At 60.6% G+C, this 55313-nt stretch carries 54 protein-coding genes, 1 other RNA gene and 1 pseudogene (2 of these 56 cut by a window edge); 22 read left to right on the plus strand and 34 right to left on the minus strand.

The genetic code is table 11. The annotated features are described in order from the left end of the window. On the plus strand, positions 1 to 405 hold the 3' portion of the coding sequence (locus BLL36_RS13560) for a TetR/AcrR family transcriptional regulator (RefSeq protein WP_076951942.1). 222 nt of this gene lie to the left of the window's left edge; the window shows 405 of its 627 coding nt (coding positions 223–627); the start codon falls outside the window, past its left edge; its stop codon occupies positions 403 to 405. Between the two features lie 129 nt (positions 406 to 534). Here BLL36_RS13560 and BLL36_RS13565 read toward each other — a convergent pair whose 3' ends face one another. The 10 genes from BLL36_RS13565 to argE form a co-directional block, all read right to left on the minus strand. Then, complete coding sequence (locus tag BLL36_RS13565; protein ID WP_003213899.1) at positions 535 to 750, minus strand: TOBE domain-containing protein; 216 nt, start codon at positions 748 to 750, stop codon at positions 535 to 537. Positions 751 to 768: 18 nt separating this feature from the next. Then, a complete protein-coding gene (ssuB, locus tag BLL36_RS13570) occupies positions 769 to 1575 on the minus strand; it encodes an aliphatic sulfonates ABC transporter ATP-binding protein (protein ID WP_076951943.1) in 807 nt (268 codons plus the stop codon). Then, a complete protein-coding gene (ssuC, locus tag BLL36_RS13575) occupies positions 1572 to 2360 on the minus strand; it encodes an aliphatic sulfonate ABC transporter permease SsuC (protein ID WP_076951944.1) in 789 nt (262 codons plus the stop codon). The genes ssuB and ssuC overlap by 4 nt, the downstream gene beginning before the upstream one ends. A 9-nt stretch (positions 2361 to 2369) precedes the next feature. Beyond that, complete coding sequence (ssuD, locus tag BLL36_RS13580; RefSeq protein WP_076951945.1) at positions 2370 to 3518, minus strand: FMNH2-dependent alkanesulfonate monooxygenase; 1149 nt, start codon at positions 3516 to 3518, stop codon at positions 2370 to 2372. Between the two features lie 25 nt (positions 3519 to 3543). Further along, a complete protein-coding gene (locus tag BLL36_RS13585; RefSeq protein ID WP_076951946.1) occupies positions 3544 to 4515 on the minus strand; it encodes a sulfonate ABC transporter substrate-binding protein in 972 nt (323 codons plus the stop codon). 97 nt (positions 4516 to 4612) lie between these two features. After that, positions 4613 to 5206, minus strand: coding sequence for an NADPH-dependent FMN reductase (gene ssuE, locus BLL36_RS13590; protein ID WP_076951947.1), 594 nt, complete (start codon positions 5204 to 5206; stop codon positions 4613 to 4615). Positions 5207 to 5522: 316 nt separating this feature from the next. Continuing rightward, positions 5523 to 6161, minus strand: a complete 639-nt coding sequence (locus BLL36_RS13595) for a peroxiredoxin (protein ID WP_076951948.1) — start codon at positions 6159 to 6161, stop codon at positions 5523 to 5525. Between the two features lie 289 nt (positions 6162 to 6450). Continuing rightward, a complete protein-coding gene (locus tag BLL36_RS13600; RefSeq protein WP_076951949.1) occupies positions 6451 to 7824 on the minus strand; it encodes an OprD family porin in 1374 nt (457 codons plus the stop codon). Between the two features lie 665 nt (positions 7825 to 8489). Next, positions 8490 to 9788, minus strand: a complete 1299-nt coding sequence (gene argA, locus BLL36_RS13605) for an amino-acid N-acetyltransferase (protein ID WP_076951950.1) — start codon at positions 9786 to 9788, stop codon at positions 8490 to 8492. Positions 9789 to 9921: 133 nt separating this feature from the next. Then, positions 9922 to 11070 (minus strand): acetylornithine deacetylase, encoded by a 1149-nt coding sequence (argE, locus tag BLL36_RS13610; RefSeq protein ID WP_076951951.1) that lies wholly within the window; start codon positions 11068 to 11070, stop codon positions 9922 to 9924. A 158-nt stretch (positions 11071 to 11228) separates the two neighbouring features. Here argE and BLL36_RS13615 point away from each other — a divergent pair, with 158 nt between their 5' ends. From BLL36_RS13615 to BLL36_RS13645, 7 genes are all read left to right on the plus strand, one after another. Beyond that, positions 11229 to 12596 carry a CYTH domain-containing protein gene (locus BLL36_RS13615; RefSeq protein WP_076951952.1) on the plus strand — a complete coding sequence of 456 codons (1368 nt, stop codon included), beginning with the start codon at positions 11229 to 11231 and terminating at the stop codon, positions 12594 to 12596. Positions 12597 to 12838: 242 nt separating this feature from the next. Beyond that, positions 12839 to 14518 (plus strand): GspE/PulE family protein, encoded by a 1680-nt coding sequence (locus tag BLL36_RS13620; RefSeq protein WP_076951953.1) that lies wholly within the window; start codon positions 12839 to 12841, stop codon positions 14516 to 14518. 77 nt (positions 14519 to 14595) lie between these two features. After that, entirely contained in the window at positions 14596 to 15516 is a 921-nt protein-coding gene (locus BLL36_RS13625) for an SPFH domain-containing protein (protein ID WP_046381704.1), read from the plus strand. A 10-nt stretch (positions 15517 to 15526) separates the two neighbouring features. Beyond that, positions 15527 to 15973 carry an NfeD family protein gene (locus tag BLL36_RS13630; RefSeq protein ID WP_076951954.1) on the plus strand — a complete coding sequence of 149 codons (447 nt, stop codon included), beginning with the start codon at positions 15527 to 15529 and terminating at the stop codon, positions 15971 to 15973. Positions 15974 to 16042: 69 nt separating this feature from the next. Then, positions 16043 to 16357 carry a DUF2388 domain-containing protein gene (locus BLL36_RS13635; protein WP_003176799.1) on the plus strand — a complete coding sequence of 105 codons (315 nt, stop codon included), beginning with the start codon at positions 16043 to 16045 and terminating at the stop codon, positions 16355 to 16357. A gap of 186 nt (positions 16358 to 16543) precedes the next feature. Continuing rightward, positions 16544 to 17209, plus strand: coding sequence for an outer membrane protein (locus tag BLL36_RS13640; RefSeq protein ID WP_076951955.1), 666 nt, complete (start codon positions 16544 to 16546; stop codon positions 17207 to 17209). A 158-nt stretch (positions 17210 to 17367) separates the two neighbouring features. Beyond that, entirely contained in the window at positions 17368 to 18510 is a 1143-nt protein-coding gene (locus BLL36_RS13645) for a DegT/DnrJ/EryC1/StrS family aminotransferase (RefSeq protein WP_076951956.1), read from the plus strand. Between the two features lie 130 nt (positions 18511 to 18640). On the opposite strand, the gene gcvH is transcribed toward BLL36_RS13645, so the two are convergent. The 9 genes from gcvH to BLL36_RS13690 form a co-directional block, all read right to left on the minus strand. Further along, positions 18641 to 19024: a glycine cleavage system protein GcvH gene (gene gcvH / locus BLL36_RS13650; RefSeq protein WP_076951957.1), complete on the minus strand. Its 384-nt coding sequence runs from the start codon at positions 19022 to 19024 to the stop codon at positions 18641 to 18643. Between the two features lie 51 nt (positions 19025 to 19075). Continuing rightward, positions 19076 to 20158, minus strand: a complete 1083-nt coding sequence (gcvT, locus tag BLL36_RS13655) for a glycine cleavage system aminomethyltransferase GcvT (protein ID WP_076951958.1) — start codon at positions 20156 to 20158, stop codon at positions 19076 to 19078. Between the two features lie 154 nt (positions 20159 to 20312). After that, positions 20313 to 21929 carry an ABC transporter permease gene (locus BLL36_RS13660; protein WP_076951959.1) on the minus strand — a complete coding sequence of 539 codons (1617 nt, stop codon included), beginning with the start codon at positions 21927 to 21929 and terminating at the stop codon, positions 20313 to 20315. 163 nt (positions 21930 to 22092) lie between these two features. Next, positions 22093 to 23097 (minus strand): extracellular solute-binding protein, encoded by a 1005-nt coding sequence (locus BLL36_RS13665; RefSeq protein ID WP_076951960.1) that lies wholly within the window; start codon positions 23095 to 23097, stop codon positions 22093 to 22095. A gap of 221 nt (positions 23098 to 23318) precedes the next feature. Then, the gene (locus BLL36_RS13670; protein WP_165448095.1) at positions 23319 to 24536 is read right to left on the minus strand and encodes a 2-octaprenyl-3-methyl-6-methoxy-1,4-benzoquinol hydroxylase; all 1218 of its coding nucleotides are present in this window, start codon (positions 24534 to 24536) and stop codon (positions 23319 to 23321) included. A gap of 10 nt (positions 24537 to 24546) precedes the next feature. Next, positions 24547 to 25032: a DUF4442 domain-containing protein gene (locus BLL36_RS13675; RefSeq protein ID WP_076951962.1), complete on the minus strand. Its 486-nt coding sequence runs from the start codon at positions 25030 to 25032 to the stop codon at positions 24547 to 24549. Then, a complete protein-coding gene (gene ubiH, locus BLL36_RS13680; protein WP_076951963.1) occupies positions 25025 to 26212 on the minus strand; it encodes a 2-octaprenyl-6-methoxyphenyl hydroxylase in 1188 nt (395 codons plus the stop codon). Before ubiH ends, BLL36_RS13675 begins: the two co-directional genes overlap by 8 nt. Next, a complete protein-coding gene (gene pepP / locus BLL36_RS13685) occupies positions 26209 to 27531 on the minus strand; it encodes a Xaa-Pro aminopeptidase (RefSeq protein ID WP_076951964.1) in 1323 nt (440 codons plus the stop codon). Before pepP ends, ubiH begins: the two co-directional genes overlap by 4 nt. A 20-nt stretch (positions 27532 to 27551) precedes the next feature. Then, positions 27552 to 28109: a YecA/YgfB family protein gene (locus BLL36_RS13690; RefSeq protein ID WP_076951965.1), complete on the minus strand. Its 558-nt coding sequence runs from the start codon at positions 28107 to 28109 to the stop codon at positions 27552 to 27554. Between the two features lie 138 nt (positions 28110 to 28247). Between BLL36_RS13690 and BLL36_RS13695 the strand changes: the two genes are divergently transcribed. The 4 genes from BLL36_RS13695 (at position 28248) to BLL36_RS13710 (ending at position 29666) form a co-directional block, all read left to right on the plus strand. Further along, positions 28248 to 28457: a TIGR02449 family protein gene (locus BLL36_RS13695; protein ID WP_007982902.1), complete on the plus strand. Its 210-nt coding sequence runs from the start codon at positions 28248 to 28250 to the stop codon at positions 28455 to 28457. Continuing rightward, positions 28454 to 28771, plus strand: coding sequence for a cell division protein ZapA (locus BLL36_RS13700; protein WP_010207385.1), 318 nt, complete (start codon positions 28454 to 28456; stop codon positions 28769 to 28771). Before BLL36_RS13695 ends, BLL36_RS13700 begins: the two co-directional genes overlap by 4 nt. A 30-nt stretch (positions 28772 to 28801) precedes the next feature. Then, positions 28802 to 28980, plus strand: a non-coding RNA gene (gene ssrS, locus BLL36_RS13705) — 6S RNA. Between the two features lie 56 nt (positions 28981 to 29036). After that, the gene (locus tag BLL36_RS13710) at positions 29037 to 29666 is read left to right on the plus strand and encodes a 5-formyltetrahydrofolate cyclo-ligase (RefSeq protein ID WP_076951966.1); all 630 of its coding nucleotides are present in this window, start codon (positions 29037 to 29039) and stop codon (positions 29664 to 29666) included. A gap of 7 nt (positions 29667 to 29673) precedes the next feature. Here BLL36_RS13710 and BLL36_RS31035 read toward each other — a convergent pair whose 3' ends face one another. Beyond that, entirely contained in the window at positions 29674 to 29820 is a 147-nt protein-coding gene (locus BLL36_RS31035; RefSeq protein ID WP_005792392.1) for a hypothetical protein, read from the minus strand. A gap of 195 nt (positions 29821 to 30015) precedes the next feature. Here BLL36_RS31035 and BLL36_RS13715 point away from each other — a divergent pair, with 195 nt between their 5' ends. Continuing rightward, positions 30016 to 30465: an EVE domain-containing protein gene (locus BLL36_RS13715; RefSeq protein WP_076951967.1), complete on the plus strand. Its 450-nt coding sequence runs from the start codon at positions 30016 to 30018 to the stop codon at positions 30463 to 30465. 702 nt (positions 30466 to 31167) lie between these two features. On the opposite strand, the gene BLL36_RS13720 is transcribed toward BLL36_RS13715, so the two are convergent. After that, on the minus strand, positions 31168 to 31575 hold the full coding sequence (locus BLL36_RS13720; protein WP_076951968.1) for a flagellar basal body-associated protein FliL: 408 nt from the start codon (positions 31573 to 31575) through the stop codon (positions 31168 to 31170). Between the two features lie 150 nt (positions 31576 to 31725). On the opposite strand from BLL36_RS13720, the gene BLL36_RS13725 reads away from it, so the two are divergent. Continuing rightward, positions 31726 to 32703 (plus strand): NADPH:quinone oxidoreductase family protein, encoded by a 978-nt coding sequence (locus BLL36_RS13725; protein ID WP_076951969.1) that lies wholly within the window; start codon positions 31726 to 31728, stop codon positions 32701 to 32703. Positions 32704 to 32995: 292 nt separating this feature from the next. Continuing rightward, entirely contained in the window at positions 32996 to 34333 is a 1338-nt protein-coding gene (gene glpT / locus BLL36_RS13730) for a glycerol-3-phosphate transporter (protein ID WP_076951970.1), read from the plus strand. Here glpT and BLL36_RS13735 read toward each other — a convergent pair. The 6 genes from BLL36_RS13735 to BLL36_RS13760 form a co-directional block, all read right to left on the minus strand. After that, entirely contained in the window at positions 34317 to 34982 is a 666-nt protein-coding gene (locus tag BLL36_RS13735; protein ID WP_076951971.1) for a gamma-glutamylcyclotransferase, read from the minus strand. The two genes, glpT and BLL36_RS13735, sit on opposite strands and share 17 nt — an antisense overlap. Before the next feature lie 284 nt (positions 34983 to 35266). Then, positions 35267 to 36235 carry a CDP-6-deoxy-delta-3,4-glucoseen reductase gene (locus tag BLL36_RS13740; RefSeq protein ID WP_076951972.1) on the minus strand — a complete coding sequence of 323 codons (969 nt, stop codon included), beginning with the start codon at positions 36233 to 36235 and terminating at the stop codon, positions 35267 to 35269. Continuing rightward, positions 36235 to 37701 (minus strand): 4-hydroxy-3-polyprenylbenzoate decarboxylase, encoded by a 1467-nt coding sequence (gene ubiD, locus BLL36_RS13745; protein ID WP_076951973.1) that lies wholly within the window; start codon positions 37699 to 37701, stop codon positions 36235 to 36237. The genes BLL36_RS13740 and ubiD overlap by 1 nt, the downstream gene beginning before the upstream one ends. 157 nt (positions 37702 to 37858) lie before the next feature. Next, a complete protein-coding gene (gene rho / locus BLL36_RS13750; protein ID WP_003176825.1) occupies positions 37859 to 39118 on the minus strand; it encodes a transcription termination factor Rho in 1260 nt (419 codons plus the stop codon). Positions 39119 to 39351: 233 nt separating this feature from the next. Beyond that, complete coding sequence (gene trxA, locus BLL36_RS13755; RefSeq protein WP_003213989.1) at positions 39352 to 39681, minus strand: thioredoxin TrxA; 330 nt, start codon at positions 39679 to 39681, stop codon at positions 39352 to 39354. Between the two features lie 121 nt (positions 39682 to 39802). Then, the gene (locus BLL36_RS13760; protein ID WP_076951974.1) at positions 39803 to 40498 is read right to left on the minus strand and encodes a FadR/GntR family transcriptional regulator; all 696 of its coding nucleotides are present in this window, start codon (positions 40496 to 40498) and stop codon (positions 39803 to 39805) included. 263 nt (positions 40499 to 40761) lie between these two features. On the opposite strand from BLL36_RS13760, the gene BLL36_RS13765 reads away from it, so the two are divergent. The 4 genes from BLL36_RS13765 to BLL36_RS13780 are packed head-to-tail and all read left to right on the plus strand — an operon-like array spanning position 40762 to position 43605. After that, a complete protein-coding gene (locus BLL36_RS13765) occupies positions 40762 to 41547 on the plus strand; it encodes a transporter substrate-binding domain-containing protein (RefSeq protein WP_076951975.1) in 786 nt (261 codons plus the stop codon). Positions 41548 to 41565: 18 nt separating this feature from the next. Next, positions 41566 to 42231, plus strand: a complete 666-nt coding sequence (locus BLL36_RS13770; protein ID WP_076951976.1) for an amino acid ABC transporter permease — start codon at positions 41566 to 41568, stop codon at positions 42229 to 42231. Continuing rightward, positions 42231 to 42881: an amino acid ABC transporter permease gene (locus tag BLL36_RS13775; RefSeq protein ID WP_076951977.1), complete on the plus strand. Its 651-nt coding sequence runs from the start codon at positions 42231 to 42233 to the stop codon at positions 42879 to 42881. Before BLL36_RS13770 ends, BLL36_RS13775 begins: the two co-directional genes overlap by 1 nt. Continuing rightward, the gene (locus BLL36_RS13780) at positions 42868 to 43605 is read left to right on the plus strand and encodes an amino acid ABC transporter ATP-binding protein (protein WP_076951978.1); all 738 of its coding nucleotides are present in this window, start codon (positions 42868 to 42870) and stop codon (positions 43603 to 43605) included. Before BLL36_RS13775 ends, BLL36_RS13780 begins: the two co-directional genes overlap by 14 nt. Here BLL36_RS13780 and BLL36_RS13785 read toward each other — a convergent pair. The 4 genes from BLL36_RS13785 to BLL36_RS13800 form a co-directional block, all read right to left on the minus strand. Further along, positions 43586 to 44119, minus strand: a complete 534-nt coding sequence (locus BLL36_RS13785; protein WP_076952264.1) for a DUF1120 domain-containing protein — start codon at positions 44117 to 44119, stop codon at positions 43586 to 43588. The genes BLL36_RS13780 and BLL36_RS13785 overlap by 20 nt on opposite strands. A 4-nt stretch (positions 44120 to 44123) precedes the next feature. After that, the gene (locus BLL36_RS13790; protein WP_231998934.1) at positions 44124 to 46646 is read right to left on the minus strand and encodes a fimbria/pilus outer membrane usher protein; all 2523 of its coding nucleotides are present in this window, start codon (positions 46644 to 46646) and stop codon (positions 44124 to 44126) included. A 7-nt stretch (positions 46647 to 46653) separates the two neighbouring features. Next, on the minus strand, positions 46654 to 47349 hold the full coding sequence (locus BLL36_RS13795) for a fimbria/pilus chaperone family protein (RefSeq protein WP_394329489.1): 696 nt from the start codon (positions 47347 to 47349) through the stop codon (positions 46654 to 46656). 135 nt (positions 47350 to 47484) lie between these two features. Beyond that, a complete protein-coding gene (locus BLL36_RS13800; protein ID WP_076951979.1) occupies positions 47485 to 48138 on the minus strand; it encodes a DUF1120 domain-containing protein in 654 nt (217 codons plus the stop codon). Positions 48139 to 48613: 475 nt separating this feature from the next. Between BLL36_RS13800 and ppx the strand changes: the two genes are divergently transcribed. Beyond that, positions 48614 to 50116, plus strand: coding sequence for an exopolyphosphatase (ppx, locus tag BLL36_RS13805; protein WP_076951980.1), 1503 nt, complete (start codon positions 48614 to 48616; stop codon positions 50114 to 50116). 138 nt (positions 50117 to 50254) lie between these two features. On the opposite strand, the gene ppk1 is transcribed toward ppx, so the two are convergent. Both ppk1 and hemB read right to left on the minus strand, forming a co-directional pair. Continuing rightward, complete coding sequence (ppk1, locus tag BLL36_RS13810) at positions 50255 to 52477, minus strand: polyphosphate kinase 1 (protein WP_076951981.1); 2223 nt, start codon at positions 52475 to 52477, stop codon at positions 50255 to 50257. Between the two features lie 18 nt (positions 52478 to 52495). Further along, a complete protein-coding gene (gene hemB, locus BLL36_RS13815; protein WP_076951982.1) occupies positions 52496 to 53509 on the minus strand; it encodes a porphobilinogen synthase in 1014 nt (337 codons plus the stop codon). A gap of 207 nt (positions 53510 to 53716) precedes the next feature. Here hemB and BLL36_RS13820 point away from each other — a divergent pair, with 207 nt between their 5' ends. Continuing rightward, on the plus strand, positions 53717 to 54352 hold the full coding sequence (locus BLL36_RS13820) for a DedA family protein (protein ID WP_076951983.1): 636 nt from the start codon (positions 53717 to 53719) through the stop codon (positions 54350 to 54352). On the opposite strand, the pseudogene BLL36_RS31690 reads toward BLL36_RS13820, so the two are convergent. Beyond that, positions 54336 to 54515, minus strand: a pseudogene (locus tag BLL36_RS31690) (sterol desaturase family protein); the annotation flags it as partial. The gene BLL36_RS13820 and the pseudogene BLL36_RS31690 sit on opposite strands and share 17 nt — an antisense overlap. A gap of 303 nt (positions 54516 to 54818) precedes the next feature. On the opposite strand from BLL36_RS31690, the gene elbB reads away from it, so the two are divergent. Beyond that, on the plus strand, positions 54819 to 55313 hold the 5' portion of the coding sequence (gene elbB / locus BLL36_RS13825; protein ID WP_076951984.1) for an isoprenoid biosynthesis glyoxalase ElbB. It continues 171 nt past the right edge of the window; 495 of the gene's 666 nt are visible here — the first part of the coding sequence; the start codon lies at positions 54819 to 54821; the stop codon falls past the right edge of the window.

Consider the following 55313-nt stretch of genomic DNA (forward strand, 5'->3'; position numbering starts at 1 on the left):
TTCCGTGCCGCGATCCAGGCGCCCATCAAGCATGATTCACTCAAGCACTGGCGCGATTTATCCTGCATCGTCGAGCAGCGCATGCTCGTCATCTACGACCAGGACGCCGCCGCACGCCAGTTGATCCTGGCGCAGCACGGGCTCACCGAGGTAACCCAGGCCGACCGCCAGCATGACCTGGAGTTGGGGGATTTGATGCTGGAGGTGTTCAACCGTCACTTCGAAGTGCCAACGCTACCGAGCGATGTGGATGTGTTTGCCCTGGCGCTGGAATTGAGCGACCGCGTCTATGCGCGCTCGGTGCATCAGCACGGCCTGATCACGCCGCGCATGGCGGAGGAAGGGATGCGGGTGTTTGATGCGTATGTGGGGCTTTATTTGCCGGCGTATTTGCCTAAGCGCTGAGCCTTGTACTGTCTGGGCTGGCCTCTTCGCAGGCAAGCCAGCTCCCACATCGACCGAGTTTCACCTTTGAAATGCGGTCAATGTGGGAGCCGGGCTTGCCCACGATAAGGGCTTCAAGATCGATACAAATCACAACTTGGCAATCGACACCTCAGTGGATTTCACAAAGGCAATCACCTCACTGCCAATCACCAGCTCCAGCTCCTTGACCGAGCGGGTAGTGATCACGGACGTGACGATGCCGGACGCAGTCTGCACGTCGATTTCCGACAGTACGTCGCCTTCGACGATTTCCTTGATGGTGCCCTTGAACTGGTTGCGTACGTTGATGGCTTTGATAGTCATGGTGTTTTCCTGTGTGGGTTATTGAGCCCAACGCAATTGCGTCGGCAGCGGTGAAACAGGTTCAGGTTCCGGCGGCGTGCCGGGCAAAGACAGCACACGGTTGAGCACTTCGGCTTCCAGCGCGGCCAGGCGGTGCGAGCCGCGGGCCCGTGGGCGTGGCAGGTCGACGATGAGGTCGAGGCCGATTTCGCCGTCTTCGATCAGGATTACGCGGTCGGCAATCGCCACCGCTTCGCTGACGTCGTGGGTCACCAGCAACACGGTGAAACCGTGCTTGCGCCAGAGGTTTTCGATCAGTTGCTGCATCTCGATACGGGTCAGGGCATCCAGCGCGCCCAACGGCTCATCGAGCAACAGCAGGCGCGGTTGGTGGATCAAGGCGCGGGCCAGGGCCACGCGTTGCTTCTGCCCACCGGACAGCGCCGCCGGCCACTCATTGGCCCGCTCGGCCAGGCCGACCGCTTCCAGGGCTTCCAGGGCTTTAGGCCGCCAGTTGCCTTTAAGGCCCAGGCCGACGTTGTCGATGATCTTTTTCCACGGCAGCAGGCGCGCCTCCTGGAACATCAACCGCGTGTCGGCGATTGCCTCGGCCAGCGGCGCGGAACCGGCCAGCAGCTCACCGCCGCTGGCTTTGTCCAGGCCGGCCAGCAGGCGCAGCAAGGTACTCTTACCGCAACCGCTGCGCCCGACCACCGCCACGAACTGGCCGGCAGGAATGTGCAGGTCGATGTCCTTGAGCACTTCGCGCGCGCCAAAGGCCTTGCGCAATTTGCGGACCGCCAGGGGAATGCCCTTGAGCAGGCGCGGGGGTTGTTGAGCTGTCATGCCGCACCTCCTTTGTTGCCTTGATAAGCCGGATGCCAGCGCAGCCACACGCGTTCCAGACCGCGCGCCGCCAGGTCGGCGAGCTTGCCGAGGATGGCGTACATCACGATGGCCAGCACCACCACGTCGGTTTGCAGGAATTCACGCGCGTTCATCGCCAGGTAACCGATGCCCGAGCTGGCGGAGATGGTTTCCGCCACGATCAGCGTCAGCCACATGAAGCCCAGCGCAAACCGCACGCCCACCAGGATCGACGGCAGCGCGCCCGGCAGGATCACTTGCCAGAACAGGCTGAAGCCGGACAAGCCATAACTGCGCGACATTTCCACCAGCGCCGGGTCGACGTTGCGGATGCCGTGGTAGGTATTCAGGTAAATCGGGAACAGCGTGCCGAGCGCGACCAGGAAAACCTTCGCCGTCTCGTCGATGCCGAACCACAGGATCACCAGGGGAATCAGCGCCAGGTGCGGCACGTTGCGGATCATCTGCACCGAGCTGTCCAACAAGCGTTCGCCCCATGTCGACAGGCCGGTGATAAAACCCAAGGCCAGGCCGATGCTGCCGCCGATTACAAAACCCAGGCCCGCGCGCCAGCCGCTGATGGCCAGGTGCGTCCAGATCTCACCGCTGGCTATCAGGTTGACGCCCGCTTCAATCACCGCGCTGGGTGCCGGCAGGATGCGTGTCGACAACCAGCCCGCCGACACCGACAACTGCCAAACCGCCAGCAATAGAATCGGCAGGACCCAAGGCGCCACACGATGGCTTAGTTTTTCAACATTCATGGCGCTGCCTCAGCTCTGCGACGCAGCTTTTGGAAGGATATCGTTGGCCACCATTTCACCGAACGGACTCACATACCCGGCGCCCTTTGGCAACTCGGGACGTTCGACATCCAGGTGTGGGAATAGCAGCTCGGCGACCCGATACGACTCTTCCAAGTGTGGATAACCAGAGAAAATAAACGTGTCGATGCCCAACGCCGCGTACTCATTGACCCGAGCCGCTACGGTTGGGCCATCACCTACTAGCGCGGTACCCGCACCGCCGCGTACCAGGCCGACACCGGCCCACAGGTTGGGGCTGACTTCCAGGTTGTCGCGGCTACCGCCATGCAGGGCGGCCATGCGTTGCTGGCCCACCGAGTCAAAGCGCGACAGCGACGCCTGGGCGCGGGCGATGGTCTCATCGTCCACATGGGAAATCAGCTTGTCCGCGGCTTGCCAGGCTTCGGCGTTGGTTTCGCGCACGATCACATGCAGACGAATACCGAAGCGCACCGTGCGCCCAAGCTTCGCGGCCTTGGCCCGCACCTGGGCGATTTTTTCCGCGACGGCGGCCGGTGGCTCGCCCCAGGTCAGCACCATCTCAACCTGTTCGGCGGCCAGGTCCTGGGCCGCTTCGGAGGAACCGCCGAAGTAGAGCGGCGGACGGGGCTGCTGGATCGGCGGGTAGAGCAGCTTGGCGCCTTTGACGCTGATGTGCTCGCCATCATAGTCAACGGTTTCGCCTTCGAGCACACGGCGCCAGATGCGGGTGAACTCCACCGAGGCCTGGTAGCGCTCTTCATGGTTGAGGAACAAACCGTCGCCGGCCAGCTCTTCCGGATCGCCGCCGGTGACCAGGTTGAACAACGCACGGCCACCGGACAACCGGTCCAGGGTCGCGGCCTGGCGCGCGGCCACCGTCGGGGAAATGATGCCGGGGCGCAGCGCGACGAGGAATTTCAAACGCTGGGTCACCGGGATCAGCGACGCAGCCACCAGCCACGAGTCTTCGCAGGAGCGCCCGGTGGGGATCAGCACCCCGCCGAAGCCCAGGCGGTCGGCGGCCTGGGCCACTTGCTGCAGGTAACCGTGATCGACGGCGCGAGCGCCTTCGGCGGTGCCGAGGTAATGGCCGTCGCCGTGGGTAGGCAGGAACCAGAAAATATTGAGGCTCATGGAGTTGTCTCCTGAAAAAGTCGGATTACGGCGCTTTAGCCACGGCGGCGGCGGGCGGTGTCCAGATCACGTCCTTGATGCTCAAGGGCTTGGGGATCAATTTGAGTTGGTAGAAGGTGTCGGCGATTTTCTGCTGGGCGGCCACCACTTCCGGAGTCAGGAACACCGCACCGAAGCCTTGGCGCTTCATTGAGGTCAAGGTGACATCGGCGGGCAGCCCCAGCAGCGGCGCTACCTGCGCGGTGACTTGTTCGGGGTTGGCCTTGGCCCATTCGCCCACGGCGCGCACTTCTTCCACCAGCGCCGCGATGATTTCAGGGTGCTGCTCTGCATAGGGCTTGGTTGCCAGGTAGAACTGATGGTTATCGGCGATGCCGGTGCCATCGCGCAGGGTGCGCGCCTGCAGTTGTTTCTCGGCGGCAGCCTGGTACGGGTCCCAGATGACCCAGGCGTCGACGCTGCCACGCTCGAACGCGGCACGCGCATCGGCGGGCGGCAGGAACACGGTGTGCACGTCGGTGTACTTGAGGCCGGCGTCTTCCAGCGCACGCACCAGCAGGTAGTGCACGTTGGAGCCTTTGTTGAGCACGACTTTCTTGCCCTTGAGCTCGGCCACGGACTTGATGGGCGAATCCTTGGGCACCAGGATCGCCTCGCTGGTGGGCGCGGGTGGCTCGTAGGCGACGTAGAGCAGGTCGGCACCGGCCGCCTGGGCGAAGACCGGCGGCGTTTCGCCGGTCACGCCAAAGTCGATGGAGCCGACGTTCAGGCCTTCAAGCAATTGCGGGCCGCCAGGAAACTCGGTCCATTGCACATTCACGCCCTGGGCGGCCAGGCGTTTTTCCAGGGTGCCCTTGGCCTTGAGCAGCACCAGCGTGCCGTACTTTTGATAACCGATACGCAGGGTCTCGGCCGCTTGAGCTTGAACAATGACGCCGAAGGACACAGCCGCAGCAAACAGTGCGACCAGACCACGACGCAAGATGACAGTGCGCATGGCGCTCTCTCCAAAAATGCGATGAGGGTTTTGGCTGCACCTGCTTGGCCGTTGGCGGCTGAGTAAGGTGAGGGTTTTCCAGGTTTCGGGGTAAGGCTTAAATGCTCCAGCGAGCAGTCAATAAACGGTCATTCAACACATTCGGGTCCAGCGGTTGCGGGCGGCGGGCCATGGCGCTGTAGAGCGTTTCCAATGCCTCGTGCAAACGCTGTTCGAGCACCGGGACCAACTGCGCCTGGACGCTGCCTTCGCTATAGGCGATCTGGCTGTCTTCGGCAAAAATACCGTGGAGCAACTCCTGGGCTTTCAGCGCCGACAGCACCGGCTTCAAGGCGTAGTCCACCGCCAGCATGTGGGCGATGCTGCCGCCGGTCGCCATCGGCAACACGATCTTGTGGGCCAGGGCGCGTTCGGGCAGCAGGTCGAGCACGGTCTTCAGTGCGCCGGAAAACGAGGCCTTGTACACCGGCGTGGCGATCACCAGGCCATCGGCGTTCGCCACCTGTTGCAGCAGGTCGACGACTTTGGGGCTGTCGAAGCGCGCGTGCAGCAGGTCTTCAGCCGGAAAGTCGCGTATCTGGTAACTCACCACCTCTACGCCTTTGTCTTGCAACCACTGACGGGTTTTTTCCAGCAGCACCCCGGAGCGGGAACGCTGGCTGGGACTGCCTCCAAGTGTTACGACCAACATGCAGGAATTCCTTGAGCGGGTGTCGGCGGTTCGCTGTGTGGCGATGGCGCCAAGATGGAACAGACCATATCAGCAGATTTATATATCTATAAATCTTATTTTTTCATTTGGTTATTCTTTAAATGCATATAAGTTCTGTGAATCTTCGGGCGAAAAAAAAGGCCGTCGAAACGGCCTGAAAACCCCTGCTATGTGATCCGGTTTCAATTCAAATGCTTTGGTGCATGTACCGGCGCTATCGCGGGCAAGCCCGGCTCCCACAGGGGAATGCGGTCACCTGTGGGAGCCGGGCTTGCCCGCGATGGCGATCTGAGCCTCAACGATTAGGTTGGGGGGTGAGGCGCAGGTACGGCTTCACGGCGCGATACCCCTTCGGAAAGCGTCGCTTGATCTCTTCCTCGTCCTTGAGCGACGGCACGATCACCACTTCATCGCCGTCCTGCCAGTTGGCGGGGGTGGCGACCTTGTGGTTGTCGGTCAGCTGCAACGAATCGATCACCCGCAGGATCTCGTGGAAGTTGCGGCCCGTGCTGGCCGGATAGGTGATGGTCAGGCGGATCTTCTTGTTCGGGTCGATCACGAACAGGGAGCGTACGGTGAGGGTGTCACTGGCGTTCGGGTGGATCAGGTCGTACAGGTCGGACACCTTGCGGTCGGCGTCTGCCAGGATCGGGAAGTTGACCACGGTATGCTGGGTTTCATTGATGTCTTCGATCCACTTGTGGTGCGAGTCCACCGGGTCGACTGACAGCGCGATGGCCTTGACGCCACGCTTGGCGAACTCGTCCTTGAGCTTGGCGGTAAAGCCAAGCTCAGTGGTGCACACCGGGGTGAAGTCCGCCGGGTGGGAAAACAACACACCCCAGCTATCGCCCAGCCATTCGTGGAAACGAATCTTGCCGGCGCTGGAATCCTGTTCGAAGTCGGGGGCGATATCGCCCAGTCTTAGGCTCATGGTGTGGCTCCTGATGAGTGCTTATGGAGCCCACTGTGCATGCAACGGGGATTATTTAAAAAGAATAAATATCGATTTATCTAGACGATAAAGGAATATTAAAGATCTGTTCATTGGACGCAGGCAAAGGCGCGGCGCACCATCGGCTTCAAGGTTTGAGAAGGCCTTGATACGTTGTACAGAGGGGTTCAGGAAGGGCTTGCGGGGGTTTAGCCCGACTTGAAGGCAAGACACCTTGCCCGGTGTTGCACCGGGCAAGGTTTTATACAGTTACAACCGCTTCACGCTACTAGAACAGTGGCAGCGAGTAGCTGACGATCAGACGGTTTTCGTCCTGGGAACGGGTGTTCGCCAAGTCGGTACGCCACATTGCGTTTTTCCAGGCGACGCCGAGGTTTTTCAGCGGGCCTTCTGGAATCACGTAGGCAACGGTGATGTCGCGTTCCCACTCGGATTGGCCGGTGATTTCGGTGCGCGTAGGGTTCGCGCCGACAGTGTCGATGTCGGTACCTTTGAGGTAGACAACACCGGCGGTCAGGCCAGGAACGCCAACCTTGGCGAAATCATAAGCGTAGCGAGCCTGCCAGGTACGCTCGCCTGCACGGGCGAACTTCTGGATCTGCATGTCGGTAGTGATGTAAGCCGACGAGCCATCGCCTTGGTTCAGAAATGGGAAGTCGCTGCTACCGTTGCTGACCTGATAACCACCACCGAAGGTGTGACCGGCGACGGTGTACAGGAACAAACCGCTGTACAGGTTGTTGTCGACCTTACCTTTACCGTTGTTGAAACCATTGTAGTTACCGTTGGTGTAGTAAGCAGAATCGTGACCGTTAGCACCGTCATCGGAGCTGTTGAAGTAACGCAGGTCAGACTTCAAAACGCCTGGGCCGATCGACCAGTTGTGGGTCAAACCGAGGAAGTGTTGCTTGTAGAAATCTTCCAAGTTGCCGTAGTAGTACTGGGCGGTCAGGTCCTTCGTGAGTTTGTAATCACCACCGGCGTAGTAGAACTTGTTGCTGTCACGCCAAGTGACACCACGGGTGTTGGCACCGGCGAGCGACAACTGATCGCTATCAGTGGAATTACGACCCTTGGCCTTTTCGATTTGACCAGCAACCAGGGTCAAATCCTTGATGTCGCTGGTAGTGATCTGGCCACCTTGGAAGGTCTGCGGCAGCAGACGACCATCGTTGGTCACGATAACTGGCAACTTAGGCTGCAGGGTGCCCAGCTTCAGTTCTGTTTGGGAGATCTTGACCTTGCCGGTCACGCCCAGGCTGGCGTAATCGTGGACAGCCTTGTTGCCATCGCTTGGAAACACAGTACCGCCAGACGCGGTGCCGTTGTAGTTACCGTGCTCAGCACGGCTCGAATCCAAACGCACGCCGTACAGGCCGATCGCATCAACGCCGAACTGAACGGTACCTTGGGTGTAGCCCGAGATGAAACGCAGGTCGAAGCCTTGGCCCCATTCAGCATTTTTGCTACGCGTATTAGAGGCGCTACCAGTAGCAGGTGCATGCCCATCACGGTTATCCGTGTTGATGTAGAAGTTACGCAGACCCAGAGTGGCCTTACTGTCTTCGATAAAACCGGCAGCGCCTGCTTGCTGGGCGATTGCGCCCAAAGCTACAGCCAAAGCCAAGGTGGACTTATTCATGTACCGCTCCTCTCGTTTCTAATTTTTGTATTTCTTTGGTCTCGGGTCTGACGCCCTCGATCCACAGATGCGCGATTAGCACGGATAGTGACCACCAAGTCAATCGTAACCTTGTGTGTCTACTACCTTCGTCTAACTGCAGTTGATTTGGTCCCTGCAGGGTAATGAGTTTTTCATACACCCAAAAAGAATTGTTTCTTTCTTTTTCATACCCTTTAGGAATAAGGATTTCCATGACGCAAGTCAGTCAGCCTAGACGAACCACGCCAAAAGCTAATTCCTAAAAGGTATTTTTTATTTTTTGAGTCGCCCAGTGTGGCGGTGCTGCGTACATCACCCAAGGTCCGGAAGGCGACGCATCATCGCGAAACACATATCCTCCCGTCAATTTGTTACAGTTTTTATGTCACTAATAGTTTCTTTTGGTGTCAAAGCCGTCCAGTTCAGCAGCGGCCAGCCGAATCCCCTCTCGCCCTGCCCATCGTATCGGCCTGGATCAATAGTTCTAAAGCATGGGTGGGAAGCCTTGGGCCGAAAATCGCGGAATAAATGCGATTCCCTGTGGGAGCTGGCTTGCCTGCGATGCAGACGCCTCGGTTTTTCAGTTCGACCGAGGTGACGCTATCGCAGGCAAGCCAGCTCCCACACAGGCCAGGCCTGGGCCCTTAGAGGGCCTTTTCGAAAATCTTCGAATTACGCTGGTAGTTGTACAGCGACGCCCGCGCCGATGGCAGACGATCCACACTGCTCGGCTCAAACCCACGCTCACGGAACCAGTGGGCGGTGCGGGTGGTGAGCACGAACAAGGTCTTCAAACCCTGCGCCCGGGCACGGGTCTGGATACGTTCGAGCAACGCATCGCCACGTGCGCCGTGCCGGTATTCCGGGTTCACCGCCAGGCACGCCAGCTCACCCGCGTCCGAATCCGCGATCTGATACAGCGCCGCACACGCGATGATCATGCCTTCGCGCTCCACCACGCTGAATTGCTCAATCTCACGCTCCAGCACCTCTCGCGAGCGGCGCACCAGGATGCCCTGCTCTTCCAGCGGGCTGATCAGGTCGAGCAAACCGCCCACGTCCTCGATCGCCGCTTCGCGCACCATTTCGAATTGTTCCTGGGCCACCAGCGTGCCGCCGCCGTCACGGGTAAACAGCTCGGTGAGCAAGGCGCCGTCTTCGGCGTAGCTGACGATATGACTGCGCCCTACTCCACCGCGGCAAGCCTGCGCGGCGGCGTCGAGCAATTCGGCCTGATAGTTGCTGCCCAAGCGTTGCAGGTGTGCCGGCACTTGTTGCGGGCGCAGTTCGCGCACCAAGCGACCGTTTTCGTCGATCAGGCCAAGATCAGCGCCGAACAGCAGCAATTTGTCGGCGCCAAGGTCGATGGCGGCGCGCGTGGCGACGTCTTCGCAGGCCAGGTTGAAGATCTCACCCGTGGGCGAGTAGCCCAGCGGTGACAGCAAAACGATGGAACGCTCGTCCAGCAGGCGGTTGATGCCCTTACGGTCTACCCGGCGCACTTCGCCGGTGTGGTGGTAGTCCACTCCGTCCAATACGCCGATGGGCCGTGCGGTCACGAAGTTGCCGCTGGTCACGCGCAGGCGCGAACCCTGCATCGGCGACGAGGCCATGTCCATCGACAGGCGCGCCTCAATGGCGATACGCAGGTGGCCGACCGCGTCGATCACACACTCCAGCGTCGCCGCATCGGTGATGCGCATGCCTTCGTGGTAAGTCGGAGTGAGGTCGCGCGCCTCGAGGCGCACTTCGATTTGCGGGCGCGAACCGTGCACCAGCACCAGCCGCACGCCGAGGCTGTGGAGCAGCACCAGGTCGTGGACGATATTGCCGAAGTTGGGGTGTTCCACACCGTCGCCGGGCAGCATGACGACAAAGGTGCAGTCGCGGTGGGCGTTGATGTAAGGGGACGCGTGACGAAGCCAATTAACGTAGTCGGGCATAGAACCTGGGCCTGTAATAAAAAGCAGCCGAAAAAGGATGAATCGTGAAAGCGCACGGCGGGCTGATGGTTATCGTCGGAACAGGCTTGGCGACACGCTCACTCTCCTTATGTACGAATGGGCAGGGGTTAATTTATGCGGGTTTCAGGCAGTAATGTTCGATCAGTTCCCGCAATAGACGCACTGTAGGCGTCAAGCGTGACATTTCGAGGTACTCGCCCGGCTGGTGCGCGCAGGCAATGTCGCCAGGCCCGAGAACCAGGGTTTCACACCCAAGGCGCTGAAGATAAGGCGCTTCGGTGCCGAACGCTACTGCTTCGGCACGATGGCCGGTCAAACGTTCCGCCACCCGCACCAGCTCGGCATCTTCAGCCTGCTCGAACGGTGGCACTTCGGGGAACAACGGCGCGTAATCAATCTTGACCTGATGGCGCTCGGCCAAGGGCACGAGCTTCTGCCGGATGGCCGCGCGCAGCGCCTCGGGGTCCATGCCCGGCAGGGGGCGCAGGTCGAACTCCAGGGAGCACTGGCCACAGATGCGGTTGGGATTGTCACCGCCATGGATGCAGCCGAAATTCAGGGTCGGCTGCGGCACGCTGAATTGCGGGTTGCGGTACTCGCGCTGCCAGGCCAGACGCAGGCCGCGCAGTTCGCCAATGGCGTCGTGCATGGCTTCAAGGGCGCTGTGACCCAGACGCGGGTCTGACGAATGGCCACTCTGGCCGAGGATGTCGATGCGCTCCATCATGACGCCTTTGTGCAGGCGAATCGGCTTGAGCCCGGTCGGCTCGCCAATCACGGCAGCGCGGCCCAACGGGCGCCCAGCGTCGGCCAACGCACGGGCGCCGGCCATGGAGCTTTCTTCATCACAGGTCGCGAGAATCAGCAGCGGCTGCTTGAACGGCTGGTCCAGCAGCGGCAGCACGGCTTCAATGACCAATGCGAAAAAACCCTTCATGTCGCAGCTGCCCAGTCCTACCCAGCGGCCGTCGACTTCCGTCAGCTTGAGCGGATCGGTCTTCCACAGTGCGGCGTCGTAGGGGACGGTATCGCTATGGCCCGCCAGCACCAGCCCACCGGGCCCGCTGCCGAAACTGGCGAGCAAGTTGAACTTGCCGGGGCTGACCTGCTGGATGTCGATGGCGAACCCCAGGTCCCCCAACCAACCGGCGAGCAAGTCGATGACGGGGCGGTTGCTCTGGTCGAGAGACGCTTGGGTGCAACTGACCGACGGCGCGGCAATCAGTGCGGCGAACTGCTCTTGCATAGACGGTAACGGCATGCGCGGTCTCCCTGGTTCCCGGATGAAGCCCACTATAGAACCATCTGCACGCCACAATAAACCGTTGCGGCGCGTTGCCGGGCTCAGTCCTGTACACTGCACGACCTTGGCAGCCACACTTTTCCCCGGCTGCGCTCCCGATCCTGGATTTTCCGGCCATGCATAAAGAAACCGAAATAAAGCTGCGCGTCAGCCGCGAAACACTCGCCGCGCTGCGTGAGCACCCGCTACTGAAAAAACGCAACAAAAGTGGCTGGGAACGCCGTGAGTTGATGAACCAATATTTCGACACCCCCGAGCGCGACCTGGCCCAGGCCAAAGTCGCCCTGCGCCTGCGCAAGGACGGTGACGATATCATCCAGACCCTCAAGACCCGCGGCCAGAGCGTTGCCGGTTTGTCGGAACGTAACGAATACAACTGGGAACTGCCCAAAGCCAAGCTCGATGTGAAGAAACTCGACGGCGAATGCTGGCCCGAGCAACTGGCCGAGCTGGACAAAAAGACCCTCAAGCCGATCTTCACCACCGATTTTGTGCGTGAACGCGCCGAAATCGCCTGGGGCCGTGGCAAGGCCAAGGTCGTGATCGAAGCCGCCCTGGACCTGGGCCACGTGGTGGTCGGCAAGCAGAAAGAAGAAATCTGCGAGCTGGAACTGGAGCTGCGCGAAGGCGAGCCGGCTGCTCTGCTGGAACTGGCCGCCGAACTGGCCGCGACCCTGGCACTGATGCCATGTGACATCAGCAAGGCCGAGCGCGGCTATCGCCTGTACGACGCCGATAGCTACTCGCTGAGCCTGCCGGCGCCGCAGATCCACGCCGAGATGCCGCTGGACGACGCCTTCGCTGCGATCATGTGGCACCTGCTGGGCAGCAGCCAGCGCCTGGCCGAGCAATACCGTTTCAATGGCCACTGGCGCCTGCTGCAAGACTGGGTCGACACCCTCGGCGAACTGCGCGCCCTGATAGGCAGCCTCGGCCAGGCGGCACCGCGCCAATCCACCAGCGAACTGCGCAGCGCCCTCGATGCCCTGCTGGAAGACTGGCGCCCACTGGTACAAGCCGGTGACGATGACGAAGACATTCGCAAAGCCGCGCCGGAACAGTTCGTCGAAGAGCTGGATGATGTGCGCTGGGGCCTGTTCTCGCTGAACGCGTCGCGCTGGCTGCTGGCCCGTGCCTGGACCGCCGAGCGCACTGTGCGCGGCAACCGCCAGGGCGCCGCACAAATCACCAACTGGCTGCCGCGCCTGCTGGCCGACGATGCTGTCGCCCTGCAATTGCCGCGCTACCAGCAACAGCCCGAAGACCTGGCCGAGCAACTGCCGCGCATCGAACGCATCCAGGCATGGCTGCACCATGCGCGTCAGGTGGTCGACATTCCGGAACTGGACCGCCTCTACGGCGAACTGAACAAGTTGGCGCTCCTGGCCAACCAGCCGATCACCGATGAGGCGCTGGATGCGCGGATGCACCAGGCGATTGCGGTGTATCAGAATCGTGCCTGGAAGACCTTGCTGCGCCTGTAATCCAAAGGGCACCTCGATCAACGTGTGGGAGCGGGCTTGCTCGCGAAAGTGTCGTGTCAGTCGGGACATCTGTGACGGATAGACCGCTTTCGCGAGCAAGCCCGCTCCCACAGGGTCCGCGCAATACTGGCAAACAGTGGTGGCAATCGTTCGGTAAAAACCTGCAATACACGCTGGGAGGAGGATATTCAGGGGTTGGCTAGTCTGGGATTTACGCCCACTGCCACCCAGGAACACCTTAAATGCCCGCTGATCAACGCTTGGAACTGCATCAACTGCTACCGGCCCTGGTCGACGGGAAACTCATCACCCCCGAGCTCGCGCAGCGCTTGTCGGCGCTGCCGGCCAGCAATACCCAGCACCCCCTGGAACGCATCGCCGCCCTTGGGCCCGACCTGGAAACCCTGACCGAATGGCTTGCCCGGCATGCCGGGCAACCCTACCTGCGTATCGACCCATTGAAGATCGACGTCGCGACGGTGGTGCCGTTGATGTCCCACGCATTCGCCCAACGCCACGCCATCCTGGCGGTGGCGGTGGATGCGCAGACCGTCACCGTCGCCAGCGCCCAGCCCTACATCACCTGTTGGGAGGCCGGGTTGGCGCAGGTGCTCAAGCGTTCGATCAAGCGCGTAGTCGCCAACCCCCAGGACATAACACGCTGTATCGGCGAGTTTTACCGACTGGCGAAGTGCGTCAGCGGCGCCGATCAAAAGGGCGCGGCGCCTGGCAATGTCGAATTGCTCAACCTCGGCGCCAGCGACCAGGAGCCGGATGCCAACGACGCGCATATCGTCAATATCGTCGACTGGCTGTTGCAATACGCCTTCGCCCAGCGCGCCAGTGATATCCACATTGAGCCGTGCCGAGAACAGGGCCGTGTGCGCTTTCGCATCGACGGGCTGCTGCATGACGTCTATCAGTTTCCACCCCAGGTCACGATGGCTGTGGTGAGCCGCCTGAAAAGCCTGGGCCGCATGAATGTCGCGGAGAAACGCAGGCCCCAGGATGGCCGGGTCAAGACCAAAAGCCCGGCAGGGGTGGAAGTCGAGCTGCGCCTTTGCACGCTGCCCACCGCATTTGGCGAAAAACTGGTGATGCGGATTTTCGATCCACAGGTGCTGCTCAAGGGCTTTGATCAGTTGGGCCTGTCCGTTGATGACCAACACCGCTGGCACGCCATGACGGGCCAGGCCAACGGCATCATCCTGGTCACCGGCCCGACCGGCTCCGGCAAGACCAGCACGCTCTATACCACGCTCAGGCAACTGGCGACCCGGGAGGTCAACCTGTGCACGGTGGAAGACCCGATCGAGATGGTCGAGCCGGCATTCAACCAGATGCAGGTGCAGCACAACATCGACCTGACCTTTGCCAGCGGCATCCGCGCCCTGCTGCGCCAGGATCCGGACATCATCATGATCGGCGAGATCCGCGACCAGGAGACCGCCGAAATGGCGATCCAGGCCGCATTGACCGGGCACCTGGTGCTGTCGACCCTGCACACCAACGATGCCCCCAGCGCCATCAGCCGCCTGCAGGAGCTGGGCATTGCTCATTATTTGATCAAAGCCACGTTACTGGGCGTCATGGCGCAGCGGTTGGTGCGGGTGCTGTGCCCGCACTGCAAGCGCGCACGGGGTGAGGCCCACGAGGCTGTCGGGTGCGTTGAATGTCGAAACAGTGGTTATCGGGGACGGGCCGGCGTTTACGAAATCATGGTATTGAACGAAGCACTCAAAGCGCTGATCACGCCCGGCGCCGACGTGCAGGCCCTGCGCCAGGCCGCGGTGGCGCAAGGCATGTGCAGCCTGCGCATGGCCGGCCTGCAAAAAGTCGAAGCGGGGCTGACCACGATGGCGGAAGTGCTGCGGGTGACCCCAGGGGATTCAGTAACAAATCCTTTGTTTGTTACACGGTGAAAACGTTCTTATCGGTGGCAACGCCGTTACAATCGGCCGAACGTCGTTTTACTGACATCTCCAGATAGGGAATCGCTATGCAGATCGGAACCGTACTGCTTCTTTTCGTGGGTTTGGCTATCGCCATTCTCTTCATGGGTTTCAAGGTCGTCCCACAGGGTTACCAGTGGACGGTCGAGCGCTTCGGGCGCTACACCAATACCCTCAAGCCTGGCCTGAACATCATCATTCCGGTCATGGACCGCATCGGTCGCAAGATCAACGTGATGGAAAGCGTGCTGGATATCCCGCCCCAGGAAGTCATCACCGCCGACAACGCCACCGTGCAAATCGATGCCGTGTGCTTCTTCCAGGTGGTCAATACCGCCCAGGCCGCCTACGAGGTCAACAACCTCGAGCACGCCATCCGCAACCTGCTGCAAACCAATATCCGTACCGTGCTCGGCTCCATGGAACTGGACGCCATGCTCAGCCAACGCGACGGTATCAACGAAAAGCTGCTGAGGACCGTGGACGAAGCCACCGCGCCTTGGGGCATCAAGATCACCCGTATCGAAATCAAGGACATCAGCCCGCCCGCCGACTTGATGGCCGCCATGTCGGGCCAGATGAAAGCCGAGCGGATCAAGCGTGCCCAGATCCTGGAGGCCGAGGGCCTGCGGGCGTCGGCGATCCTGACCGCTGAAGGCAAGAAACAAGCACAGATTCTCGAGGCCGAAGGTGGGCGCCAAGCGGCGTTCCTGGAGTCTGAAGCCCGCGAGCGTCAGGCTGAAGCCGAGGCTCGAGCGACCCAAGTCGTTTCCGAAGCGATCGCCACCGGAAACGTGCAGGCCATAAACTACTTCGTCGCGCAAAAATACATCGACGCCCTGGGCAAGCTGGCATCGGCCAACAACAGCAAGGTCATCCTGATGCCGCTGGAGGCCAGCCAGGTGATCGGTGCGGTCGGCGGTATCGGCGAGATCGTCAAGGCTACGTTCGACAACAAGAAAGGCTGAGGCCAGCGCCATGTGGGATTTCCTGCAGCATCTGTCGTTTTGGGATTGGCTCGCGCTGGGCACGGTACTGCTGATACTGGAAGTGTTCGGCGCCGGTGGGTACCTGTTGTGGATGGGTATCGCAGCGGCGGCCGTGGGGGTGATCAAGTTTCTGGTGCCGCCCCTGGGGCTGGAGTGGCAACTGCTGTTGTTTGCCGTGTTGTCGATTGTCACGGCGGTGTACTGGTGGAGGCGCCAGCGCAGCAGCGCCAAGGCCAGTGACCAGCCGGGGCTGAACGAGCGTGGCTCGGAGCTTATCGGCCGCACGTTCGTGGTGCATCAGGCGATCGTTGACGGCCGGGGCAAGGTAAAGGTTGGCGATGGCGTATGGATGGTGGCCGGCCCGGACAGCCCTGTAGGGGCTCAAGTACGGGTGGTTAGCCAGGAAGGCGTGGTGTTAAAGGTTGTAACTGTTTAGTCAGTGATGGAACTCGCCTGGGCTATCTACAATCATAAAGTACAGATAACCCACCCGGAGTCACCCATCATGCGTCTCAAATATGCTGTCGCAACCCTCGCTGTGCTTTCCCTCCCTGTCGGCTCAGCCATGGCCGACAGTTTCTGGCGCAATGTCATCTCGTCGGGCGCCACCACCGGCTCGACGTACCTGACCTTCAAGGACCACAAGCTGGTGGTCGCCGCACAAGACGACGCCGGCAGCTTTGTCGCCAGCGACGGCGGCATCCGTGGCCCATACCTTGAAGCTGCCATGCAGAAAGTCCGCGCCGACAACCCTGGCCTGCAGGCCACGGACATGGAACTGGCCAACGCCATCCTGGCGAAAAACGCAGTCACCGAATAACACTCGCTCCAGAAAAATGCCGCTTTTTAAAGCGGCATTTTTTTGTCTTCAGTTCGTACAATCTTCGCCGCAAAGTACTACGTCAGCCCTTGAATTTTCCCAACTGAATGCAGAAAAATCCTGTCGAGCCTCATCTTGCCAGGCAACACGCTAAGGGTTCCTTTCAAACAAAGCGAACCACAGCTCATGCGAAAAATTGCCTACGTGCTGCTGCTCCCTGCATTCGCGACTTTCCACGCCCAGGCAGAAAACTGGTACGGCTCAGCTAAATTCAACAACGCTCGCCAGAACCTTTCCAGTTCGCTGCTGACTAGCCCCCGAGTGACTGGAAGGGTGGACGCCCCGGACAGCAGCAAGTCCTTCGTGGCCTCTTTCGCGGCAGGCTATGCCTTTGACGACGGCTGGCGCCTTGAGGGGGAATACACGATGCCGAACAATTCGACCTTCAAATCCTATTGGGCTCCCTTCAACGCCAATGTCAACAGCCTGCATGTGCACAGCCAACGTTTGATGCTCAACGGCTATAAAGACATCCCGATCACCTCATGGTTGTCGTTTTACGCTATGGCCGGGGTGGGCGTCGCACGGATTGAAGCCGAAGGCTATCAAACCAATGAGGCCCGTCGTTTTGCCAGCAACCGCCAGCATCACCTCGCCTATAGCGTAGGCATGGGGCTGGAAGCCAAGGTCAGCCAACAACTCAGTCTGGGGGCTGGCTATCGCTACATCGACATGGGTGATGTAGAGACCGGCTACAACACCTTCGCAAACCGGGTAAATGCGCGGGATGAGCAGTTAAAAGGCAAGCTCAAGGAACAGAATGTGTTTCTGGAAGCGCGCTTTTCCTTCTGAAACACAGAGCGCAATGCCGCTGTATAGCGGCATTTTTTTGCCCGAACGGTGACGATTCATTCACAGGCGACAGGCTATATTCAGTCACGCCGTGCAACCATGCCGGCAGTGATACCTCGTTCACTTATCGCCCACCCGAAATGGATGCTTCCGTCGTCATGAGCCAACAGCCCTTCCTGCCGTTTTCCAAACCCACCATCGATGAAGCGACCATCTCGGCGGTTGGCGATGTGTTGCGCTCGGGCTGGATCACCAGCGGGCCGAAAGTGCAGGCCTTCGAGGCACAATTGTCGCAATACTTTGGCGGCAGGCCGGTGCGCACGTTCAATTCGGGCACCTGCACCATGGAGATTGCCTTGCGCATTGCCGGTATCGGGCCGGGTGATGAAGTCATCACCACGCCGATCTCCTGGGTTGCCACGGCCAATGTGATCCTTGAAGTGGGCGCCACGCCGGTGTTTGCCGATATAGACCCGGTCACCCGCAATATCGACCTGGCCCAGCTGGAAGCGGCGATTACGCCGCGCACCAAGGCGATCATCCCGGTGTACCTGGCCGGCCTGCCCGTGGATATGCCGATGCTGTATGCGCTGGCCAACAAGTACAACCTGCGCATCATCGAGGACGCCGCCCAGGCGCTGGGCTCCAGCTGGGATGGCGAGCGGATCGGCGCCACTGGGGATTTTGTGTCGTTCAGCTTCCAGGCCAACAAGAACATCACCTCCTCCGAGGGCGGTTGCCTGGTATTGAACAATGCCGAAGAAGCCCGGCTGGCAGAAAAGTACCGCTTGCAGGGGGTTACCCGCACAGGCTTCGACGGCCTGGACGTGGATGTGCTGGGTGGCAAGTTCAACATGACCGACATCGCCGCAGCCATCGGCCTGGGGCAATTCGCCCATATCGAGAAGATCACCGCTCACCGCCGGAACCTGGCGCAGCATTATTTCAAATGCTTTGGCCATGACTTTGAAGAAAAGTACGCTGCACAGCTGCCGCCGGCCGACTTCGAAAACAGCAACTGGCACCTGTTCCAACTGGTGCTGCCGGAGCGTCAGGACGGTCTGCCGGCTCGTGCTACGTTCATGGAGCAAATGCAGGCTCATGGCGTAGGCATTGGCTATCACTACCCGCCGATTCACCTGCTCAGCCTTTATCGGGCGCAGGGTTTCAAGGAAGGCATGTTCCCGGTGGCGGAGAAGGTCGGGCGCTTGATCGTGTCGTTGCCGATGTTTACGGCGATGACAGAGGCGGATGTGGAGCGATCGGTGACGGCAGTAAAAGCGGTATTGAAAGCGAACTGAAAAAATCTGGCTCGCCACAAACAAATGTGGGAGCTGGCTTGCCTGCGATGCAGACACCTCGGAGTATCAGTGATACCCAGGTGATGCTATCGCAGGCAAGCCAGCTCCCACAGTTGTTTGTGCTGACGTTTTATTCGCCGATGGCAGCTTTGTAGCCCGCGGCATCCAGCAGTTTGTCCAGATCAGCCGCGTTGCTTGGCTTGAGCTTGAAGATCCACGCACCGTAAGGATCGGAATTCAGCAACTCAGGGCTACCACTGAGCTCCTCGTTGACGGCAATCACTTCGCCTGCAACCGGCGCGTAGATATCCGATGCCGCTTTCACCGACTCGACCACGCCAGCCTGGCCCTGAGCCTCGAACGTGGCGCCGACTTCGGCCAGCTCAACAAATACCACATCACCCAAGGCTTCCTGGGCATGGTCGGAGATCCCGACGGTCACGGTGCCGTCAGCTTCCAGGCGGGCCCATTCGTGGCTTTCGGCAAAACGCAGGTCGGCAGGGATATCGCTCATAGTCTGTGTCCTCAAGAAAAAGTGTCAGCGGCCATTGGCCTGCCGGAAAGGTTAGATCAAGGTTTTTCCATGGCGCACGAAGGTCGGTTTGACCACTCGAACCGGGTACCACTTGCCGCGGATTTCCACTTCGGCCCGATCGGCGGTTGCCGTCGGTACACGCGCCAGGGCGATGGATTTGCTCAGCGTAGGAGAGAAACTACCACTGGTGATCTCCCCTTCGCCAATATTGGCGATACGAACCACTTGGTGAGCGCGTAAAACCCCGCGTTCTTCCAGCACCAGCCCGACCAGTTTGAATTGCACACCCGCCGTTTTTTCCGCTTCCAGCGCAGCGCGCCCAATGAAATCACGTTCGGCAGGCTCCCAGGCGATGCTCCAGGCCATGTTTGAAGCCAAGGGCGAAACCTCTTGGTGGATATCCTGGCCGTACAGGTTCATACCCGCTTCCAGGCGCAAGGTATCGCGGGCGCCGAGGCCGATGGGGGAAATACCGGCGCCCACCAGGTCGTTGAAAAACCCCGGCGCCTGGTCGGCCGGCAAGACAATCTCCAGGCCATCTTCGCCGGTGTAACCCGTGCGCGCGATAAACCAATCGCCATCAGCCTGGCCTTCGAAGGGTTTGAGCTGATGAATCAGCGTGCCTCGGGACTGGGTGACCAGCTCGGCGATCTTCTGCCGGGCATGGGGACCTTGAATGGCCAACATGGCCAACTCGGACCGTTCCTGCAGTTGCACCTGGTAGGTGCCCAATTGCGCATGCATCCAGGCCATGTCCTGGTCGCGGGTGGCGGCATTGACCACCAGGCGATAAGCGGCCTCGGTGCGGTAGACGATCATGTCGTCCACTACGCCGCCCTTTTCATTGAGCATTGCGCTGTACAGCGCACGGCCGCAGTCTTGCAGGCGCTCGACATCATTGGCCAGCAGGCGCTGTAGCCATTCCTTGGCCTGGGGGCCGGTGACATCGATCACGGTCATATGGGATACATCAAACACCCCGCAGTCGCGTCGCACCTGATGGTGCTCTTCAACTTGCGAGCCGTAGTGCAGAGGCATATCCCAACCGCCAAAATCGACCATTTTCGCGCCGAGGGCGAGATGCAGGTCATACAGAGGCGTACGCTGTCCCATGGGTTTCTCCTTCCGGGCGTGGCGAAGGTGCGCAGCATGCCGTTCGTGCCAAACGCCTGAATAACAAGGCCCGCAGCTACGCCCAGCGACTCGATCCGAACGACGGACCGCACCGAATGCCGCGCATTGTAGCCGCAAGCCGTAGGACTGGCACCTAACCGATTGGCCTGGCGGAGCGTCGGATCAGCCCGACCACCGGCAACAGGCCCACCAACACCAGGGTCAACGCCGGCAAGGAAGCCCGTGCCCACTCGCCTTCGCTGGTCATTTCAAAGATCCGCACCGCCAGCGTGTCCCACCCGAACGGGCGCATCAGCAAGGTGGCCGGCATTTCCTTGAGCACATCGACAAACACCAGCAGTGCTGCGCTCAAGGTCCCAGGCAGCAGCAACGGCAGATACACTTTGCAAAACAGTCGCGGACCGCTTACGCCGAGACTGCGCGCAGCTTCCGGCAAGGACGGACGAATGCGCGCCAGGCTGTTTTCCAATGGCCCATAGGCCACCGCCAGGAAACGCACCAGGTACGCCAGCACCAACGCCGACAGGCTGCCCAGCAGCAAGGGCTTGCCCGCACCGCCGAGCCAGCCGGACAGCGGCACGACCAGTTCACGGTCCAGGTAGCTGAAGGCCAGCATGATTGACACGGCGAGCACCGAGCCCGGCAAGGCGTAACCCACGTTAGCCAGGCTGATGCCGGAGCGGATCGCGCGTGTCGGCGCCAGGCGGTTGGCGAAGGCCAGTACCAGCGCGACGCTGACGGTGATCAAGGCTGCGATGCCGCCGAGGTACAGGGTGTGGATGATCAGGCCGCAATAACGCTCATCCAGATCGAAGCGGCCGCGCTGCCAGAACCAGGCAATCAGTTGCAGCACCGGAATGACGAAGGCACAGGCGAATACCAACCCACACCAACTGCTGGCCGCTGCCGCCTTGAACCCGCGCAGGTGGTACAGCGCTGTGCCACGCGGCCGCTCGTTGCTCGGTCGGCTGGCGCCCCGGGCGCGTCGCTCGCCATACAACACCAGCATCACCACCAGTAGCAGCAAGCTGGCCAACTGGGCTGCGCTGGACAGACTGAAGAAGCCGTACCAGGTTTTGTAAATGGCGGTGGTAAAGGTATCGAAGTTGAACACCGAGACCGCACCAAAATCCGCCAAGGTCTCCATCAATGCCAAGGCCACCCCGGCCCCAATCGCCGGCCGCGCCATGGGCAGGGCCACGTGCCAGAACGCCCGCCATGGCGATTGTCCCAGCACCCGTGCCGCTTCCATCAAGCCTTTGCCCTGGGCCAGGAACGCCGTGCGCGCCAATAGATAAACATAGGGATAGAACACCAACACCAACACGATGATCACGCCGCTGGTGGAACGCACCCGGGGCAGCCTCAAGCCGGTGCCGAACCATTCACGCAACAAGGTCTGTACGGGCCCTGCGAAGTCCAGCAGGCCGACAAACACAAACGCCAGCACGTAGGCTGGAATCGCGAACGGCAACATCAACGCCCAGTCCAGCCAGCGCCGGCCGGGAAATTCGCAAAGGCTGGTCAGCCAGGCCAGGCTGACGCCCAATAAGGTCACACCGGCACCGACGCCCAACATCAGGGTCAGGGTATTGCCCAGCAGGCGCGGCATCTGGGTTTCCCACAGGTGGGACCAGATTTGCACGTCGATGGTTTGCCAGGACAGCAACAGCACGCTCAGCGGCAGCAGCACCAAGGCAGCGACGGTGAAGACCGGCAGGTACCAGCGGCGTTGGGCGGGGTGGGCCAAGGAAAAGCTCTCAGAAAAATAAGGATTTTGAAGCCATCGCTACCCAATGTGGGAGCTGGCTTGCCTGCGATACAGACACCTCGGTGTATCAGTGATACCCAGGTGATGCTATCGCAGGCAAGCCAGCTCCCACATTTGATCTGCTGTGCTGTTGAGACCGAGCTTAGTTCCAGCCCGCACGATCCATCAAGCGAATCGCCTCAGCCTGGCGCTTGCCCGCCACTTCCACCGGTAAGGTGTCCGCCACGAACTTGCCCCAGGTCGCCACTTCGGCCGAGGGCGCTACCGCCGGGTTGGCCGGGAATTCCTGGTTCACATCGGCAAAGATCTTCTGCGCCTCAGGCGTGGTCATCCACTCCACCAGCGCCTTGGCCGCTTCCGGATGCGGCGCGTGCTTGGTCAGGCCGATGCCCGACAGGTTCACGTGCACGCCACGGTCGCCCTGGTTCGGCCAGAACAGCTTCACCGGCAGGTCCGGCTTCTGCTTGTGCAGGCGTCCGTAGTAGTAGGTGTTGACGATGCCCACGTCGCACTGCCCGGCATTGATGGCTTCAAGCACGGCCACGTCATCCGAGAACACGTCGGTGGACAGGTTGTTGACCCAACCCTTGACGATTTCTTCGGTCCTGGCAGCGCCATGGGTTTCGATCAGGGTGGCGGTCAGCGACTGGTTGTAGACTTTTTTCGCCGTGCGCAGGCACAGGCGGCCTTCCCACTGCTTGTCGGCCAGGGCTTCGTAAGTCGTGAGGTCGCCCGGTTTTACCCGCTCGGTGGAATAGGCGATGGTCCGCGCGCGCAGGCTCAGGCCGGTCCAGGCATGCTTTGAGGAGCGATATTGCAGGGGGATGTTCTTGTCGATGACTGCGGAGGTGAACGGCTGCAGGATGCCCATTTGCTCCGCCTGCCAGAGGTTGCCGGCGTCAACGGTGAGCAGCAGGTCGGCGGTGGCGTTTTCGCCCTCGGCCTTGATGCGCTGCATCAGCGGGGCTTCCTTGTCGGTGATGAACTTCACCTGCACGCCGGTCTTTTGGGTATAGGCGTCGAATACCGGCTTGATCAGTTCGTCGATGCGTGAGGAGTAGACCACCACTTCGTCGGCGGCCTGCACGGTGGTGCTGCCGATCAGGGTAAGTGCCAGGACAGTCAGGAGGCGCTTGGGTGCCAACATGGGTGCGGTCTCTCATTTGCAAAGTGAGCGCAAATGATAGGGACTCACATTTGGTAACGCTTGCTGGAGGCGTTACCAGATGTTGCACGACAATTGGACAGGCGACAATTTCCCATGTGGGAGCGGGCTTGCTCGCGAAAGCGTCGTGTCAGTCGATACATCTTCGGCTGATAAACCGCTTTCGCGAGCAAGCCCGCTCCCACAGGGAACCATATTTCAAGTCAGGGCTTGGCGAGTTCCGGGAGGTCGCCGGTCAGGCCCAGCGCCTGGCGCACGAACACGGCCTTGGCTTCGGGCATCTGGTCGACCATTTTCAGGCCGGCATTGCGCAACCAGCGCAGCGGCAATGGGTCGGCCTGGAACAGCCGCTCGAAACCTTCCATCGCCGCCATCAGCGCCAGGTTGTGCGGCATGCGTCGGCGTTCGTAGCGGCTCAGCACTTTCAAATCCGCCAGGCGCTCACCGCGCTCGGTCGCGGCCAGCAGCACTTCGGCCAGCACCGCAGCATCGAGGAACCCCAGGTTCACGCCCTGCCCCGCCAAGGGATGGATGACGTGAGCCGCGTCGCCGATCAACGCCAGACCTTCGGCCACGTAGCGTTTGGCGTGACGCTGGCGCAACGGTACACAGACGCGTGGGTCGGCGCTTAGCACCGTACCGAGCCGCCCTTCGAAGGCGCGCTCCAGTTCACGGCAGAAGTGTTCGTCCTCCAGCGCCATCAGGCGTTCGGACTCGGCGGGGGTGGTCGACCAGACAATCGAGCACCAATCTTCCTGCCCGTCCCGCACCAGCGGCAAAAAGGCCAGCGGGCCGGTGTCGGTAAAACGTTGCCATGCCGTGCGCTGGTGCGGCTGGCTAGTGCGTACGCTGGTGACAATGGCGTTATGCAGATAATCCCATTCGCGGGTCGCGGTGCCGGTCAGGCGGCGCACGGCGGAGTGGGCGCCATCGGCAGCCACTACCAGCGGTGCGCGTAACTTGCGGCCATCGGCCAAGGTCAGCAGCCATTCATCGCCGGAACGGCGCATCTGCTCCAGGCGTGCGTTGGCCAGAAGGCCCAGATCGCAATCGTGCAAGCGCTCAAGCAGGGCATCCTGGACCACACGATTCTCGACGATATGCCCCAGCACTTCTGCATGCACGCTGGCCGCCGAAAAGTGGATCTGCCCAGTGCCGCTGCCGTCCCACACCTGCATCTGGCCGTAAGGGCTGGCGCGGCGCGCCACGATGCCGTCCCACACGCCCAGGCGTTCGAGGATGCGCTGGCTGGCGGCCGACAAGGCGCTAACCCGTGGTTCAAAGGCGCCATCGCGGTCGTACGGCGCGACACTCAGCGGGCTGCCGTCGAGCAGCAGCACCTGCAGGCCGCTGCCCTGCAACGCCAGCGCCAGGGCGCTTCCGACCATTCCGGCCCCGACAATCAGCACATCTGCGCGCATGTCCATGCTTTTAAGCCTGTCTCACTGGCGGCTTGCGCCGCACGTAAAGGGTTTTGTCGACCCGCGCCACCAAGGTGCCGGAGCCGTCATGGATCTGGACCTCAAGATGAGGCAAATATTTGTCGCCCCCTTCGGTCTGTCGACGCACCTCATCGAGCAAGGCCTCGTCGATGAAAAATTCGGCGAACACCGGGCCCTTGCCCGGCGAGATGAAGTCGATACTCGCCGCCTTGTCCCACACGATGTAGTCGCGGCCCAGGTTCTCCATCAGCATCAGCATGTAGAACGGGTCGACCATTGAATACAGGCTGCCACCGAACTGCGTGCCGACATAATTGCGGTTGTACCAGCCCAGGCCCATGCGCACCTTGACGTGGCGAAAGTCGGCGCTCATGTGCTGCACGCTGACCCCCGCGCCCAGGTACGGCGGGTACAGGGTCATGACCCAACGCAACAACCGCGCCTTGCCCAGGCGCTCGATCAGCCACTTACGCATCGGGACGCGTGCCCAGGCCCATGGCCTGACGAGCGAACCAGCGTTTGGCCGGCGGCAGCAGGTCCAGGCCCAGCAGGCCCATGTTGCGGCCCATCGCGACCAACGGTTGCGCACTGCCGAACAGGCGTGTGACCTGGTCGGAAAACCCCACGGTCAGCTTTTGGTCCATGCGCTGGCGCTCCCGATAGGCCTGCAAGGTCGCCAGGTCGCCGGGCACCGTCGGCCCGGCCAGCAAGGCTTCGGCCAAGGCATTCGCATCGCGCAGGGACAAATTGAAGCCCTGCCCGGCAATCGGGTGCAGGCTGTGGGCCGCATTGCCCAGGATCGCCAGGTGCGAGCGCACTTGCTCCTCGGCTTGCACCAAGGTCAGCGGATACAGGTGACGGGCGCCGACTTGCTTCAGGGTGCCCAGGCGGTAACCGAACACGTCCTGCAATTCCTTCAAGAAGCTACGTTCATCCAGGTTGGCCAGGCGCTGGGCGTCCATGCCGATGCGCGTCCACACCAGCGCGCAGCGGTTGTCCGGCAGCGGCAGCAAGGCCATCGGGCCCTCATCGGTGAAACGCTCGAACGCTTCGCCGTTATGGGCTTCGCTCGGGGTGATGTTGGCGATCAACGCGCTCTGGTTATACGGGCGGGTCTTCACGCCAATGCCCAGTTGTTCGCGCAGGCCGGAGCGGCCGCCGTCGGCCAGCACCGCGAGGTCGCAGTCCAGCACGGTTTCATCGTTGAGCGTGAGGCGGTAGCCATCCGGCAGCGGCTCCATGCGCGTGACTTCCGCCGGGCAGCGCCAACTGACCACGTCCCTGTCCAGGCCTTGCCACAGGCATTGGCCCAGCCAGGCGTTTTCCACTACATAACCGAGGGCCGGCACGCCCTCCTCCATGGCAGACAGACGCGCGGTGGAGAAACGCCCACGGTCGGACACGTGGATTTGCTTGATCGGCTCGGCGCGGCGGGAAATATCCTGCCACAGGCCCAGGCGCTGATAGATCTGCCGGGCACCAAAGGACAGCGCCGAAGAGCGCGCATCGTAGCTCGGCTGGTAGCTGTCGCCCGGTGCAAAGGGTTCGATCAGCATGATCTTCCAGCCCCGCGCCTTGGCCCCTGCCTGCAACGCCAGCGCCAGGCTGGCGCCCACCAGGCCGCCACCGATGATCGCCAGGTTGACCCGGCTCATCGGGCAGCCGCCATGAGAGCTTCGATCTCGGCGACGGTCTTGGGCACGCCGCCGGTCAGGATTTCACAGCCTTGCTTGGTCACCACCACGTCGTCCTCGATGCGTACGCCAATGCCACGCCATTTCTTTGCCACGTTCAGGTTGTCCGGCGAGATGTAGATGCCCGGCTCCACGGTCAACGCCATGCCGACTTCCAGCACACGCCATTCACCGCCCACTTTGTAGTCGCCCACATCATGCACGTCCATGCCCAGCCAGTGCCCGGCGCGGTGCATATAGAAGGTTTTATAGGCTTCGCTGGCGACCAGCTCATCGACGTCACCTTGCAGCAGCCCAAGTCTCACCAACCCGGCGGTGATGACTTGCACGGTCGCTTCATGGGCCTGGTTCCAGTGCTTGCCGGGGCCGATCTGGGCAAAGGCGGCTTCCTGGGAAGCCAGCACGATTTCATAGATCGCCTTCTGTTCGGGCGAAAATTTGCCATTCACCGGCCAGGTGCGAGTGATGTCGCTGGCGTAACAGTCGATTTCGCAACCGGCGTCGATCAGCACCAGGTCACCGTCCTTGAGCAGCGCGTCATTGCGCTGGTAATGCAGGATGCAGCTGTTGCGCCCCGCCGCGACGATCGAACCATAGGCCGGCATTTTAGCGCCGCCTTTACGGAACTCGTAATCCAGCTCGGCTTCCAGGCTGAATTCGTGCAAACCGACGCGGCTGGCCTGCATCGCCCGTACATGGGCAGCGCAAGAGATCCGCGCGGCCTCGCGCATTACCTTCAGCTCCGCCGCCGATTTATACAGGCGCATGTCGTGGAGCAGATGATCCAGGGCAACGAATTCGTTGGGCGGCTGCGCACCCAGGTGCGCTTTGGAGCGGATCACGTTGATCCATTCCATCAGGTGCCGATCGAACTCCGCGTTGCTGCCCATGGCCGAATACACCCGGTCGCGGCCTTCGATCAGGCCGGGCAGGATGTCGTCGATATCGGTGATGGGGAAGGCATCGTCGGCGCCAAAGTCACGCACTGCGCCTTCGGTGCCGGCGCGCAGGCCGTCCCACAGTTCGCGTTCGGCATTGCGCTCGCGGCAGAACAGCACGTACTCGCCGTGCTGGCGACCGGGCATCAGCACGATCACCGCCGAGGGCTCGGGGAAACCGCTCAGGTACTGGAAATCGCTGTCCTGGCGGTACACATGCTCGACGTCACGGTTGCGGATCGCCACGGCGGCGGCCGGCAGGATCGCGATGCTGTTGGGTTCCATCTGCGCCATCAGCGCCTTGCGGCGCCGCGTGTATTCCGCTCTGGGGATATGGATCATGGGCAGACGGGCTTCCTTTTTCAGTGCAGCGACGGCTTGGGCGCAGCAGGTTCAGCGGACTTGCGGGTCTCGGTGAACAGCAGCAACGGCGCGACGCGCAGGTATTCCATTACTTCCATGTAGTCGCCTTCGCCGTCTTCGGATTCTTCCAGGGCATCCTGCACCTGGGAGATGGCGGCCAGGTCCTGCAACACTTCCTTGGCGTCGGTGCTCAGTTCCAGGCCGCCGGCGTTGACGCCAAAACCGTGGAGAAAGCCTTGGCACCATTGGCCCAGGGCCGCGGCACGCTCGGTGAGCGGGGCGTCGTCGGTGGGCAGCAGCAGGACCACGGTGACGTCATCACCTGTGAGCTCGCCTTTGACCATTTCCTGCAGGCCGATCAGCGCATTACGCACGTTTTCGGTGGGTTCGGTCTCCAGCAGCTCGGCCACGTCGGCCAGCCAATTGTCGGCATCAAAGCCAACGCCGGTGCAGCTGCGGCCCAGCAACACGCCGTGCAGTTCGGCAGGCGAGCAAGGGTGGCCGCTGGTGCTCAGCAGTTTGGAAAAAGCGTCGTACGGGGAGTTCTGAATAGGCATGGTGAGCTAGGCGCCAGACGGCGCAATGTCTAGAATGGAGCGCTGTATCCTAGCACCGGCAGACGTACCAAGACTATCAAGGGCGTCAGATCGTTTATCCTGCAGTTGCCATTCATCAGACAAATCCAGTGGAACCCAATGGAAGACACCGACCTGCAAGCGCTGATGGCCAGACTCGAATTGCTAATTACCCGGGTCGAGCAACTAAAGAGTCAAAACGGACTCCTATTAGCTCAGGAAAAGACCTGGCGCGAGGAACGCGCTCACCTCATTGAAAAAAACGAAATCGCCCGGCGTAAGGTCGAATCGATGATTTCGCGCCTGAAGGCCCTGGAGCAAGACTCATGAGTTCAAGCAATAGCGTCACCGTGCAGATCCTCGATAAAGAGTATTCGATCATCTGCCCCCAGGAAGAGCGCAGCAACCTGGTGAGCGCCGCCCGCTACCTGGATGGCAAGATGCGTGAAATCCGCAGCAGCGGCAAAGTAATCGGCGCCGACCGCATCGCCGTGATGGCCGCACTGAATATTACCCACGACCTGCTGCATAAGCAGGAACGCCCTGACGTGCAGGCCAGCGGCTCGACGCGTGAGCAAGTGCGTGACCTGCTTGAGCGGGTTGATCTGGTGCTTTCCAGCGATTCGGACGCACCCAAGGGCTGATTGCCGCGACTGTTTAAGGTATACTCGCCTCACTCCCTGGCGTGCTTGCCAGTCGGCGATGTCCCGGAGCCGATTCGCACTACCCTGGAAGTTGCACGTTGGGCTGGTGTGCATGTCCGCTAGACGGAAAGCCTTAAAGCCTACTGCTTCTTCCACCTTGAACTTTCGGGTTCAAGGGCTAAGTCGACAGCGGTTCTGTCGGGGAGCCTGAATTCCCAAACTCAATGCCAGTCCTCGGACTGGCATTGTTTTATGAGCCAAAACCATGACCGAACCTGCGCCGCTCTCCCGTCCGCAACTTCGACGCATGTTGCGCAACGCCCGCCGCGCCCTCACGCCGAGCGAGCAGCGCAAGGCCTCTCAAGGCCTGTACCGGCAACTGGCACAGCACCCGCTGTTTCGCCGGGCCAAACATATTTCCTTGTATCTGCCGACGGACGGTGAAATCGATCCGCGCCTGCTGCTGCGCGCCGCCCAGCGCCGTGGCAAGGCCACCTACCTGCCGGTACTCAGCGCCTGGCCACGGACCAAGATGGTGTTCCAACGCGTAAGGCCTGGGGAAAAGCTGCTGCCCAACCGCTTTCGCATCCTGGAGCCTCGGGTGAATATCAGCCGCCAACGCAAGGTGTGGGCGCTGGACCTGGTGCTGCTGCCGTTGGTGGGGTTCGACGATGCCGGTGGACGGCTGGGCATGGGCGGCGGGTTTTACGATCGCAGCCTGGCTTACCTGGCGCGCCGCCGGAGCTGGCGCAAGCCGACGCTGCTGGGCCTGGCCCATGAATGCCAGAAGGTCGAGCGACTGGTGCAGGCAAGTTGGGATGTGCCGCTGGCTGGCACCGTCACGGATAAGCAGTGGTATATCGCAGAAACGCCACTGGAATCAGCGGCGCCTTGAAGCCGTGTCAGCGCTTGAATTGCTGTTGCACGGGTGACAGTTCTACAGGCGCATCGGCCTTATTGGACCACAAGCTTTGCGCATACCCGGTGGTCACGACGCCCAGACCAAACAAAATAACCAAAATCCATAGTAAATCCGGTTTACGTTGCATCGATTGCCCCCCTTCAGGCACCTCGTACACGATGACAACAACGTTCCAATGTAGTCCGTTGCAGCTGCGTCAAGCTTTAAAAGCCGGCATTCTGCGGTAACGTGAACCAACACGCAAACCTTGGCGCCAACCGACTGTCGGTTTGTCATCATATTGCCCGACAACTTGCCCACTGCCTTTTTCAGGAGCCCGAAAATGGCCTACTGGCTGATGAAATCCGAGCCCGACGAGCTCTCGATCAACGACCTTGAAAAGCTGGGCGAGGCCCGCTGGGACGGGGTGCGCAACTATCAGGCGCGCAACTTTCTAAGGGCCATGGCGGTAGGGGATGAATTCTTCTTCTACCACTCCAGTTGCCCCGAGCCAGGTATTGCCGGCATCGGCAAAATCATCGAGGCGGCCTATCCGGATCCCACCGCTCTGGAACCGGACAGCCACTACTTCGATGCCAAGGCCACGCCGGAAAAGAATCCGTGGAGCGCGATCAACGTCGTACACGTGCAAACCTTTTCCAAAGTGCTGGGCCTGGGCTACCTGAAGCAGCAAACTGCACTCGCCGAGATGCCTCTGATGCAAAAAGGCAGCCGGCTATCAGTTATGCGCGTTACAGCCGACCAGTGGTCGGCGATCATCGGCCTTCTTTAACTTGGTGTGACCTCCAATAGTGGCGCGGAGCGGAAAGAGCCTTGCACCTGAGACAAGTGGTTGAAACCCACAGCGATAAAGACATTAAAAATCCGGAAAAAATAATATAAAGCCCTGTCAGCTATCACAGTAGTAGCTTTACTTGTCACGAGGTCTACTGACGACACAGCACGTTGCCAAGGAAATATGAGGAACCTGGCAACTTATCGTCAACATAAAGGAGACTCGTCATGACTGAAATTCCAGAACCGGATCAAAACATGGTTGAAACCACTGACGACATTATCGCACCCCCCCAACCACCACGCCGACTAAAATTGTGGTAGAAGGCCCGTACCCAGCATGGGGATACACAGGCCGCATGGAATGCGAGTATTTTTTTACTGCTCCTGGATCCCCGCTCGTCTTATTCAGAACCTTAAGATACTACCTTCAGGCAAGTTATAAACCCGAGTCGTCGCGATTCCAAATTACGGTACCTGACTTGTCACCCCTAGTCGTATTCCCGGCAGCGATAAACCAATGGATGCGTTGGGATTCAAGCGTCGAATCGACTTCAAGATCCTATACCTGTGATTTCATATTCCAATACTTGCCGAACGGACCGAGTGTAGTAGTTCGAAAAGTTGTCACCCTACCTATTAAATGAAACACTATTTCCTGCGGCTGGGCGACCCAGCCGCAGGCTTCGTCAAACTGCATTTACTGAATAATTAAGTTATTGAACAACAAGTCTTCCACCACCGGCTTGCCGGTCTCGTCATTCATAACTTGCTGAGTCTGCTTGAGGGCTTCCTGACGCAGTTTCTCCTTCCCTTCGACAGTGCTCATCGCCTCGCTGGTCTGCTGGGTGAACAGCGCCACCAGCTGGTTACGGATCAACGCGTCGTTGGCTTTGACCGCGGCGGCGGCTTCGGTGCCGGTCACGCGCAGGGCGATGTCGGCCTTGAATACCTTTAGTTTTGCCGTGCCATCCAGGCCATAGTTACCCACGAACGGCGGGCTCAGGCTGATATAGCTGACCTTCGGCGCCTCGCCCTCTTTGGCTTCTTCGGCCTGGGCTGCCATCGGCAAGGTCAGGGCCAGCATCAACAGGATCCACGCTTTCACAGTTCATTCCTCACATTCGGTTGCCGGGTAGCATAACGCTAGCAAGGCAGAGCACAAGCTTATGGCGGCTTATCAGGCCTGGGCATGCTCGTTGACCCACGGCCTGGCCCTCCTACACTTATCGGCCACGACGCCAAAAGGAATAGTCCGATGAAAGCTGTGCTGTGCAAAGCCTTCGGCCCCGCCGAAACCCTGGTGCTGGAAGAGATCGCGAGCCCTACGATCAAGAAGAATGAAATCCTGCTGGACGTGCATGCCGCCGGCGTCAACTTCCCGGACACCTTGATTATCGAGGGCAAATACCAGTTCAAGCCGCCCTTCCCGTTTTCACCGGGTGGCGAAGCGGCAGGCGTGGTCAGTGAAGTGGGTGAGAAGGTCAGCCACCTGAAAGTCGGTGACCGGGTCATGGCACTGACCGGTTGGGGCAGCTTTGCCGAGCAGGTGGCGGTGCCGGGCTACAACGTGCTGCCGATCCCGCCGAGCATGGACTTCAATACCGCTGCCGCATTCAGCATGACCTACGGCACGTCCATGCACGCGCTGAAACAGCGAGCCAACCTGCAACCCGGCGAAACCCTGCTGGTACTCGGCGCCTCCGGTGGCGTGGGCCTGGCCGCGGTGGAAATCGGCAAAGCCATGGGCGCGCGAGTGATTGCGGCCGCCAGCAGTGCCGACAAGCTTGCAGTGGCCAAGGCCGCCGGCGCGGATGAGCTGATCAACTACAGCGAAGCCAGCCTGAAAGACGAGATCAAGCGACTCACCGACGGCAACGGTGCCGATGTAATCTACGACCCGGTGGGCGGCGACTTGTTTGACCAGGCCGTGCGCGCCATCGCCTGGAACGGCCGCCTGCTGGTGGTGGGGTTCGCCAGCGGGCGCATTCCCGAGCTGCCGGTGAACTTGGCGCTGCTCAAGGGCGCGGCGGTGGTTGGGGTGTTCTGGGGATCATTTGCCCAGCGTCAGCCGCAGGACAATGCGGCGAATTTTCAGCAGTTGTTTGGCTGGTATGCCGACGGCAAGCTCAAGCCGTTGGTGTCGCAGGTGTATCCGCTGGAGCAGGCGGCCCAGGCGATCAATGACCTCGGCCAGCGCAAGGCTGTCGGTAAGGTGGTCGTCCAAATCCGCTAGTTGATTTTGAAATACGGACAGTGTGGGAGCTGGCTTGCCTGCGATAGCGGTCTATCAGCGCCATGTGTGTTGGCTGACCCACCGCTATCGCAGGCAAGCCAGCTCCCACATTGATCTTTTAGCGATCCTGAGCTTCAGTCACGACCACTATTTATCTATCCGCGACATGTTCATTAAAGAACATGCAATTGCGCTCATTTCCTGTGTTTGCAGATAAGGGGCGATGCTATTTTCGGTAACGAAACTGTAACATTCGCATCCGCAGTCAAAACAAGAAATCTGGAGCTCTTGAATGTTTGCTTTCTTTCGTCCTGCCGCCCACCAGGCGCCCCTGCCTGAAGAAAAAATAGACAGCACCTACCGACGCCTGCGCTGGCAGATCTTCGCCGGTATCTTCTTCGGTTACGCCGGGTACTACCTGCTGCGCAAGAACTTCTCCCTGGCCATGCCCTACCTGATCGACGAGGGGTACACCCGCGGCGAACTGGGCCTGGCGATGTCGGCCATCGCGATTGCCTACGGCCTGTCCAAGTTCCTCATGGGCCTGGTGTCCGACCGCTCCAACCCACGCTACTTCCTGCCCTTCGGCCTGCTGGTGTCCGCCGGGGTGATGTTCATTTTCGGTTTCGCACCCTGGGCGACGTCCAGCGTGACCATGATGTTCATTTTGCTGTTCATCAACGGCTGGGCCCAAGGCATGGGCTGGCCGCCGAGCGGGCGGACCATGGTGCACTGGTGGTCGCAGAAAGAACGCGGCGGCGTGGTGTCGGTGTGGAACGTGGCGCACAACGTCGGCGGCGGCCTGATCGGCCCGCTGTTCCTGCTGGGCATGGCCTGGTTCAACGACTGGCATGCAGCGTTCTATGTGCCGGCCACGGTGGCGTTGGCGGTCGCGGCGTTTGCCTTCATCACCATGCGCGATACCCCGCAATCGGTCGGCCTGCCGCCGATCGAGAAATACAAGAACGATTATCCGGAAGGCTACGACGCCAGCCACGAAGACGAATTCAGCGCCAAGGAAATCTTCGTCAAGTATGTACTGCATAACAAAATGCTGTGGTACATCGCCTTCGCCAACGTGTTCGTCTACCTGCTGCGCTACGGCGTGCTGGACTGGGCACCGACCTACTTGAAAGAAGCCAAGCATTTCACGGTCGACAAGTCGTCCTGGGCTTACTTCTTTTATGAATGGGCAGGCATCCCGGGCACGCTGCTGTGCGGCTGGATGTCGGACAAGATTTTCCGTGGCAACCGTGGCCTGACCGGCATCGTGTTCATGGCCCTGGTGACCGTGGCGACGCTGGTGTACTGGCTCAATCCGCCGGGCAACCCGATGGTCGACATGATCGCGCTGGTTTCCATCGGTTTCCTGATCTACGGCCCGGTGATGCTGATTGGCCTGCAGGCGCTGGAATTGGCACCGAAGAAAGCCGCCGGCACTGCCGCGGGTTTCACCGGTCTGTTCGGTTATCTGGGTGGTTCTGTGGCAGCCAGCGCGGCCATGGGCTACACCGTGGACCATTTCGGCTGGGACGGCGGTTTTGTGCTGCTGATTGGCGCGTGCGTACTGGCAATCGCTTTCCTGATCCCAACGCTGTGGCACACCAACAGCGTCAGCTCGGCGCGTTAATCCCTGCGCAACCCTTTGCACAACGCTTGAGCCGCGCCTCCAGGTTTTTATCTGGCATGGCGTGGCTACGCAGGGCGTTGACGGTCTGCTCGACATAATCGCGGGTAGTGCCGTAACGCCCGCAAGCACTTTGCAACACATGGTTGAGCACGATATCGGGCAAGTTACCGGCGTAGCTGGGCAAGTGCCGCTCTAATACAAACCCCAACGCCTGCACCGTAGTGCCATCTTCCAGACGGCAACTGAGCCAGTGCGGCCGGTAGGACGGATACGGCATTTCGCGCTGCCACAAAGCGTAGAGCGACGCTTCCAACTGGTCTTCAGGCAAACGGTAGGCAAACCCGCTGCACGAGCCGCCGCGATCCAGGCCGAAGACCAGACCCGGAATTTCCGGCGTGCCCCGATGCTCATGGGACCACAGGTAAAGCCCCCGGTGATAGCCATGAACCCGCCCCCGCACCCGCTCGGTTGACGAACATTCGGGGCGCCAGATCAGTGAACCATACGCAAATAGCCAGACCGGCCCACCCTTATGCCGAGCCATGGTGGCTTGCATTGAGCTCATCAATTGTTCGTGCGTGAGTTGCGGCCCCAGATCGAGGCGCGGAGGGTAAGCCAATTGCAGAAGATCGGTTTCAATGGCGGTCATGGCGAAAAGCGGTGCGCCTCCTGTGTTACCCGTGTAAGCAAACTTTATCGTCGTCAAACCAGCAGCAATAAGCTGGCCATTTCGGATATAGCTTAAGGACATTTGGCTGAAGGGCTAAATACCGTAAGCGAATAAGGCCGGATATAAGCCCAACGACCATTTCTGCTGTGCGCAGATACAATGTGGGAGCTGGCTTGCCTGCGATAGCGGTGGGTCAGTACAACCTTTGTCGACTGGCCCACCGCTATCGCAGGCAAGCCAGCTCCCACAGTCAGTGCAAAGCTTCAGGGCCTGGGGGCGTAGGCGAACACATCCGCACGCATCTGGTGCGCATCCATGCCCGCATCGACCAGGGCGTCCAGGGTGCCGTAGATCATTGCCGGCGAACCGCTGGCATAGACATGCACCGACTTGAGGTCGGCGATGTCTTCGCACACCGCTTCATGCAACAACCCGCAGCGCCCTTCCCAGCCGCACACATCGCTGACGACTTTGTGCAGGAACAGGTTGGGCAATTGCAGCCACTGGTCCCAGTGTTCGATCTGGTAGAAATCATCCGGGCGACGCACGCCCCAGTACAAGTGCACCGGGTGCTTGAAGCCGCTGGCACGGCAATGTTCGATCAGGCTGTGCATCTGCGCCATGCCCGTACCGGCGGCGATCAACACCAACGGCCCATCCGGCAACTCGGCCAAGTGGGTGTCGCCGAACGGCAGCTCGACGCGGGCCATCCGGTTGCGTTGCAGTTGCTCCAGCAAAGTGCGCGCACTGTCTTCGCGCACCAGCACGTGCAGCTCCAACTCGCGCCCGGCGTGAGGCGCCGACGCCAGGGAGAATGCCGATTTCTCGCCATTCTCCCGTTCGATCATCAGGTATTGCCCGGCGTGGTAACGCACCGCCTTGCCCGCTGGCGCCAGCAAGCGCACGCGCCACACATCGCCACCGACTTCCACGCATTCACTCAATTGACACGCCAGCTTGCGCAACGGCAACTCTCCCGGCGCCAGCACGCCATCCCACAACACAATGCAATCCTCCAGCGGCTCGGCGATACAGGTGTAGAACTCGCCATGGTCGCGCACTTCGCCGCCTTGGCGCACCCGCCCTTCCACCAGCAGCGCGGCGCATACGTGGCACACGCCGTTGCGACAGGCCTGGGGGCATTCGTAGCCAAGGCGACGCGCGCCTTCGAGGATTCGCTCGCCGGGGACCAGCTCCAGCACGGCGCCGGAAGGTTGCAGGGTTACACGCATCAATCTATTCCCAATTCTTTCCAGATCGCATCGACACGGGCGGTGACGGCTTCATCCTTGACGATCACCCGGCCCCATTCACGGGTGGTTTCACCCGGCCATTTGTGGGTGGCGTCCAGGCCCATCTTCGAACCCAGGCCCGACACCGGCGAGGCGAAGTCGAGGTAGTCGATTGGTGTGTTGTCGATCATCACCGTGTCGCGCTTGGGGTCCATGCGCGTGGTGATGGCCCAGATCACGTCGTTCCAGTCGCGGGCATTGATGTCATCGTCGGTGACAATAACGAACTTGGTGTACATGAACTGTCGCAAAAACGACCACACGCCGAGCATTACCCGCTTGGCATGGCCTGGATACGACTTCTTCATGGTGACGATGGCCATGCGGTACGAGCAGCCTTCCGGCGGCAGGTAGAAGTCGGTGATCTCCGGGAATTGCTTCTGCAGGATCGGCACGAATACTTCGTTGAGCGCCACGCCCAGGATCGCCGGCTCATCTGGCGGACGCCCGGTGTAGGTGCTGTGATAAATCGGCTTGACCCGGTGGGTGATGCGCTCGACGGTGAACACCGGGAAGCTGTCGACTTCGTTGTAGTAGCCGGTGTGGTCGCCGTACGGGCCTTCATCAGCCATTTCGCCGGGATGAATCACCCCTTCGAGAATGATCTCGGCGGTGGCCGGCACCTGCAGCTCGTTGCCACGGCACTTCACCAGCTCGGTGCGGTTACCGCGCAGCAGCCCGGCGAAGGCGTATTCGGACAAGCTGTCCGGCACCGGCGTGACAGCGCCGAGGATGGTGGCCGGGTCGGCGCCCAGGGCCACGGAAACCGGGAACGGCTTGCCGGGGTGTTTTTCGCACCACTCGCGGTAATCCAGGGCGCCGCCACGGTGGCTCAGCCAGCGCATGATCACCTTGTTGCGGCCGATCACTTGCTGGCGATAGATACCGAGGTTCTGCCGGTCCTTGTTCGGCCCCTTGGTGACCGTCAGGCCCCAGGTGATCAGCGGGCCGACGTCGCCGGGCCAGCAGGTCTGCACCGGCAGCATGGCCAGGTCGACGTCATCGCCTTCGATGACCACTTCCTGGCACGCCGCGTCCTTGACCACTTTGGGGGCCATGGCAATGATCTTGCGGAAGATCGGCAGCTTCGACCAGGCATCCTTGAGCCCCTTGGGCGGCTCGGGTTCCTTGAGGAAGGCCAGCAGCTTGCCGATCTCGCGCAGCTCGCTGACCGACTCGGCGCCCATGCCAAAGGCGACCCGATCGGGAGTGCCGAACAGGTTACCGAGCACCGGAATGTCATAGCCGGTCGGGTTTTCGAACAGCAGCGCCGGGCCCTTGTTGCGCAGGGTGCGGTCGCAAATCTCAGTCATTTCCAGCACCGGCGAGATCGGCATCTGGATACGTTTCAACTCTCCGCGCTGCTCAAGTTGCTGCACGAAATCCCGAAGATCCTTGAATTTCATTAACCATGCCACCCGTAAAATAGACGTACATCCTACCTGCTATGACCGCGACTGGCAGCCTGTCGCGATGCATTTGGGTACGCAGAACGCTTAAAAAACCGACGCAAAAAAAATGGCGCCCCTGGGGGCGCCATTCTTTCGGACCTGAAACGTCGTATTACTTGCGTTTCATCGACAGGAAGAACTCGTCGTTGGTCTTGGTGGTTTTCAGCTTGTCGATCAGGAACTCGATGGCAGCGACTTCATCCATCGGGTGCAGCAGCTTGCGCAGGATCCACATGCGCTGCAGTTCGTCGTCGGCGGTCAGCAACTCTTCGCGGCGGGTGCCGGAACGGTTGATGTTGATCGCCGGGAACACGCGTTTTTCCGCGATGCGACGGTCCAGGGGCAGTTCCATGTTGCCGGTACCCTTGAACTCTTCGTAGATCACTTCGTCCATCTTCGAGCCGGTTTCAACCAGCGCGGTGGCGATGATGGTCAGCGAACCGCCTTCTTCGATGTTGCGCGCGGCGCCGAAGAAACGCTTCGGCTTCTCCAGGGCGTGGGCATCGACACCACCGGTCAATACCTTGCCGGAGCTCGGGATCACGGTGTTGTAGGCACGCGCCAGACGGGTGATGGAGTCGAGCAGGATCACCACGTCCTTCTTGTGTTCGACCAGGCGCTTGGCCTTCTCGATCACCATTTCGGCAACCTGCACGTGGCGGGTTGGCGGCTCATCGAACGTCGAGGCAACCACTTCGCCGCGCACGGTGCGCTGCATTTCGGTCACTTCTTCCGGACGCTCATCGATCAGCAGCACGATCAGGTGAACTTCAGGATTGTTACGCGCGATGTTGGCTGCAATGTTCTGCAGCATGATCGTTTTACCGGCTTTCGGCGGTGCGACGATCAGGCCACGCTGGCCCTTGCCGATCGGAGCGCACAGGTCGATCACACGACCGGTCAAGTCTTCGGTGGAACCGTTGCCGGCTTCCATCTTCATGCGCACGGTCGGGAACAGCGGCGTCAGGTTCTCGAAGAGAATCTTGTTTTTCGCGTTCTCGGGACGATCGAAGTTGATCGTGTCGACCTTGAGCAGGGCGAAATAACGCTCGCCTTCCTTCGGTGGACGGATCTTGCCAACGATAGTGTCACCAGTGCGCAAGTTGAAGCGACGGATCTGGCTCGGCGAGACGTAGATATCGTCTGGGCCGGCAAGATAGGAGGCGTCTGCGGAGCGGAGGAAGCCGAAGCCGTCCTGGAGAATCTCCAGCACGCCATCACCGGAGATTTCCTCGCCGCTTTTCGCGTGCTTCTTGAGCAGGGAGAAAATCACGTCCTGCTTGCGCGAACGGGCCATATTTTCTATGCCCATTTCTTCGGCCAGCTGGAGCAGGTCGGTAATCGGCTTTTGCTTGAGTTCAGTCAGATTCATATAGGAATGACGTAATCATTTATGGAGGGGGGAAATTAAGCTTTTGGCTTAATGAGGCCGCGCCGCAGAGAAGGCGACAGGATCGCGTACTATCGAAAAGGAATGCGTCGGCGACGGCTTGCAGGGGGCAATGGAGAAACCAGTGCGGGGCCGAATGTACCACCTGAGTTTCGGAGCGTCTAGCCCTGTTTAACGAAAAAGCCCCGCGATTTGCGGGGCCTTTTTCACGACACTTAGATGTTGGCGTCGAGGAAAGCTTGCAACTGGGACTTCGACAGCGCGCCCACTTTAGTGGCTTCGACGTTGCCGTTCTTGAACAGCATCAGCGTTGGAATACCACGCACGCCGTGTTTGGCAGGGGTTTCCTGGTTGTCGTCGATGTTCAGCTTGGCAATGGTCAGCTTGCCTTCGTAGGTGGTTGCAATGTCGTCCAGGACTGGAGCGATCATTTTGCAAGGGCCGCACCATTCAGCCCAGTAGTCAACCAGCACCGGGCCTTGAGCCTTGAGTACTTCGGCCTCAAAGGTCGCGTCGGTGACGTGCTTGATAAGATCGTTGCTCATGGATGTCTCCGGATTGTAAGCAAAAAAAACGTGACCCATCATAGCCGCCCTTCCCCCGTTCAGGAAGCCGCCTCTGATTGAGTCTTGCTATGGTGGTGCATGAGTTTGGGTATGGCCCGACTCAGGGCGACACGGGAGTCACAAACGCGATACCCGTACGCAATGCTGCATTACGTACATGTTCCTGCATGGTTTTCTGCGCCGTCGCACTCGCGCGCCGGGCCAGGGCGCGCAGGATTCTGCGATGTTCCTGCCAGGTTTCCATGGCCCGCTCCGGCCGGATGAACGGTAGTTTCTGGCTCTCCAGGAACACCTCGGCACTCGCGCTCAGGATACTGACCATCGCCTGGTTGCCGCTGGCCAGGAGGATGCGCTGGTGGAATTCGAAGTCCAGCCGCGCCGCCGCTTCGAAATCGCCGGCCTTGAGCATTTTGCGCATGGCCTCGACGTTATCTTCCAGGCGGTCCAGCTCATCGATGCTCAGCGTCACCGCCGCCAACCCCGCCGCAAAACCCTCGAGGGCATAACGCAACTGGAAGATATCCAGCGGCGTGGCCTGCGCCGCGAAGGGCCAGACAAACCCCGGCGATTCCTCGGCGGCCTGCACGAACACGCCCTTGCCCGGCTGCACACTGACCACGCCCAGCGCACTCAGGGACGACAACGCTTCGCGCAATGACGCACGGCTCACGCCTAACTGCACCGCCAGATCGCGCTGGGACGGCAACGCATCGCCCGGCCCGAAGCCTTGCTGCTTGATCAGTTTACGGATGGCCTGCAAGGCCGCTTCCGGTACGGCTTGGGCGATGGAATTCATAAAAAACTCAAGATTGCAGTCAACTGAACGGCTAGTTGTAAAGCTATTCTCGGCCGGCGGCAAGCCACGCCCCAAAGGGGCTCGCGTGGTTTTCAGGGTGCTCGAAAAGGGTGCGAAAAGAATCGCTACTGTTCAGACCAGTAAGACCACCGCGACCCACTAAATGCCTGGCCTGCAGAGGTTCCCAGGAGTGATGGCATGGGCTGTGCAATCACGGCATGCACCCCATTCAGAAAATTCCTTCGCCCTTTCGGAGAGTTGCCATGACCAAGCGCTACAGCGCCCTGCTCACAGCCTTGTTTGCCAGCCTGATGCTGAGCCAGGCACCCGCCCAGGCCAACGGTCTGGATGACATCGTTGCGCGTGGCACCCTAAAGGTCGCCGTGCCTCAGGACTTTCCGCCGTTCGGCTCGGTCGGCCCCGACATGAAGCCGCGCGGCCTGGACATCGACACCGCCAAGCTGCTGGCCGACCAGCTCAAGGTCAAGTTGGAACTGACCCCGGTCAACAGCACCAACCGCATCCCATTCCTCACCACCGGCAAGGTCGACCTGGTGATCTCCAGCCTGGGCAAGAACCCCGAGCGGGAAAAGGTCATCGACTTCTCCAAGGCGTATGCGCCGTTCTACCTGGCCGTGTTCGGACCGCCTGATGCCGCAATCGCCACCCTCGACGACCTCAAGGGCAAGACCATCAGCGTGACCCGTGGCGCCATCGAAGACATCGAGCTGACCGCCGTGGCGCCCAAGGAAGCCACAATCAAACGCTTCGAAGACAACAACTCGACCATCGCCGCCTACCTGGCCGGCCAGGTCGACCTCATCGCCAGCGGCAACGTGGTGATGGTGGCGATCAGCGAACGCAACCCCAAACGCGTGCCGGCGCTGAAAGTGAAGCTCAAGGACTCGCCGGTGTACGTGGGCGTGAACAAGAACGAGCCGGCACTGCTGGAAAAGGTCAACCAGATCCTGGTCGCGGCCAAGGCCGACGGCAGCCTGGAAAAGAACGCTATGCAATGGCTCAAAGAGCCGCTGCCCGCAGACCTCTGAAGCGACGGAGCCTGACTCATGGCGTATCAATTTGACTTTGTGCCGGTGCTGGCCAATACCGACCTGCTGTTGCGCGGCGCGCTGTTCACCCTTGAGCTGACGGCCATCGGCGCCATCCTCGGCGTGGCCCTGGGTACCGTCGGCGCCGTGGTGCGGGCTTGGAAGATCCAGCCGTTCGCCTGGTTCTTCGGTGTGTATGTCGAGTTGATCCGCAACACACCGTTCCTGGTGCAGTTGTTTTTCATCTTTTTCGGCCTGCCGTCCCTGGGGCTGAAGATCACCGAGTGGCAAGCCGCCGTACTGGCGATGGTGATCAACCTGGGTGCCTATTCCACCGAGATCATCCGCGCCGGCATCCAGGCTATCCCCAAAGGACAATTGGAAGCCGCCGCCGCGCTGGCGATGACGCGCTTCGAAGCGTTCCGTCACGTGGTGCTGCTGCCGGCGCTGGGCAAGGTATGGCCCGCACTGAGCAGCCAGATCATCATCGTGATGCTCGGTTCGGCGGTGTGTTCGCAGATCGCCACCGAAGAGCTGAGCTTTGCCGCCAACTTCATTCAGTCGCGCAACTTCCGCGCATTCGAGACCTATGCCCTGACCACCCTGGTGTACCTGTGCATGGCGCTGATGATTCGCCAATTGCTCAATTGGATCGGTCGGCGGTTTGTGATGAGGAACAGCTGATGAGTGATTTCTCCTTCTGGGACATCGTGCGCAACCTGCTCACGGGCCTGCAATGGACGCTGCTGCTGTCGCTGGTGGCGTTTGTCGGCGGGGGCCTGATCGGTTTGCTGGTGATGGTCCTGCGCATCAGCAGCAAGGCCTTCCCACGCAACGTTGCGCGTACCTATATCGAACTGTTCCAGGGCACACCCCTGCTGATGCAGCTGTTCCTGGTGTTCTTCGGCGTTGCCCTGCTCGGTGTGGATATCTCGCCGTGGCTGGCCGCGGCGATCGCCCTGACCCTGTTTACCAGCGCCTACCTCGCTGAAATCTGGCGCGGCTGCGTGGACTCCATCGCCCACGGGCAATGGGAAGCCTCCGCCAGCCTGGCGCTGAACCCTCTTGAGCAACTGCGCTACGTGATCCTGCCCCAGGCCCTGCGAATAGCCGTGGCGCCGACTGTGGGATTCTCGGTGCAGGTGGTCAAAGGCACCGCCGTGACCTCGATCATCGGCTTCACCGAACTGACCAAGACCGGCGGCATGCTCGCCAACGCGACGTTCGAACCCTTCATGGTCTACGGCCTGGTGGCGCTTGGTTACTTTTTGCTCTGCTACCCCCTGTCCCTCAGTGCGCGCTACCTGGAAAGGAGACTGCATGCCTCTGCTTAGAATTTCCGCCCTGCATAAGTATTACGGCGATCACCACGTGCTCAAGGGCATCGACCTGACGGTTGAAGAAGGCCAGGTGGTGGCGATCATTGGCCGCAGCGGCTCGGGCAAATCCACGTTGCTGCGGACCCTAAACGGCCTGGAATCCATCAACGACGGCGTGATCGAAGTCGATGGCGAGTACCTCGACGCCGCCCGCGCCGACCTGCGCAGCCTGCGACAGAAAGTCGGCATGGTGTTCCAGCAATTCAACCTGTTCCCCCACTTGACCGTGGGTGAAAACGTCATGCTCGCGCCGCAGGTGGTACAGAAAGTGCCCAAGGCCAAGGCCGCCCAATTGGCCAGACAAATGCTGGAGCGCGTCGGGCTGGGGGAAAAGTTCGACGCCTTCCCCGATCGCTTGTCCGGCGGCCAACAGCAGCGTGTGGCGATTGCCCGGGCCCTGGCGATGTCACCCAAGGTGCTGCTGTGCGATGAAATCACCTCGGCCCTCGACCCGGAACTGGTCAATGAAGTGCTCAGCGTGGTGCGCCAGCTGGCCCGGGACGGCATGACCCTGATCATGGTGACCCACGAGATGCGCTTTGCCAGGGAAGTCGGCGATAAACTGGTGTTCATGCACCAGGGCAAGGTGCATGAAGTGGGCGACCCGAAACGCCTGTTCGCGCACCCGCAAACCGCCGAACTGGCCAATTTCATTGGTTCTACGGAACAGCCGGACTGACCAGCTCAAACCGGCCGTGCCCTTCCAGCAGCGTCTCTCGGCGCACCGCAAGGGCGTCGGCCGGCAGTTGAACGTCGATCTCCACCTGAGCTGTCAACCGCAGGCCCGTGACGGGGGCACCGGCTACGTTCGCATACAACGCACGACCGGGGAGCAGCCGCCCGCCGGCAGCTTCGTCGGGCTGCCAGGTGACCGGCCGGCCATCGACCTGAGCCTGCTTCAGGCTCAAGGTGAAACGCCCTTGACGCCCGAATTGAAAGCCTTGCGCATCGGCCGCTGCACCGCTGAAGCGCAGCGCCATCGCGGCGGGGTTTGCGCAAAGCACACTCAAGTGCAGCGTACGCTGCGTATCGAGTCCCACGGCATCCCTTCCGGCTGACGCTTGCGTGGGACGAATCACCCCGTAGTCGACCCTCGGCTCGCTCAGGGTCATCCGGCAGTCATCGGCACGCACCTGGCTTGCCATGAGGGCAACCCACACCAGGCACAGGCCGCAGACAAGCGGGCCGCTCATCCGCTCAGCGAGCATGGCATACCACGGGTGCGGTTTCGTAAAGTTGGTCATCGTCAGGCTCTTGCTCAGGGTTGATGTGCAGCAGGCAGGACGCCGAGTCCGGCAATGAAACCCTCAGGGTTTGCTGCCCATCGATGTTGCTGAGGAAAATCATGCCTTCGCCTACCACGCTGGTCACAAAGTTGTTGTCCTGGCCAAACACCGCGGCCCCTTGAGGCAAGGGACGGCCCTGTTCGTCCTGGGCTTCAAGCAACAGGCGCCGAACTTTCACCACATCAAAGTCCAGGATGTTGACTGAACCACGGCCGGCTGCGAGCACCTGGGTGCCGTTCTTCAGGTCGACGCGTTTGGGCAGCGACTGGGTCTGTACTTGCAAATGGTTGTTGCCGTAGGCCTGCAGTCCGGGAATGACCGCCTGGCCGCTGAAGTCGGTCCATACCGGCCCTTGGGGCGTCGAAACCTTCGCCCCGCCGATATCGCCCACCGAGACAATGCCGAAGGTGTCCTGCACCGCGTACGGCGAGAACGTCACCCCGTGCTCATGGGCCACGATGCCGCCTTGCAACTGACCGGAATAGTGGGTGTTCGAGGGATCACGGCTGACGCCCAGGCTGACGCGGGTATACAGCGGCAACAGGTCTACGCGGCCGCGCACGCGCTGTTCGCGCTCGTTCACGTCTCGATCAACGCCGACTTCATAGTCCACATAGTCGTTGACCCGCTCGCTGAGGGCCGTGCCGGCATCCAGGCGATCGCCTCGGCGACTGACGTAGCTGCTCACGCGGCGATCACCGCCCAGGGGCAGGGTTACCTGCAGCCTGAGGGAGGTATCTTCGTCCAGCCTTTCATCGCGGCGCCCCCCCTCTGTTCGGTCCAGGCGTCGAGGCCTGGACCCACCGACCTGTGCGTCTGCGATCAACGCCACGTCAACGCCATTGAACGATTTGTTCCATGACGCAAAGAGGTGATCGGTGGATCGCCCGTCAAATTGCGAACTACGGGTGAAACTGAGGGAAAAGCCCCCCATGAACGGATCCGCCCAGTTCAGCCCCGCCGTGTACTGGCGCTTGAAACGCGCATCGAGGTCGTACCCCCGTGAGGCCTGGCCTGCGTCCAGCACTTCCCGATAGCCTTTGTTCTGTGTCGAGGCGCTCAGGTTCATGTCGAGGTTGGCGAACAACGGGCTGCCCAGAGACAGCGTGCTGCGCGCGCCCCCTACTCCGTCGAGCCCATCACGGGACAGGTTATGGCGTAAGTCCACTGTAACCTGATGAAAAAACACGCTGCTCAGGGTACCGCCTGCCGATTGGTACTCGTCGGTACTGAGCAAACCGAAACCCACCGATGAGCGCTGTCCCAGCCCCCAGGTTCCACTGCCCATGGCGACCACGGGCGAGTCCGGTTCCCGGCTGTCGATGGACGTCTCGCGCACTTTACCGAGAGAGAAGTAGTAGCCCGGCGTTACGGGAACCCCGCCGCGAAAAGACGCAGCGGGCACGACGAAGCTGCGCTTTACGCCCCGCACGTCTATCACGCTCACATCCAGGTCGCTGGTGCTGTTGAGCAACGGCAGACCGGTCAGCCTGAACGGCCCTTCGGGTACCAGCGTGGAATGGATCAACGCGCCCGACTGGCGCACTTCGACCCGTGACTGGCTTTGGGCCAGGCCTTCAACCACCACCTCACTGCTGCCCGCTCCCCCGCGCTGCTGGCCATCCGGGAAGAACTGCAAGCCGGTCAGCTGTACGCCACCAAATATCGGGTTGTTACTGGAAATCTGCCCCGCTTGGAAGGTCGACTGTAACGCCGCAATATCACGCTGGGCGTAGGCATCCACCTGCTCGGTCCGCGCCCGGCCATTGTCGGAAACATAGAACTGACGGCTGCGGACAATCCAGTTACCCAGGTTGAACCCAGCCTCGGTATAGGCCGATACAAAGCGACTCGGCCCACTTCGCGAATGGGTGTCGTAACCCAACACGGTGTAATTGAAGATAGCCGCCGCGCCGCCCTGGGAAAAATTCCCGGCCTCCCACTCCGGCGCACGCAGCGACTGGGTTGGTACCACCAGGGTCACCTCATCACTGCTGGGGCGCAGGCGCACCATGGTCGCCGGGTATTGCCCAACGAAATCATGGCAGGTCTGGTCGGGGCTGATGCCTTCGCGCAGCACCCTGGACGGCGTGACCAGACCGGCTTTGGCCAGTAGCGCCGGGGTGAAGCACAGCTGGCCCTGGTAATCAAAACGTGCGTCAACCAACCCCAGCGGGGTGCCATTGACGCGTAGCCCGACCACATGCACGCCTTCGCGAAAGCGGGCCGCGCTGCGAAAGTACTCCGACACCTGGGGATCAATGCCCAGCGATGTCAACGCGGCCAGGTCAAAGCCTTCCCCCAGGCCCACAGCCGCGCTGGAACCTGGCAAGCCACACAGCGTCGCGAGACCCAGCAGGACCCTGGAGCGCGCCTGCAAGCCGTTACTGGCCTCACGTTTGGCCGCGCGACTTGGATGCCTGATCTTTTTCATAGGTCAGTCAATCCGCGCCAGCCACAACAGGGGCGCGGTAGCTGTCCACCGTGAACCCATAGACCGTGGCCGGTTGAAACTCCACCGCAACCACGCCCGCCACTGAACCGGCCGACGCGACCGTCAGCACTTCGCCCGGCAGGATGTAAGTGCGCGGCAACGTCCCCGCCTGTGCCTGCGGATGCAGTTGCACTTCCAGCGACATGCGCACGACGTAGGCGCTGTCGTTGTGAACCTTTAATTGCCCCCCTTCACGCGTCCATGTCAGCAACTGCCAGGGCGCGTCGTGCCTGGGCAACCCTTTGGGATGCAGGATCAATGGCAGGTTCTGCCGCAGGGTGATACCAATGGTCGCACCGCCGGGCGTGCGCGCCTGGGGGATGCCTTCAAAGGAAACCCGCTTCAGGCGCTGGGTCTTGAGCGGGGCCTTCAGCGTACTGATGAAACGCACAAGTTGGGTGTCGCCCGCTTCGACCCGTGTAATAGGCGGCGTGACGATCAATAAGGGTTCCTGGTCCTCCGGTATGTTTTCTATGACCGAATGAAGCAATGCCGGCCCAGGGTCGGTATTTTTAATATTAAGCGTTGCCTCGCCGTCTTCTTCATTCAGAATCACGACTGTTGTTTCAGGCTGCATGCCGTCGGCTACCGCGATACCACACAAGCAAAAACACAAACTTATAAATCGCAGCAACGACATCATTATTGTTGATAGACCATTCACCGAATTTACCCGCAGCTATAAAGCCGACAATTAACGAACGCCCACGTAAAACAGCCGGCACTAAACAGAGACGTGAAGCTGCCTGTGCATTAATGTCGGCTGTTGATGACGTATTTAGATGTAAGTCAATTCCAGCGTGGCGCGACCATCCAGCGTTACATCGCGGGTCAGGTCCAGGTCCTGAGTGCGGTTGATAACGGCTTTCACTTCAAGCGTGCCATTGAGTTGGGTGATGGACGCGGGTACCAGGCTGGTTCCGTTGCGCCACGAGTACTGGCTAGGCTTTTGGGCGACCTTGCCGTCGCTGGACTGCCAGGAGCCGGTGGTGCCCACACGCATGAGCGGGCTAAGGTTCCCGGTGGATGAGCGCAGATCCTTGAGGGTAACCGAGTAGCCGCCGGTACGCTTGCCGCTGACAGCGCCCAGCCCGTAGTTCTGCGCTTCGGTGAACCCGGTACCAAGAATCCCCGGAACCTTGCTGCCCGATTGCAGATCAGTCAGCGCCAGGCCGAACTTCGCTGGCGTTTGGCCGCAACTGACGGACAGGCTCACGGATTTCGGCGCGAGAGGATTGAACTGCGTTGCAGACAAACTACCGGAGGGAATGACCTGGTAATCGACGATGCCACCACCGGCGAGGCTCAGGTTGCAAGCCAGCGGCTTGATAGTCCCGCGGACAATCAGCTCGGCAGCCGTTGTTGCATGAGCACCGATACTCGCTACCAGACAAAGAGTACCTATTGTCAAACCAAGCATATTTTTCTTCATGTTTAACCTGTCATCTGGAATGGGAGGTATTTTTACGATGGCCGGGCTTCCATCATCCGTCAGTTATTCTTCCTTGTAACAATCGACCATAAATAAATAACACCACGGCAAAATTGCCGACTGACAGTCTGTCGCTTTGGTACCCGATTAAAGAATCAGAGAACACGATAGAAATTGTAGGAGCCGTAAAAATTATAAGTGAGCCAAGCCTACTCATTGGGTAGGCCCAAGTACGAAACCAATAAATTATTACCGGCGTGCTTGTAGGCAAAGTCACAAGCGGCATAATTACAGTAAGAGGTTAATAGCTCCTACAACTACAAAACCTCATTCGCAGAAAGCTTGGAACGCCCCCTTACATTTCCCACAAGAATTGCTCACAGACACCCATGGACAAATTACCCAAGCAGTACGCGTTGGCACCACAGGTCGATCGTGGCACGATGGCTGGGTTATCGACCGAGACCCCCTTACCATGCCGCAATCCCAAGCCAAGAATCTGTCCCTGATCGCCGCCATCGACCTGGGCTCCAACAGCTTTCACATGGTCGTGGCCAAGGCCCAGAACGGCGAAATCCGCATCCTCGAGCGGCTCGGCGAAAAAGTTCAACTGGCCGCCGGCATCGACGACGAGCGCAAACTCAACGAAGAGTCCATGCAGCGCGGCCTCGATTGCCTCAAGCGGTTTGCCCAGTTGATCAACGGCATGCCCCTGGGCGCCGTGCGAATCGTCGGCACCAATGCGTTGCGTGAGGCCCGTAACCGTGGCGAATTCATCCGCCGCGCCGAAGAGATCCTTGGGCACCCGGTAGAAGTCATCTCCGGCCGTGAAGAAGCGCGGCTGATCTACCTCGGCGTGTCCCATACCCTGGCCGATACCCCCGGCAAGCGCCTGGTCGCCGACATCGGCGGCGGCAGTACCGAATTCATCATTGGCCAGCGCTTCGAGCCGCTGCTGCGCGAAAGCCTGCAGATGGGTTGCGTCAGCTACACCCAACGCTATTTCAAGGATGGCAAGATCACCCCGGCGCGCTACGCCCAGGCCTACACGGCAGCGCGGCTGGAGATCATGAGCATCGAGCACGCCCTGCACCGCCTGACCTGGGATGAAGCCATCGGCTCGTCCGGCACCATCCGTGCCATCGGCCTGGCCTTGAAAGCCGGCGGCCACGGCACCGGCGAGGTGAATGCCGAAGGCTTGGCGTGGCTCAAGCGCAAGCTGTTCAAGCTGGGGGATGCCGAGAAAATCGACTTCGACGGCATCAAGCCCGACCGTCGCACCATCTTCCCGGCCGGCCTGGCGATTCTCGAAGCGATCTTCGACGCCCTCGAACTGCAGCGCATGGACCACTGTGACGGCGCGCTACGCGAAGGCGTGCTCTACGACCTGCTGGGCCGTCATCATCACGAAGATGTGCGCGAGCGCACGCTGACCTCGCTGATGGAGCGCTATCACGTCGACCAGGAACAAGCCGCTCGCGTGGAGCGCAAAGCCCTGCATGCCTTCGACCAAGTAGCCGAGGACTGGGACCTGCAAGACGGCGTCTGGCGCGAACTGCTGGGCTGGGCCGCCAAGGTGCATGAAGTGGGCCTGGACATCGCTCACTACCATTACCACAAGCACGGCGCGTACCTGATCGAGCACTCCGACCTGGCGGGCTTCTCCCGGGAAGACCAGCAAATGCTCGCCCTGCTGGTGCGTGGCCATCGCCGTAACATCCCCAAGGACAAATTCGCCGAGTTCGGCGACGACGGCATCAAGCTGATTCGCCTGTGCGTGCTGCTGCGCTTTGCAATCCTGTTCCACCATATCCGTGGCACGCAGGAAATGCCTCAGGTGGCCCTGCGTGCCGACGGCGACAGCCTGGACGTGGTGTTCCCGAACGGGTGGCTGGATGAGAACCAACTGACCCAGGCGGACTTTGCCCAGGAAGCGGAATGGCTGACACGGGTCGGGTTCAGCCTGAACCTGCATTAAAGAACACCGAAAAACAAATGTGGGAGCGGGCTTGTGTGGGAGCCGGGCTTGCCCGCGATGCAAGCACCTCGGTGTGTCAGTCACACCGAGGTGATGCTATCGCAGGCAAGCCAGCTCCCACATTGGGTTATGCAGGTTTTAATTCACCGTCAGAATCGGGCTGCCCAATTTCTCCAACAACGTCGCCTGCGCACTGCGCGGGTTCTGGTTGCCGGTCGGCGTGTTGCGAATATAGCGGCCGTCCGATTGCAGGCTCCAGCTGTGGGTGTTGTCGGTGAGGTAGCTTTCCAGCTCCTTCTTGACCCGCATGATCAGCTTCTTGCCTTCTACCGGGAAGCACGTTTCGACGCGCTTATCGAGGTTGCGCTCCATCCAGTCGGCACTGGAAAGGAACATCTGCTCCTCGCCGCCGTTGAGGAAGTAGAACACCCGCGTGTGTTCCAGGAAGCGACCGATGATCGAGCGCACATGAATGTTGTGCGACACCCCGACAATGCCCGGACGCAGGCAGCACATGCCACGCACCACCAGGTCGATGCGCACGCCGGACTGGCTGGCCTTATACAGCGCGCGGATGATCTTCGGATCGGTCAGCGAATTGAACTTGGCGATGATGTGCGCCGGTTTGCCTTCAAGCGCGAACTGGGTCTCGCGGGCAATCATGTCGAGCATGCCCTTCTTGAGCGTGAATGGCGCGTGCAGCAGCTTCTTCATGCGCAAGGTCTTGCCCATGCCGATCAGCTGGCTGAACAACTTGCCGACGTCTTCGCACAGCGCGTCGTCGGAGGTCAGCAGGCTGTAGTCGGTGTAGAGCTTGGCGTTGCCGGCGTGGTAGTTGCCGGTGCCCAAGTGCGCGTAACGCACGATCTCACCGGCTTCACGGCGCAGGATCAGCATCATCTTGGCGTGGGTCTTGAAGCCGACCACGCCGTAGATCACCACCGCACCGGCCGCTTGCAGGCGGCTGGCCAGTTGCAGGTTGGACTCTTCGTCGAACCGCGCACGCAATTCGATCACCGCGGTGACTTCCTTGCCGTTACGCGCGGCGTCCACCAATGCATCTACGATTTCCGAGTTGGCGCCGGAACGGTAAAGGGTCTGGCGCACGGCCAATACATGCGGGTCCTTGGCGGCCTGGCGCAGCAAGTCGACCACCGGGGTGAAGGACTCGAACGGGTGCAGCAGCAGGATGTCCTGCTTGCTCACCACACTGAAAATGTTCTCGCTGTTTTGCAGCAGTTTCGGGATCTGCGGGGTGAACGGCGTGTATTGCAGCTCCGGATGGCTGTCCAGGCCGGTGATGCTGAACAGGCGCGTCAGGTTCACCGGACCGTTGACCTGATACAGCTCGGATTCGGCCAGGTTGAACTGCTTGAGCAGGTAGTCCGACAGGTGTTTCGGACAGGTGTCGGCGACCTCCAGGCGCACCGCATCACCGTAGCGCCGCGAGAACAGCTCGCCGCGCAGGGCTCGGGCCAAGTCTTCGACGTCTTCGGAATCCAGCGCCAGGTCAGCGTTACGGGTCAGGCGGAACTGGTAGCAGCCTTTTACCTTCATGCCCTGGAACAGGTCATCGGCGTGCGCGTGGATCATCGACGACAGGAATACATAGTTATCGCCAGCGCCCCCTACCTCTTCCGGTACCTTGATGATCCGTGGCAACAGGCGTGGCGCCGGGATGATCGCCAGGCCCGAGTCGCGACCAAAGGCGTCGATACCTTCCAGCTCGACGATAAAGTTGAGGCTCTTGTTCACCAGCAACGGGAACGGGTGCGTCGGGTCGAGGCCGATCGGAGTGATGATCGGTGAAATCTCGTCACGGAAATAGCGACGCACCCAGGTTTTGATCTTGGTGGTCCAGTGGCGGCGACGGATGAAGCGGACCTGATGTTTCTCAAGTTCCGGCAACAGGATGTCGTTGAGGATCGCGTATTGGCGGTCCACATGGCCGTGCACCAACTCGCTGATGCGCGCCAGGGCCTGGTGCGGCTGCAGGCCGTCGGCGCCGGCTTGTTCGCGGGCGAAGGTGATTTGCTTCTTGAGGCCGGCGACGCGGATCTCGAAGAACTCGTCCAGGTTGCTGGAGAAGATCAGCAGGAATTTCAGCCGCTCCAGCAACGGATAGGACTCATCCAGTGCCTGCTCGAGCACGCGGATGTTGAATTGCAGTTGTGACAGCTCGCGGTGGATGTACAGGCTGCTGTCATCCAGGTTGGTCACGGTGACCACCGGGGCCGGCACGGGCGGCTCGACTACCACGGCAGGCGCGGCGGGCTCATGCTCCGGCGGCGTCTCGGTGGCTTGTTCAACCACCGGGTGAGCGTCTTTTACGGCAACGTCTGTGAGTCCTTCGGTATTCATGGAATGTTCCTGTGAGGGCTAGTGTTGCTCTCTAAGCAATTGGGCGGCGCGGGCGGCGAAATAGGTCAGGATGCCATCAGCCCCGGCGCGTTTAAAGGCTGTCAGGGATTCAAGGATCACCCCTTCACTCAGCCATCCGTTCTGTATTGCAGCCATGTGCATCGCGTATTCGCCGCTGACCTGATACACAAAGGTCGGCACCTTGAATTCATCTTTGACCCGATAAAGGATGTCCAAGTACGGCATCCCCGGCTTGACCATGACCATGTCGGCGCCTTCGGCCAGGTCGGCCGCCACTTCGTGCAGGGCTTCATGGCTGTTGGCCGGGTCCATCTGGTACGAAGCCTTGTCGGCCTTGCCCAGGTTGAGGGCCGAGCCCACCGCATCGCGGAACGGGCCGTAATACGCGCTGGCGTACTTGGCCGAATAGGCCATGATCCGCACATTGACGTGGCCGGCCAGCTCCAGGGCCTCGCGGATCGCCTGGATGCGGCCGTCCATCATGTCCGAAGGTGCAACCACCTGGGCACCGGCCTCCGCGTGGGACAGCGCTTGCTTGACCAACGCACCGACGGTGATGTCGTTTTGAACATAGCCGCCCTCGTCCAGAATGCCATCCTGGCCGTGGGTGGTGAAGGGGTCCAACGCCACGTCGGTGATCACCCCGAGCTCGGGGAAACGCTCGCGCAGGGCACGCGTGGCACGCTGGGCGATCCCTTCCGGGTTCCAGGCCTGCGCGGCGTCCAGGGACTTGAGCTCGGACGGCGTGACCGGAAACAGCGCCAATGCCGGAATCCCCAACTCAACCCAACCGGCCGCTTCTTCAAGCAGCAGATCAATGCTCAAGCGCTCCACACCCGGCATCGAAGCCACCGCTTCCCGACGGTTCTCACCGTCCAGCACAAAGACCGGCAGGATCAGATCGTTCACCGTCAGTACATTTTCACGTACCAGGCGGCGAGAAAAATCATCACGACGGTTGCGACGCAGGCGGGTGGCGGGGAACAGCCGGTTGGCAGGGGTAAAGCTCACGACAGACTCCTGAGCCCGGGCATACGGGCGAGCGTTGCAGTTATAAGCGGCCATTATGACGAAGGTATGACAGTTGTGCTTAAGGATGCGACCTGTAGTCGCATTCGCCTTCTACGTAGGAATTGTTCACTTCGTGACACATCTCGATACTTTCATGAATCTTCGTGAAGGCGTAGGCTGCGCGTTCATTTCGCCAGCACCCAGACCATGCTTCAACAATTTCTGCATGACTTCGGCTACTTTGCCCTCTTCCTGGGCACCTTCTTTGAAGGCGAGACCATACTGGTCCTCGCAGGCTTCCTGGCGTTCCGTGGATACATGGATATCAACCTGGTGGTGGTCGTAGCCTTTTTCGGCAGCTACGCCGGCGATCAGCTTTGGTATTACATGGGCCGCAAGCACGGCCGCAAGCTGTTGGCGCGCAAGCCGCGCTGGCAGTTGATGGGCGACAAGGCGCTGGAGCACATCCGCAAACACCCGGATATCTGGGTGCTGAGCTTCCGCTTCGTCTACGGGCTGCGCACGGTCATGCCGGTGGCGATTGGTCTTTCCGGTTACCCACCGTTGCGCTACCTGATCCTTAACGGTATTGGTGCCGCAATCTGGGCGGCGGCGTTGGGCGCAGCGGCCTATCACTTTGGCGCGGTGCTGGAGGGCATGCTGGGTAGCGTGAAGAAATATGAGCTATGGGTATTGGGCGCGTTGCTGCTGCTGGGCCTTGGCCTCTGGCTGCGCCGTCGCTTCAAGAACGCTCGTATCGCTCGCCAGGCCTGTGCTGATGAAAAGGCCCGGCTTGCCGCCGAGCCCGCGCGGATCGAAGCACCCAAGACGCCAGTCGAGTAAATCGGCCACTGCAGCAGTAGAGGCCGATCACGCTGAGCAGACTGCAAGTCAGCAAGCCTGGCCAGCCCAGGACCATCGCTGCCGTGGGCAGACCTTCGCCAACATTCATCAAATAACTGCCAAAGCCCACATAGGCCGCGAACTGCAAGGCGATGTAGACCTGTGCCGAAAATCACCGGCTCGCTGTCGTCCCCCTCCTGGTAGGTGCCTGACCACCGGCCTCAAAGAATGAACACCCCGCCGTAGTTGCGATCCATGTAGAGGTTGATGGTATCGCGCTCGCCGCCCCAGCGGTCGGCACGCGGTTCCACCATGATCAAGGCGATGACCGCGTAAGGCACAAAGTCCAGGGTCTGGTCCGGTCTATTTTTGTTACATCAAGAGTAGGTGCAGTGACGCGAGTTCCCATTGGCAACAGATGACAAATTAGTAGACATTTAACGCCAAGACTCCAGGAGAAATGCCCATGAGCAAAAAGATTGCAGTGATCCTTTCCGGCTGTGGCGTGTACGACGGCGCAGAGATCCACGAAAGTGTGATCACCCTGCTGCGCCTGGACCAGCGCGGCGCTCAGGTTCAATGCTTTGCCCCGGACATAGCGCAACTGCACGTGATCAACCACCTCACCGGCGAAGAAATGCCCGAGTCGCGCAATGTACTGGTGGAGTCGGCGCGGATCGCCCGAGGCGCGGTGCAGGACATCGCTGAGGCCGACGTCACGCAATTCGATGCGCTGATCGTGCCAGGCGGTTTCGGCGCGGCCAAGAACCTGTCGAACTTTGCCGTGGAGGGCGCCGGCTGCAGCGTCAACCCACAGGTTTTGGCGCTGGCCGAGGCCTTTGCGGAAGCGGGCAAGCCCGTTGGGCTGATCTGTATCTCACCGGCCCTGGCGGCGAAGATCTATGGCCCGGGCGTGACCTGCACCATCGGCAACTGTGCAGACACCGCGGCCGCGCTGGAC

The sequence above is a fragment of the Pseudomonas cedrina subsp. cedrina genome, from assembly GCF_001983175.1.
Lineage (GTDB): Bacteria > Pseudomonadota > Gammaproteobacteria > Pseudomonadales > Pseudomonadaceae > Aquipseudomonas > Aquipseudomonas cedrina.

What these genes read in the sequence shown, in the direction of transcription:
- BLL36_RS13565 (WP_003213899.1), bottom strand. Translation starts at nt 750, where the DNA reads ATGACTATCAAAGCCATCAACGTACGCAACCAGTTCAAGGGCACCATC.
- BLL36_RS13675 (WP_076951962.1), bottom strand. Translation starts at nt 25,032, where the DNA reads ATGCGTAAGTGGCTGATCGAGCGCCTGGGCAAGGCGCGGTTGTTGCGT.
- trxA (WP_003213989.1), bottom strand. Translation starts at nt 39,681, where the DNA reads ATGAGCAACGATCTTATCAAGCACGTCACCGACGCGACCTTTGAGGCC.
- rho (WP_003176825.1), bottom strand. Translation starts at nt 39,118, where the DNA reads ATGAATCTGACTGAACTCAAGCAAAAGCCGATTACCGACCTGCTCCAG.
- BLL36_RS13665 (WP_076951960.1), bottom strand. Translation starts at nt 23,097, where the DNA reads ATGTTGGCACCCAAGCGCCTCCTGACTGTCCTGGCACTTACCCTGATC.
- BLL36_RS13695 (WP_007982902.1), top strand. Translation starts at nt 28,248, where the DNA reads ATGGAAGACACCGACCTGCAAGCGCTGATGGCCAGACTCGAATTGCTA.
- BLL36_RS31035 (WP_005792392.1), bottom strand. Translation starts at nt 29,820, where the DNA reads ATGCAACGTAAACCGGATTTACTATGGATTTTGGTTATTTTGTTTGGT.
- BLL36_RS13620 (WP_076951953.1), top strand. Translation starts at nt 12,839, where the DNA reads ATGCCCGCTGATCAACGCTTGGAACTGCATCAACTGCTACCGGCCCTG.
- ppx (WP_076951980.1), top strand. Translation starts at nt 48,614, where the DNA reads ATGCCGCAATCCCAAGCCAAGAATCTGTCCCTGATCGCCGCCATCGAC.
- BLL36_RS13765 (WP_076951975.1), top strand. Translation starts at nt 40,762, where the DNA reads ATGACCAAGCGCTACAGCGCCCTGCTCACAGCCTTGTTTGCCAGCCTG.
- BLL36_RS13625 (WP_046381704.1), top strand. Translation starts at nt 14,596, where the DNA reads ATGCAGATCGGAACCGTACTGCTTCTTTTCGTGGGTTTGGCTATCGCC.
- BLL36_RS13760 (WP_076951974.1), bottom strand. Translation starts at nt 40,498, where the DNA reads ATGAATTCCATCGCCCAAGCCGTACCGGAAGCGGCCTTGCAGGCCATC.
- BLL36_RS13670 (WP_165448095.1), bottom strand. Translation starts at nt 24,536, where the DNA reads ATGCGCGCAGATGTGCTGATTGTCGGGGCCGGAATGGTCGGAAGCGCC.
- ssuE (WP_076951947.1), bottom strand. Translation starts at nt 5,206, where the DNA reads ATGTTGGTCGTAACACTTGGAGGCAGTCCCAGCCAGCGTTCCCGCTCC.
- BLL36_RS13630 (WP_076951954.1), top strand. Translation starts at nt 15,527, where the DNA reads ATGTGGGATTTCCTGCAGCATCTGTCGTTTTGGGATTGGCTCGCGCTG.
- BLL36_RS13785 (WP_076952264.1), bottom strand. Translation starts at nt 44,119, where the DNA reads ATGAGCGGCCCGCTTGTCTGCGGCCTGTGCCTGGTGTGGGTTGCCCTC.
- BLL36_RS13820 (WP_076951983.1), top strand. Translation starts at nt 53,717, where the DNA reads ATGCTTCAACAATTTCTGCATGACTTCGGCTACTTTGCCCTCTTCCTG.
- ssuB (WP_076951943.1), bottom strand. Translation starts at nt 1,575, where the DNA reads ATGACAGCTCAACAACCCCCGCGCCTGCTCAAGGGCATTCCCCTGGCG.
- BLL36_RS13600 (WP_076951949.1), bottom strand. Translation starts at nt 7,824, where the DNA reads ATGAATAAGTCCACCTTGGCTTTGGCTGTAGCTTTGGGCGCAATCGCC.
- BLL36_RS13700 (WP_010207385.1), top strand. Translation starts at nt 28,454, where the DNA reads ATGAGTTCAAGCAATAGCGTCACCGTGCAGATCCTCGATAAAGAGTAT.
- gcvH (WP_076951957.1), bottom strand. Translation starts at nt 19,024, where the DNA reads ATGAGCGATATCCCTGCCGACCTGCGTTTTGCCGAAAGCCACGAATGG.
- BLL36_RS13710 (WP_076951966.1), top strand. Translation starts at nt 29,037, where the DNA reads ATGACCGAACCTGCGCCGCTCTCCCGTCCGCAACTTCGACGCATGTTG.
- BLL36_RS13615 (WP_076951952.1), top strand. Translation starts at nt 11,229, where the DNA reads ATGCATAAAGAAACCGAAATAAAGCTGCGCGTCAGCCGCGAAACACTC.
- ssuC (WP_076951944.1), bottom strand. Translation starts at nt 2,360, where the DNA reads ATGAATGTTGAAAAACTAAGCCATCGTGTGGCGCCTTGGGTCCTGCCG.
- ppk1 (WP_076951981.1), bottom strand. Translation starts at nt 52,477, where the DNA reads ATGAATACCGAAGGACTCACAGACGTTGCCGTAAAAGACGCTCACCCG.
- gcvT (WP_076951958.1), bottom strand. Translation starts at nt 20,158, where the DNA reads ATGGGACAGCGTACGCCTCTGTATGACCTGCATCTCGCCCTCGGCGCG.
- BLL36_RS13795 (WP_394329489.1), bottom strand. Translation starts at nt 47,349, where the DNA reads ATGATGTCGTTGCTGCGATTTATAAGTTTGTGTTTTTGCTTGTGTGGT.
- BLL36_RS13595 (WP_076951948.1), bottom strand. Translation starts at nt 6,161, where the DNA reads ATGAGCCTAAGACTGGGCGATATCGCCCCCGACTTCGAACAGGATTCC.
- BLL36_RS13800 (WP_076951979.1), bottom strand. Translation starts at nt 48,138, where the DNA reads ATGAAGAAAAATATGCTTGGTTTGACAATAGGTACTCTTTGTCTGGTA.
- BLL36_RS13690 (WP_076951965.1), bottom strand. Translation starts at nt 28,109, where the DNA reads ATGCCTATTCAGAACTCCCCGTACGACGCTTTTTCCAAACTGCTGAGC.
- BLL36_RS13585 (WP_076951946.1), bottom strand. Translation starts at nt 4,515, where the DNA reads ATGCGCACTGTCATCTTGCGTCGTGGTCTGGTCGCACTGTTTGCTGCG.
- ubiD (WP_076951973.1), bottom strand. Translation starts at nt 37,701, where the DNA reads ATGAAATTCAAGGATCTTCGGGATTTCGTGCAGCAACTTGAGCAGCGC.
- glpT (WP_076951970.1), top strand. Translation starts at nt 32,996, where the DNA reads ATGTTTGCTTTCTTTCGTCCTGCCGCCCACCAGGCGCCCCTGCCTGAA.
- BLL36_RS13780 (WP_076951978.1), top strand. Translation starts at nt 42,868, where the DNA reads ATGCCTCTGCTTAGAATTTCCGCCCTGCATAAGTATTACGGCGATCAC.
- BLL36_RS13790 (WP_231998934.1), bottom strand. Translation starts at nt 46,646, where the DNA reads ATGAAAAAGATCAGGCATCCAAGTCGCGCGGCCAAACGTGAGGCCAGT.
- BLL36_RS13775 (WP_076951977.1), top strand. Translation starts at nt 42,231, where the DNA reads ATGAGTGATTTCTCCTTCTGGGACATCGTGCGCAACCTGCTCACGGGC.
- BLL36_RS13645 (WP_076951956.1), top strand. Translation starts at nt 17,368, where the DNA reads ATGAGCCAACAGCCCTTCCTGCCGTTTTCCAAACCCACCATCGATGAA.
- BLL36_RS13640 (WP_076951955.1), top strand. Translation starts at nt 16,544, where the DNA reads ATGCGAAAAATTGCCTACGTGCTGCTGCTCCCTGCATTCGCGACTTTC.
- argA (WP_076951950.1), bottom strand. Translation starts at nt 9,788, where the DNA reads ATGCCCGACTACGTTAATTGGCTTCGTCACGCGTCCCCTTACATCAAC.
- BLL36_RS13735 (WP_076951971.1), bottom strand. Translation starts at nt 34,982, where the DNA reads ATGACCGCCATTGAAACCGATCTTCTGCAATTGGCTTACCCTCCGCGC.
- BLL36_RS13770 (WP_076951976.1), top strand. Translation starts at nt 41,566, where the DNA reads ATGGCGTATCAATTTGACTTTGTGCCGGTGCTGGCCAATACCGACCTG.
- BLL36_RS13715 (WP_076951967.1), top strand. Translation starts at nt 30,016, where the DNA reads ATGGCCTACTGGCTGATGAAATCCGAGCCCGACGAGCTCTCGATCAAC.
- BLL36_RS13740 (WP_076951972.1), bottom strand. Translation starts at nt 36,235, where the DNA reads ATGCGTGTAACCCTGCAACCTTCCGGCGCCGTGCTGGAGCTGGTCCCC.
- pepP (WP_076951964.1), bottom strand. Translation starts at nt 27,531, where the DNA reads ATGATCCATATCCCCAGAGCGGAATACACGCGGCGCCGCAAGGCGCTG.
- BLL36_RS13725 (WP_076951969.1), top strand. Translation starts at nt 31,726, where the DNA reads ATGAAAGCTGTGCTGTGCAAAGCCTTCGGCCCCGCCGAAACCCTGGTG.
- BLL36_RS13635 (WP_003176799.1), top strand. Translation starts at nt 16,043, where the DNA reads ATGCGTCTCAAATATGCTGTCGCAACCCTCGCTGTGCTTTCCCTCCCT.
- ubiH (WP_076951963.1), bottom strand. Translation starts at nt 26,212, where the DNA reads ATGAGCCGGGTCAACCTGGCGATCATCGGTGGCGGCCTGGTGGGCGCC.
- ssuD (WP_076951945.1), bottom strand. Translation starts at nt 3,518, where the DNA reads ATGAGCCTCAATATTTTCTGGTTCCTGCCTACCCACGGCGACGGCCAT.
- argE (WP_076951951.1), bottom strand. Translation starts at nt 11,070, where the DNA reads ATGCCGTTACCGTCTATGCAAGAGCAGTTCGCCGCACTGATTGCCGCG.